The 57,671-nt window shown below is 52.0% G+C and carries 42 protein-coding genes, 5 tRNA genes, 3 rRNA genes and 1 riboswitch (2 of these 51 cut by a window edge); of the genes, 12 read left to right on the top strand and 38 right to left on the bottom strand.

What is annotated here, in order from left to right:
- From rpoC to HUZ68_RS00505, 13 genes are all read right to left on the bottom strand, one after another.
- On the bottom strand, positions 1–1,113 hold the beginning of the coding sequence (gene rpoC, locus HUZ68_RS00565; protein ID WP_000653944.1) for a DNA-directed RNA polymerase subunit beta'. It extends 3,111 nt beyond the left edge of the window; only the first 1,113 of its 4,224 coding nucleotides appear in the window; the start codon lies at positions 1,111–1,113; its stop codon lies off the left edge, out of view.
- A gap of 76 nt (positions 1,114–1,189) precedes the next feature.
- Positions 1,190–5,218: a DNA-directed RNA polymerase subunit beta gene (gene rpoB / locus HUZ68_RS00560; RefSeq protein ID WP_000263098.1), complete on the bottom strand. Its 4,029-nt coding sequence runs from the start codon at positions 5,216–5,218 to the stop codon at positions 1,190–1,192.
- Between the two features lie 319 nt (positions 5,219–5,537).
- Complete coding sequence (rplL, locus tag HUZ68_RS00555; RefSeq protein WP_000028878.1) at positions 5,538–5,903, bottom strand: 50S ribosomal protein L7/L12; 366 nt, start codon at positions 5,901–5,903, stop codon at positions 5,538–5,540.
- A gap of 66 nt (positions 5,904–5,969) precedes the next feature.
- Positions 5,970–6,467: a 50S ribosomal protein L10 gene (gene rplJ / locus HUZ68_RS00550; protein WP_001207201.1), complete on the bottom strand. Its 498-nt coding sequence runs from the start codon at positions 6,465–6,467 to the stop codon at positions 5,970–5,972.
- A 291-nt stretch (positions 6,468–6,758) separates the two neighbouring features.
- Entirely contained in the window at positions 6,759–7,463 is a 705-nt protein-coding gene (gene rplA / locus HUZ68_RS00545) for a 50S ribosomal protein L1 (RefSeq protein WP_001096684.1), read from the bottom strand.
- Positions 7,464–7,466: 3 nt separating this feature from the next.
- The gene (rplK, locus tag HUZ68_RS00540) at positions 7,467–7,895 is read right to left on the bottom strand and encodes a 50S ribosomal protein L11 (protein WP_001085926.1); all 429 of its coding nucleotides are present in this window, start codon (positions 7,893–7,895) and stop codon (positions 7,467–7,469) included.
- 158 nt (positions 7,896–8,053) lie between these two features.
- Positions 8,054–8,599 carry a transcription termination/antitermination protein NusG gene (gene nusG / locus HUZ68_RS00535; protein ID WP_001287516.1) on the bottom strand — a complete coding sequence of 182 codons (546 nt, stop codon included), beginning with the start codon at positions 8,597–8,599 and terminating at the stop codon, positions 8,054–8,056.
- A gap of 1 nt (position 8,600) precedes the next feature.
- The gene (gene secE / locus HUZ68_RS00530; protein WP_001275702.1) at positions 8,601–8,984 is read right to left on the bottom strand and encodes a preprotein translocase subunit SecE; all 384 of its coding nucleotides are present in this window, start codon (positions 8,982–8,984) and stop codon (positions 8,601–8,603) included.
- Between the two features lie 229 nt (positions 8,985–9,213).
- A complete protein-coding gene (gene tuf, locus HUZ68_RS00525) occupies positions 9,214–10,398 on the bottom strand; it encodes an elongation factor Tu (RefSeq protein ID WP_000031784.1) in 1,185 nt (394 codons plus the stop codon).
- A gap of 114 nt (positions 10,399–10,512) precedes the next feature.
- Positions 10,513–10,588 (bottom strand) — tRNA-Thr (locus tag HUZ68_RS00520).
- Positions 10,589–10,594: 6 nt separating this feature from the next.
- A tRNA-Gly gene (locus tag HUZ68_RS00515) sits at positions 10,595–10,669 on the bottom strand.
- 116 nt (positions 10,670–10,785) lie between these two features.
- Positions 10,786–10,870: transfer RNA gene (locus tag HUZ68_RS00510), tRNA-Tyr, on the bottom strand.
- Between the two features lie 8 nt (positions 10,871–10,878).
- A tRNA-Thr gene (locus tag HUZ68_RS00505) sits at positions 10,879–10,954 on the bottom strand.
- A 361-nt stretch (positions 10,955–11,315) separates the two neighbouring features.
- Here HUZ68_RS00505 and coaA point away from each other — a divergent pair.
- Positions 11,316–12,266 carry a type I pantothenate kinase gene (gene coaA, locus HUZ68_RS00500; RefSeq protein ID WP_000023081.1) on the top strand — a complete coding sequence of 317 codons (951 nt, stop codon included), beginning with the start codon at positions 11,316–11,318 and terminating at the stop codon, positions 12,264–12,266.
- 28 nt (positions 12,267–12,294) lie between these two features.
- Here the strand turns inward: coaA and birA are convergent, their stop codons facing one another.
- From birA to btuB, 8 genes are all read right to left on the bottom strand, one after another.
- Positions 12,295–13,260, bottom strand: a complete 966-nt coding sequence (gene birA, locus HUZ68_RS00495; protein WP_000654614.1) for a bifunctional biotin--[acetyl-CoA-carboxylase] ligase/biotin operon repressor BirA — start codon at positions 13,258–13,260, stop codon at positions 12,295–12,297.
- Positions 13,257–14,285: a UDP-N-acetylmuramate dehydrogenase gene (gene murB / locus HUZ68_RS00490; RefSeq protein ID WP_033814885.1), complete on the bottom strand. Its 1,029-nt coding sequence runs from the start codon at positions 14,283–14,285 to the stop codon at positions 13,257–13,259. The genes birA and murB overlap by 4 nt, the downstream gene beginning before the upstream one ends.
- Positions 14,286–14,419: 134 nt before the next feature.
- Positions 14,420–14,535 (bottom strand): 5S ribosomal RNA (gene rrf / locus HUZ68_RS00485).
- 94 nt (positions 14,536–14,629) lie between these two features.
- Positions 14,630–17,532, bottom strand: a 23S ribosomal RNA gene (locus HUZ68_RS00480).
- Between the two features lie 193 nt (positions 17,533–17,725).
- Positions 17,726–17,801: transfer RNA gene (locus HUZ68_RS00475), tRNA-Glu, on the bottom strand.
- Between the two features lie 85 nt (positions 17,802–17,886).
- Positions 17,887–19,428, bottom strand: a 16S ribosomal RNA gene (locus tag HUZ68_RS00470).
- The 16S, 23S and 5S rRNA genes sit together here with 1 tRNA gene alongside, the layout of an rRNA operon.
- A 373-nt stretch (positions 19,429–19,801) precedes the next feature.
- Positions 19,802–20,659, bottom strand: a complete 858-nt coding sequence (murI, locus tag HUZ68_RS00465) for a glutamate racemase (RefSeq protein ID WP_000201819.1) — start codon at positions 20,657–20,659, stop codon at positions 19,802–19,804.
- Entirely contained in the window at positions 20,604–22,487 is a 1,884-nt protein-coding gene (gene btuB / locus HUZ68_RS00460; RefSeq protein ID WP_239594006.1) for a TonB-dependent vitamin B12 receptor BtuB, read from the bottom strand. Before btuB ends, murI begins: the two co-directional genes overlap by 56 nt.
- A 65-nt stretch (positions 22,488–22,552) precedes the next feature.
- A riboswitch (cobalamin riboswitch) is annotated at positions 22,553–22,742 on the bottom strand.
- Between the two features lie 113 nt (positions 22,743–22,855).
- Between btuB and trmA the strand changes: the two genes are divergently transcribed.
- Positions 22,856–23,956, top strand: a complete 1,101-nt coding sequence (gene trmA / locus HUZ68_RS00455) for a tRNA (uridine(54)-C5)-methyltransferase TrmA (RefSeq protein WP_000187008.1) — start codon at positions 22,856–22,858, stop codon at positions 23,954–23,956.
- 39 nt (positions 23,957–23,995) lie between these two features.
- Here trmA and HUZ68_RS00450 read toward each other — a convergent pair whose 3' ends face one another.
- The 4 genes from HUZ68_RS00450 to HUZ68_RS00435 all read right to left on the bottom strand — a co-directional run bounded on the left by HUZ68_RS00450 (position 23,996) and on the right by HUZ68_RS00435 (position 27,634).
- Positions 23,996–24,355 (bottom strand): YijD family membrane protein, encoded by a 360-nt coding sequence (locus HUZ68_RS00450; RefSeq protein WP_000806411.1) that lies wholly within the window; start codon positions 24,353–24,355, stop codon positions 23,996–23,998.
- Positions 24,355–25,005 carry an HTH-type transcriptional repressor FabR gene (gene fabR / locus HUZ68_RS00445; RefSeq protein WP_001309117.1) on the bottom strand — a complete coding sequence of 217 codons (651 nt, stop codon included), beginning with the start codon at positions 25,003–25,005 and terminating at the stop codon, positions 24,355–24,357. The genes HUZ68_RS00450 and fabR overlap by 1 nt, the downstream gene beginning before the upstream one ends.
- Before the next feature lie 103 nt (positions 25,006–25,108).
- The gene (locus HUZ68_RS00440) at positions 25,109–26,425 is read right to left on the bottom strand and encodes a citrate-proton symporter (protein WP_033814941.1); all 1,317 of its coding nucleotides are present in this window, start codon (positions 26,423–26,425) and stop codon (positions 25,109–25,111) included.
- Positions 26,426–26,467: 42 nt separating this feature from the next.
- Complete coding sequence (locus tag HUZ68_RS00435; RefSeq protein WP_000569561.1) at positions 26,468–27,634, bottom strand: M20 aminoacylase family protein; 1,167 nt, start codon at positions 27,632–27,634, stop codon at positions 26,468–26,470.
- 329 nt (positions 27,635–27,963) lie between these two features.
- On the opposite strand from HUZ68_RS00435, the gene sthA reads away from it, so the two are divergent.
- Positions 27,964–29,364, top strand: a complete 1,401-nt coding sequence (gene sthA / locus HUZ68_RS00430) for a Si-specific NAD(P)(+) transhydrogenase (RefSeq protein ID WP_001120810.1) — start codon at positions 27,964–27,966, stop codon at positions 29,362–29,364.
- Here sthA and oxyR read toward each other — a convergent pair.
- The 4 genes from oxyR to argC form a co-directional block, all read right to left on the bottom strand.
- The gene (oxyR, locus tag HUZ68_RS00425) at positions 29,347–30,264 is read right to left on the bottom strand and encodes a DNA-binding transcriptional regulator OxyR (RefSeq protein ID WP_001025939.1); all 918 of its coding nucleotides are present in this window, start codon (positions 30,262–30,264) and stop codon (positions 29,347–29,349) included. The genes sthA and oxyR overlap by 18 nt on opposite strands.
- Before the next feature lie 266 nt (positions 30,265–30,530).
- Positions 30,531–31,904, bottom strand: coding sequence for an argininosuccinate lyase (gene argH, locus HUZ68_RS00420; RefSeq protein WP_033814942.1), 1,374 nt, complete (start codon positions 31,902–31,904; stop codon positions 30,531–30,533).
- A gap of 60 nt (positions 31,905–31,964) precedes the next feature.
- Entirely contained in the window at positions 31,965–32,741 is a 777-nt protein-coding gene (gene argB / locus HUZ68_RS00415) for an acetylglutamate kinase (protein WP_001302318.1), read from the bottom strand.
- 7 nt (positions 32,742–32,748) lie between these two features.
- Complete coding sequence (gene argC, locus HUZ68_RS00410; protein ID WP_000935370.1) at positions 32,749–33,753, bottom strand: N-acetyl-gamma-glutamyl-phosphate reductase; 1,005 nt, start codon at positions 33,751–33,753, stop codon at positions 32,749–32,751.
- A 153-nt stretch (positions 33,754–33,906) separates the two neighbouring features.
- On the opposite strand from argC, the gene argE reads away from it, so the two are divergent.
- The 4 genes from argE to HUZ68_RS00390 all read left to right on the top strand — a co-directional run bounded on the left by argE (position 33,907) and on the right by HUZ68_RS00390 (position 41,252).
- Positions 33,907–35,058 carry an acetylornithine deacetylase gene (argE, locus tag HUZ68_RS00405; protein WP_001295506.1) on the top strand — a complete coding sequence of 384 codons (1,152 nt, stop codon included), beginning with the start codon at positions 33,907–33,909 and terminating at the stop codon, positions 35,056–35,058.
- Between the two features lie 597 nt (positions 35,059–35,655).
- Positions 35,656–38,307, top strand: a complete 2,652-nt coding sequence (gene ppc / locus HUZ68_RS00400) for a phosphoenolpyruvate carboxylase (RefSeq protein ID WP_001005577.1) — start codon at positions 35,656–35,658, stop codon at positions 38,305–38,307.
- Positions 38,308–38,489: 182 nt separating this feature from the next.
- Entirely contained in the window at positions 38,490–40,223 is a 1,734-nt protein-coding gene (locus HUZ68_RS00395) for a phosphoethanolamine transferase CptA (RefSeq protein WP_033814944.1), read from the top strand.
- Positions 40,224–40,442: 219 nt separating this feature from the next.
- Entirely contained in the window at positions 40,443–41,252 is an 810-nt protein-coding gene (locus HUZ68_RS00390) for an AraC family transcriptional regulator (protein ID WP_239594005.1), read from the top strand.
- Here HUZ68_RS00390 and HUZ68_RS00385 read toward each other — a convergent pair.
- The 5 genes from HUZ68_RS00385 to HUZ68_RS00365 are packed head-to-tail and all read right to left on the bottom strand — an operon-like array spanning position 41,239 to position 46,188.
- Positions 41,239–41,580 (bottom strand): PTS fructose-like transporter subunit IIB, encoded by a 342-nt coding sequence (locus tag HUZ68_RS00385; protein ID WP_001612132.1) that lies wholly within the window; start codon positions 41,578–41,580, stop codon positions 41,239–41,241. The two genes, HUZ68_RS00390 and HUZ68_RS00385, sit on opposite strands and share 14 nt — an antisense overlap.
- Position 41,581: 1 nt before the next feature.
- On the bottom strand, positions 41,582–42,460 hold the full coding sequence (locus HUZ68_RS00380) for a [formate-C-acetyltransferase]-activating enzyme (RefSeq protein ID WP_033814946.1): 879 nt from the start codon (positions 42,458–42,460) through the stop codon (positions 41,582–41,584).
- The gene (locus HUZ68_RS00375; RefSeq protein ID WP_021557393.1) at positions 42,426–44,723 is read right to left on the bottom strand and encodes a formate C-acetyltransferase; all 2,298 of its coding nucleotides are present in this window, start codon (positions 44,721–44,723) and stop codon (positions 42,426–42,428) included. Before HUZ68_RS00375 ends, HUZ68_RS00380 begins: the two co-directional genes overlap by 35 nt.
- A 50-nt stretch (positions 44,724–44,773) precedes the next feature.
- On the bottom strand, positions 44,774–45,094 hold the full coding sequence (locus HUZ68_RS00370) for a PTS fructose-like transporter subunit IIB (protein ID WP_000161265.1): 321 nt from the start codon (positions 45,092–45,094) through the stop codon (positions 44,774–44,776).
- A gap of 14 nt (positions 45,095–45,108) precedes the next feature.
- Entirely contained in the window at positions 45,109–46,188 is a 1,080-nt protein-coding gene (locus HUZ68_RS00365; protein WP_001004442.1) for a PTS fructose transporter subunit EIIC, read from the bottom strand.
- A 308-nt stretch (positions 46,189–46,496) separates the two neighbouring features.
- Here HUZ68_RS00365 and ptsP point away from each other — a divergent pair, with 308 nt between their 5' ends.
- From ptsP to HUZ68_RS00345, 4 genes are all read left to right on the top strand, one after another.
- The gene (gene ptsP / locus HUZ68_RS00360; protein WP_033814947.1) at positions 46,497–48,998 is read left to right on the top strand and encodes a phosphoenolpyruvate--protein phosphotransferase; all 2,502 of its coding nucleotides are present in this window, start codon (positions 46,497–46,499) and stop codon (positions 48,996–48,998) included.
- A gap of 11 nt (positions 48,999–49,009) precedes the next feature.
- Complete coding sequence (fsa, locus tag HUZ68_RS00355; protein WP_000424856.1) at positions 49,010–49,672, top strand: fructose-6-phosphate aldolase; 663 nt, start codon at positions 49,010–49,012, stop codon at positions 49,670–49,672.
- A gap of 10 nt (positions 49,673–49,682) precedes the next feature.
- Complete coding sequence (gene gldA / locus HUZ68_RS00350; protein ID WP_000374011.1) at positions 49,683–50,786, top strand: bifunctional L-1,2-propanediol dehydrogenase/glycerol dehydrogenase; 1,104 nt, start codon at positions 49,683–49,685, stop codon at positions 50,784–50,786.
- A 274-nt stretch (positions 50,787–51,060) separates the two neighbouring features.
- Complete coding sequence (locus tag HUZ68_RS00345) at positions 51,061–51,678, top strand: DUF1287 domain-containing protein (RefSeq protein WP_000647868.1); 618 nt, start codon at positions 51,061–51,063, stop codon at positions 51,676–51,678.
- 26 nt (positions 51,679–51,704) lie between these two features.
- Here the strand turns inward: HUZ68_RS00345 and yijE are convergent, their stop codons facing one another.
- From yijE to metF, 3 genes are all read right to left on the bottom strand, one after another.
- The gene (gene yijE, locus HUZ68_RS00340) at positions 51,705–52,610 is read right to left on the bottom strand and encodes a cystine transporter YijE (protein WP_001297632.1); all 906 of its coding nucleotides are present in this window, start codon (positions 52,608–52,610) and stop codon (positions 51,705–51,707) included.
- Positions 52,611–52,703: 93 nt separating this feature from the next.
- A complete protein-coding gene (katG, locus tag HUZ68_RS00335) occupies positions 52,704–54,884 on the bottom strand; it encodes a catalase/peroxidase HPI (protein ID WP_001297636.1) in 2,181 nt (726 codons plus the stop codon).
- 328 nt (positions 54,885–55,212) lie between these two features.
- A complete protein-coding gene (metF, locus tag HUZ68_RS00330) occupies positions 55,213–56,103 on the bottom strand; it encodes a methylenetetrahydrofolate reductase (protein WP_000007523.1) in 891 nt (296 codons plus the stop codon).
- 75 nt (positions 56,104–56,178) lie between these two features.
- Here metF and HUZ68_RS24895 point away from each other — a divergent pair, with 75 nt between their 5' ends.
- Positions 56,179–56,313, top strand: a complete 135-nt coding sequence (locus tag HUZ68_RS24895; protein WP_000660586.1) for a hypothetical protein — start codon at positions 56,179–56,181, stop codon at positions 56,311–56,313.
- A gap of 138 nt (positions 56,314–56,451) precedes the next feature.
- On the opposite strand, the gene metL is transcribed toward HUZ68_RS24895, so the two are convergent.
- Positions 56,452–57,671, bottom strand: the 3' portion of a protein-coding gene (gene metL / locus HUZ68_RS00325) for a bifunctional aspartate kinase/homoserine dehydrogenase II (protein ID WP_000110772.1). Its footprint extends 1,213 nt past the window's final position; only the last 1,220 of its 2,433 coding nucleotides appear in the window; its start codon lies off the right edge, out of view — the gene reads right to left on this strand; the stop codon is at positions 56,452–56,454.

Here is a 57,671-nt window from a genome sequence, read left to right as displayed (position 1 = left end):
TTTCTTCGGCAGACCGCACTGATGCAGACGCAGGTATGGACCTACGGTGATTACAGAACGACCGGAGTAGTCAACACGCTTACCGAGCAGGTTCTGACGGAAACGACCCTGTTTACCTTTGATCATGTCGGCCAAAGATTTCAGAGGACGCTTGTTAGAACCGGTGATCGCACGACCGCGACGACCGTTATCCAGCAGAGCGTCTACCGCTTCCTGCAGCATACGTTTTTCGTTACGTACGATGATGTCCGGCGCAGCCAGATCCAGCAGACGTTTCAGACGGTTGTTACGGTTAATGACGCGACGATACAGATCGTTCAGGTCAGAAGTCGCGAAACGACCACCATCCAGCGGAACCAGCGGACGCAGATCTGGCGGCAGTACCGGCAGAACGGTCAGGATCATCCACTCTGGTTTGTTACCAGACTGAACGAACGCTTCCAGCAGTTTGATACGCTTGGTCAGCTTTTTACGCTTGGTTTCGGAGTTGGTTTCGTTCAGCTCTTCACGCAGCTGTTCGCACTCTTGCTCCAGATCCATGCTCTTCAGCAGGGCCTGGATTGCTTCCGCACCCATTTTCGCGTCGAATTCGTCACCGAACTCTTCCAGCGCGTCCAGATACTGCTCTTCAGTCAGGATCTGCTGACGTTCCAGGTTGGTCATACCGCCTTCGATAACCACATAGGATTCGAAGTACAGTACGCGTTCAATATCGCGCAGCGGCATATCGAGCAGCAGGCCGATACGGGACGGCAGCGATTTCAGGAACCAGATGTGCGCAGTCGGGGAAGCCAGTTCGATGTGGCCCATACGCTCACGGCGTACTTTAGTCTGGGTCACTTCAACGCCGCACTTCTCACAGATGACGCCACGGTGTTTCAGGCGCTTGTACTTACCGCACAGGCACTCGTAATCTTTTACCGGCCCAAAGATACGGGCGCAGAAAAGGCCGTCACGTTCTGGTTTGAACGTACGGTAGTTGATGGTTTCCGGCTTTTTAACTTCACCGAAAGACCATGAACGGATCATGTCTGGCGAAGCCAGAGCAATTTTGATCGCATCAAACTCTTCGGTTTTAGTCTGCGCTTTCAGAAACTTTAATAAATCTTTCACGGATTTGCTCCCGTCGGAGTTAGCACAATCCGCTGCCGGGTTTTACCCCGACAGCAGTGACCTGTTTGAGCGAGAATTACTCGTCTTCCAGTTCGATGTTGATACCCAGCGAACGAATCTCTTTCAACAATACGTTGAAGGATTCTGGCATGCCCGGCTCCATCTGATGGTTGCCGTCCACGATGTTTTTATACATCTTAGTACGACCGTTCACGTCATCAGACTTAACGGTGAGCATTTCCTGCAGGGTGTATGCTGCGCCGTATGCTTCCAGCGCCCACACTTCCATCTCCCCGAAACGCTGACCACCGAACTGTGCCTTACCACCCAGCGGCTGCTGAGTAACCAGGCTGTAAGAACCGGTGGAACGCGCGTGCATCTTGTCGTCGACCAGGTGGTTCAGTTTCAGCATGTACATGTAACCAACGGTTACCGGACGCTCGAACTGTTCACCAGTGCGACCATCGTACAGGCGGATCTGACCGGAAGTCGGCAGGTCGCCAAGTTTCAGCAGCTCTTTAATTTCTGCTTCCTTCGCACCGTCGAACACCGGCGTTGCGATTGGCATACCTTTGCGCAGGTTTTCAGCCAGACGCATAACTTCTTCATCGCTGAAGGTACTCAGGTCAACTTTCTGACGAACGTCAGCGCCCAGATCGTACGCACGCTGGATGAATTCGCGCAGTTTCGCGACTTCTTGCTGCTGTTTCAGCATGGCGTTGATCTTGTCGCCGATACCTTTCGCAGCCATACCCAAGTGGGTTTCGAGGATCTGACCGATGTTCATACGAGACGGTACGCCCAGCGGGTTCAGTACGATGTCTACCGGCGTACCGTTTTCATCGTAAGGCATATCTTCGATCGGGTTGATCTTAGAAATTACACCCTTGTTACCGTGACGACCTGCCATCTTGTCACCAGGCTGGATACGGCGTTTAACCGCCAGATATACCTTAACAATCTTCAGCACGCCCGGTGCCAGATCGTCGCCCTGGGTGATTTTGCGGCGTTTCGCTTCGAGTTTCTTCTCGAACTCGTGTTTCAGTTCGTCATACTGCTCAGCCAGCTGTTCCAGCTGATTTTGTTTCTCTTCGTCGGTCAGGCCCAGCTCCAGCCAGCGATCGCGCGGCAGTTTGTCGAGCTTCTCAGCTTCAACGCCACCGGCTACCAGCACAGCACGGATACGGCTGAACAGACCCGCTTCGAGGATCTGCAGTTCTTCAGACAGGTCTTTCTTCGCCTGTTTGAGCTGCATTTCTTCGATTTCCAGCGCACGTTTGTCTTTTTCTACGCCATCGCGAGTAAAGACCTGAACGTCGATAACCGTACCGGATACACCGTTTGGTACGCGCAGAGAAGAGTCTTTAACGTCAGAGGCTTTCTCACCGAAGATCGCACGCAGCAGTTTTTCTTCTGGGGTCAGCTGAGTTTCACCTTTCGGCGTTACCTTACCAACCAGAATGTCGCCACCGGTCACTTCCGCACCAATGTAAACGATACCGGATTCATCCAGTTTGGAGAGCGCAGCTTCACCCACGTTCGGGATGTCAGCGGTGATCTCTTCCGGCCCCAGCTTGGTGTCACGGGACACACACGCCAGTTCCTGAATGTGGATGGTGGTGAAACGGTCTTCCTGAACAACACGCTCGGATACGAGGATGGAGTCTTCGAAGTTGTAACCATTCCACGGCATGAACGCTACGCGCATGTTCTGACCAAGCGCCAGTTCACCGAGGTCGGTGGACGGACCGTCTGCCAGCACGTCGCCACGTTCAACCGGTTCACCCAGAGACACACACGGCATCTGGTTGATACAGGTGTTCTGGTTAGAACGGGTGTATTTGGTCAGGTTGTAGATGTCGATACCTGCTTCACCCGGATACATCTCGTCTTCGTTAACTTTGATAACGATACGGGAAGCATCCACGTACTGAACGACACCACCACGTTTAGCTACCGCAGTTACACCGGAGTCAACGGCAACAGCACGTTCCATACCAGTACCAACCAGCGGCTTATCAGCGCGCAGAGTCGGAACGGCCTGACGTTGCATGTTCGCACCCATCAATGCACGGTTGGCGTCATCGTGTTCCAGGAACGGGATCAGGGACGCACCGACGGATACCACCTGCTGGGTGGATACGTCCATGTAGTCAACCTGGTCGCGGCTGAACAAGCTGGATTCGCCTTTGCTACGGCAAGTTACCAGGTCTTCTACGAAGTGGCCTTCTTCATCCAGGTTGGAGTTCGCCTGGGCGATAACGTAGTTGCCTTCTTCGATAGCAGACAGGTAGTGAATTTCGTCAGTTACAACACCGTCAGTCACTTTACGATACGGAGTCTCAAGGAAGCCGTATTCGTTAGTCTGTGCGTACACGGACAGAGAGTTGATCAGACCGATGTTCGGACCTTCAGGGGTTTCGATTGGACATACGCGACCGTAGTGAGTCGGGTGTACGTCTCGAACTTCGAAGCCTGCACGTTCACGGGTCAGACCGCCTGGGCCGAGTGCGGAGATACGACGTTTGTGCGTAATCTCAGACAGCGGGTTGTTCTGGTCCATAAACTGAGACAGCTGGCTGGAACCGAAGAACTCTTTCACTGCTGCGGAAATCGGCTTGGCGTTGATCATATCCTGAGGCATCAGGGTATCCAGATCGCCCAGAGACAGACGCTCTTTCACCGCACGCTCTACACGTACCAGGCCAACGCGGAACTGGTTTTCCGCCATTTCGCCAACGGAACGGATACGACGGTTGCCGAGGTGGTCGATATCATCGACTTCACCTTTACCGTTACGGATATCGATGAGCTTTTTCATAACATCAATGATGTCGTCTTTGCTCAGGATACCGGAACCTTCGATTTCTTCGCGCAGCAGAGAACGGTTGAACTTCATACGACCAACCGCAGACAAGTCATAACGGTCTTCAGAGAAGAACAGGTTCTCGAACAGGCTTTCAGCTGCTTCACGAGTCGGCGGCTCGCCAGGGCGCATCATGCGGTAGATTTCTACCAGTGCGCTCAGACGGTCGTTAGTTGGGTCGACACGTAAGGTTTCAGAGATATACGGGCCGTGATCCAGGTCGTTGGTGAACAGCGTTTCGATACGCTTGTGACCAGACTGGCTCAGCTTAGCCAGCAGATCCAGGCTCAGCTCCATGTTCGCTGCGCAGATCAGCTCGCCGGTAGACTCATCAATATAGTCTTTAGCAACCACTTTACCTGCGATGTACTCAACCGGGACTTCGATCAGTTTGACGTCGTCTTTTTCCAGCTGGCGAATGTGGCGCGCAGTGATACGGCGGCCTTTTTCTACGTACACTTTACCGTTAGCTTCGATGTCAAAAGATGCGGTTTCACCACGCAGGCGTTCCGGCACCAGTTCCATCTGCAGCTTGTTATCACGGATTTCAAAGATAACTTTTTCAAAGAACAGGTCGAGGATCTGCTCTGTGGTGTAGTTCAGGGCGCGCAGAATGATGGTCGCAGGCAGTTTACGGCGACGGTCGATACGTACGAACAGGTTGTCCTTCGGATCGAATTCGAAGTCCAGCCAGGAACCACGGTAAGGGATGATGCGCGCGTTATACAGCACTTTACCCGAAGAGTGGGTTTTACCTTTGTCGGAGTCAAAGAAGACGCCCGGACTACGGTGCAGCTGGGAAACGATAACACGCTCAGTACCGTTGATAACAAAGGTACCGTTGTCTGTCATGAGCGGAATTTCGCCCATGTAGACTTCTTGTTCTTTAATGTCTTTTACGGTGCCTTCCGGCGCTTCGCGCTCATAGATCACCAGACGCAGTTTAACGCGCAGCGGTGCGGAATAGGTCACGCCACGGATTTGACATTCCTGGACGTCAAACACCGGTTCGCCAAGGCGGTAGCTGACGTATTGCAGCTCGGAATTACCGCTGTAGCTCTGAATCGGGAATACGGAACGGAAAGCAGCTTCCAGACCATACTGCCCTTCAGGATCTTGCTCGATAAATTTCTGAAACGAGTCAAGCTGGATAGAAAGGAGATAAGGTACATCCAGAACTTGTGGACGTTTACCAAAATCCTTACGAATACGTTTTTTCTCGGTATAGGAGTAAACCATAGGGTTCCTCAGCTCGCTGACAAGTCGACCCATCTGTCCATTGAGCGGACAGTTTGTGCAACACTATTTTGTTGACCGGAAAATGGAACACTTTCCGCAATGCCTGTTGCTATCACGCTTAAACCATTTCATTGCGATTTACACAGAACGGACGTCCTGTCGCAGTATATTAAGTCGTCGATAGAAACAAGCATTGAAAGGCACAGCAGTAGTCAAACAGTGTGAAACGCTACTGGCGCCTTACAGCGCAAAAAGGCTGGTGACTAAAAAGTCACCAGCCATCAGCCTGATTTCTCAGGCTGCAACCGGAAGGGTTGGCTTATTTAACTTCAACTTCAGCGCCAGCTTCTTCCAGAGCTTTTTTCAGTGCTTCTGCGTCGTCTTTGCTCACGCCTTCTTTCAGAGCAGCCGGTGCAGATTCTACCAGGTCTTTAGCTTCTTTCAGACCCAGGCCAGTTGCGCCACGTACTGCTTTGATAACAGCAACTTTGTTAGCGCCAGCAGCTTTCAGAATTACGTCGAATTCAGTTTTTTCTTCAGCAGCTTCAACCGGGCCAGCAGCTACAGCTACAGCAGCAGCAGCGGAAACACCGAATTTTTCTTCCATTGCAGAGATCAGTTCTACAACGTCCATTACAGACATAGCTGCAACTGCTTCAATGATTTGATCTTTAGTGATAGACATTTAAATTGTTCCTGAATATCAGAATAAGTTTATACGTAAGCGAATGCGTTAAAAAGATAACTGCGATTAAGCAGCCTCTTTCGCATCGCGTACAGCAGCCAGAGTACGAACCAGTTTGCCAGCCGAAGCTTCTTTCATGGTTGCCATCAGGCGTGCAATTGCTTCTTCGTAGGTCGGCAGAGTTGCCAGGCGGTCGATCTGAGACGCCGGGATCAGCTCACCTTCAAAGGCAGCGGCTTTGACCTCAAATTTTGCATTCGCTTTCGCGAACTCTTTGAACAGACGAGCAGCAGCGCCCGGGTGTTCCATAGAGTATGCAATCAGGGTCGGACCAACAAACGCGTCTTTCAGGCACTCGAACGGAGTACCTTCAACAGCACGGCGCAGCAGGGTGTTACGAACAACACGCATGTATACGCCAGCTTCGCGACCTGCTTTACGCAGTTCAGTCATTTTATCTACAGTTACGCCACGGGAATCCGCAACTACTGCAGACAGCGCGCCTTTGGCTACTTCGCTGACTTCAGCAACAATCGCTTGTTTGTCTTGAAGATTTAAAGCCATTAGCTTTGCTCCTGGATGTTTGCCAGAGAAAATCTCTGGAACTCACTTCACTCCTCCAAACGGAGAGAGCGTCTTAATTACGGTGAGCAGAAACAAGCCAGAATATAGAAGAATAATCTTAGCGTTCTGTCACCGTCTACGCAGGGGATTAAGTTTCTTGCGAAACTCCTGCGGTCTTCGACGGAGGCCTGGATAGGCCAGGCTCCAACGAACAAATCTTTTTAGCTGCTAACTTTCGTTAGCATACGTGGGGGTAAGATTGTAGACAAAATCACCGCCCACGTAAAGGCATTAGTTTACAGAAGCGCTCAGGCCAGCCTGGTCAACTGCAACACCTGCACCCATGGTGGTGGAGATGCTAACTTTCTTGATGTACACGCCTTTCGCCTGAGTCGGTTTTGCTTTTTTCAGCGCAACCAGCAGAGCTTCCAGGTTTTCTTTCAGTTTGTCAGCGTCAAAGTCCACTTTACCGATGGTGGTGTGGATGATGCCGTTTTTGTCGTTACGGTAACGAACCTGGCCAGCTTTAGCGTTTTTAACCGCTTCAGCAACGTTCGGCGTTACAGTACCCACTTTCGGGTTTGGCATCAGGCCGCGCGGGCCCAGAACCTGGCCCAGCTGGCCAACAACGCGCATTGCATCCGGAGAAGCAATAACAACGTCAAAGTTCATTTCGCCTTTCTTGATCTGGTCAGCCAGATCTTCCATACCTACCAGTTCAGCACCTGCAGCTTTAGCAGCTTCAGCGTTTGCACCCTGGGTAAATACGGCTACGCGAACGGAACGGCCAGTACCGTGCGGCAGTACAGTTGCACCACGTACGTTCTGGTCAGATTTACGAGCGTCGATGCCGAGGTTAACAGCTACGTCCACGCTTTCTACGAATTTAGCAGTCGCCAGCTCTTTCAGCAGAGCGATAGCTTCGTTGATGTCGTACTGTTTGGTTGCATCAACTTTCTCGCGGATAACACGCATGCGCTTGGTCAGTTTAGCCATTTCTTAGTCCTCCACTACCAGGCCCATGGAACGTGCAGTACCTTCGATGGAGCGAGTCATCGCTTCAATGTCGGCACCAGTCATGTCGGCAGCTTTGGTCTGCGCGATTTCCTGCAGCTGAGCGCGGGAAATTTTACCCACTTTGTCTTTGTTCGGCTTACCGGAACCAGACTTGATACCAGCCGCTTTTTTCAGCAGAACTGCTGCCGGCGGAGTCTTGGTAACGAAAGTGAAAGAACGGTCAGCGTAAACGGTGATTACTACCGGAATCGGCAGACCTTTTTCGATGGAATCAGTTTTTGCGTTGAACGCTTTGCAGAATTCCATGATGTTTACGCCCTGCTGACCCAGAGCCGGACCTACTGGCGGACTCGGGTTAGCCATACCAGCTGCAACCTGCAGCTTGACATAGGCTTGTACTTTCTTAGCCATTATAAATTCCTCAAGTTGGGTAATAACGCCTCTGAGAGGCTCCCCGTGATATAAAAAATCGTTTTACGGGCAAGGCCCATAAAAACAAAAGGCGCGAAATTGTATTCCAATCTCGCGCCTTGTGCAACGATTAAATCGCCGCTTTTTTGATCGCTGGGTTAGGCTTTTTCAACCTGGCTGAAGTCCAGCTCTACCGGGGTCGCACGACCGAAGATAGAAACAGACACTTTCAGACGAGATTTCTCGTAATCCACTTCTTCAACAACACCGTTGAAGTCAGCGAACGGACCATCATTAACACGGACCATTTCACCCGGTTCAAACAGCGTTTTCGGACGCGGCTTATCACCAACCTGCTGCAGGCGGTTCATAATCGCATCGACTTCTTTATCGCTGATTGGCGCAGGACGATCGGAAGTACCGCCGATGAAGCCCATCACACGCGGTACGCTGCGCACCAGGTGCCAGCTCGCGTCGTTCATCACCATCTGAACGAGGACGTAGCCAGGGAAGAATTTACGTTCGCTTTTGCGACGCTGACCGCCACGGATTTCAACCACTTCTTCGGTTGGTACCATGACTTCACCAAACAAATCTTCCATGTTGTGTAATTTGATATGCTCACGTAGCGACGTTGCTACGCGGCCTTCAAAACCGGAAAACGCCTGAACGACGTACCAGCGCTTTTTAGGAGCTTCAGACATCTCAGAACCTCAGGCCAGTGATAAAGGATACCAGGCGAACCAGAATACCATCCAGTCCCCACAGGATCAGTGACATTACTGCGGTAACCGCAGCCACAATCAGCGTGGTGTGCAATGTTTCCTGGCGAGTCGGCCAAATGACCTTACGGACTTCGGTACGCGCTTCACGGGCAAAAGCAACGGTAGCTTTACCTTTTGTCGTTAACAGCGCGACACCACCCGCTGCAGCAATCAGAATTACTACGGCCAGCGCACGCAGCGGCAGCATAATGTCGCGATAAAGGTAGTTGCCGACAATCGCCACCAGGAGCAATGCCACCACAACGACCCACTTCATCGCTTCCAGGCCGCGCCCGCTTCCTTGAGCTTCGGTATTCGCACTCATAAACCAACCTGTCAGAAGTATTCTACAAACATTTTCACCCCGCGATCGCGAGGCAAACCAAATCGAAACGCGTATTAGCTTTTCGGATTATACGCCCTCAACAGAGCCTGTCTCAGCAATGATTATGACAAAGAAAATCACTGATGAGCCAGGTTCTGGTACGAAAGCGTGCAAAAAGGGCATCAAATGATGCCCTTTTAGTGCGCATTGCGTCAAATGTTATCGGCAATTAGCTCAGAACTTTTGCTACAACGCCCGCGCCAACGGTACGGCCGCCTTCACGGATTGCGAAACGCAGACCGTCGTCCATCGCGATCGGGTGGATCAGGGTAACAACCATTTTGATGTTGTCGCCCGGCATTACCATCTCTACGCCTTCCGGCAGTTCGATGGTACCAGTCACGTCAGTAGTACGGAAGTAGAACTGCGGACGGTAGCCTTTGAAGAACGGAGTATGACGGCCGCCTTCATCTTTGGACAGAATGTACACTTCAGATTCGAACTTGGTGTGCGGCTTGATGGTGCCCGGCTTAGCCAGTACCTGACCACGTTCGATTTCTTCACGTTTGATACCACGCAGCAGAACACCTACGTTCTCACCAGCACGGCCTTCGTCCAGCAGTTTGCGGAACATTTCAACGCCAGTACAGGTAGACTTCTGAGTCTCTTTGATACCAACGATTTCAACTTCTTCACCAACTTTGATGATACCGCGTTCTACACGACCGGTAACAACGGTACCACGACCGGAGATGGAGAATACGTCTTCGATCGGCAGCAGGAACGGCTTGTCAATCGCACGCTCTGGTTCCGGGATATAAGAATCCAGGAAGCCAGCCAGTTCCAGGATTTTCGCTTCCCACTCTGCGTCGCCTTCCAGCGCTTTCAGAGCAGAACCACGAACGATCGGAGTGTCGTCGCCCGGGAAGTCGTACTGAGACAGAAGTTCACGAACTTCCATTTCAACCAGTTCCAGCAGCTCTTCGTCATCAACCATGTCGCATTTGTTCAGGAACACGATGATGTACGGAACGCCTACCTGACGACCCAGCAGGATGTGCTCACGAGTCTGCGGCATCGGGCCGTCAGTCGCAGCAACTACCAGGATCGCGCCGTCCATCTGAGCAGCACCGGTGATCATGTTTTTAACATAGTCGGCGTGCCCCGGGCAGTCTACGTGTGCGTAGTGACGGGTCGGGGTGTCGTATTCAACGTGAGAAGTGTTGATGGTGATACCACGAGCTTTTTCTTCCGGCGCGTTATCGATCTGGTCGAATGCGCGAGCAGCACCGCCGTAGGTTTTAGCCAGTACGGTAGTGATTGCAGCGGTCAGCGTTGTTTTACCATGGTCAACGTGGCCGATAGTACCGACGTTAACGTGCGGTTTTGTACGTTCAAACTTTTCTTTAGACATCGATTGTCCCTCTAAGACACGGATAAATCGGTGATATCACCACATCAACCAGGCAACATGCCCGACTTGTTGAATGCAATAAACAGAAGGAAAAAACAGGGAGGAGAAAAGAAGTGGTGCTGATAGGCAGATTCGAACTGCCGACCTCACCCTTACCAAGGGTGCGCTCTACCAACTGAGCTATATCAGCACATCTTGGAGCGGGCAGCGGGAATCGAACCCGCATCATCAGCTTGGAAGGCTGAGGTAATAGCCATTATACGATGCCCGCATCCTGGAACTCGGCTACCTGATTTTCATTCTGCACTGAATATCGAGAGAAGCTCTCTTTATTCGAGCCGGTAAGCGAACTTATCGTCTCGGGCTACGCCATCGCGTGGCCGAAATTGGTGGTGGGGGAAGGATTCGAACCTTCGAAGTCTGTGACGGCAGATTTACAGTCTGCTCCCTTTGGCCGCTCGGGAACCCCACCGGACTTGATGGTGCCGACTACCGGAATCGAACTGGTGACCTACTGATTACAAGTCAGTTGCTCTACCTACTGAGCTAAGTCGGCATCAAGTAGCGCGCATTCTATGGAGACATGCGAGTTCATGCAACTAAAAAATTGCATAATTTGTTTTATTGGTCACATTTTATGCGACACGATGAAGAAACAGCCGAATGGAGGGCAGATTAGCACACTTTTTCAACATCATTGTGCTCAACAATGCGCTCCTGCTAAACCATAATTCTTTTTATCAGATGGAATATCTGTCACATTGCTTTTCAACGATAGCTTCCTGGGAGAGATTTTTTCTTATTATTCCTCCCCATCTGGTGTTACCCTCCTGCCCATTAACCCATTCAACAGAACTGTGACGCGCCATGGCAAATATCGCTTTGCCGATAGAGCTATGACCGCCAGAAACATGCTTATGAGTATAAAAGAGCAAACGTTAATGACGCCTTACCTACAGTTTGACCGCAACCAGTGGGCAGCTCTGCGTGATTCCGTACCTATGACGTTATCGGAAGATGAGATCGCCCGTCTCAAAGGTATTAATGAAGATCTCTCGTTAGAAGAAGTTGCCGAGATCTATTTACCTCTGTCACGTTTGCTGAACTTCTATATAAGCTCGAATCTGCGCCGTCAGGCAGTTCTGGAACAGTTTCTTGGTACCAACGGGCAACGCATTCCTTACATTATCAGTATTGCTGGTAGTGTCGCGGTGGGGAAAAGTACAACCGCCCGTGTATTGCAGGCGCTATTAAGCCGTTGGCCGGAACATCGTCGTGTTGAACTGATCACTACAGATGGCTTCCTTCACCCTAATCAGGTTCTGAAAGAACGTGGTCTGATGAAGAAGAAAGGCTTTCCGGAATCGTATGATATGCATCGCCTGGTCAAGTTTGTTTCCGATCTCAAGTCCGGCGTGCCAAACGTTACAGCCCCTGTTTACTCGCATCTTATTTATGATGTGATCCCGGATGGAGATAAAACTGTTGTTCAGCCTGATATTTTAATTCTTGAAGGATTAAATGTCTTACAGAGCGGGATGGATTATCCACACGATCCACATCATGTATTTGTTTCTGATTTTGTCGATTTTTCGATATATGTTGATGCACCGGAAGACTTACTTCAGACGTGGTATATCAACCGTTTTCTGAAATTCCGAGAAGGGGCTTTTACAGACCCGGATTCCTATTTTCATAACTACGCGAAATTAACTAAAGAAGAAGCTATTAAGACTGCCATGACATTGTGGAAAGAGATCAACTGGCTGAACTTAAAGCAAAATATTCTACCTACTCGCGAGCGCGCCAGTTTAATCCTGACGAAAAGTGCTAATCATGCGGTAGAAGAGGTCAGACTACGCAAATAATTTTCAGGGGAGCTAATGCTCCCCTTTCTTATTTTTCTGCACTACGCAGGGATATTTCACCGCCCATCCAGGGTTTTATTATTCCGTCCTGCTCAAGCAATAAAGCGCCTTGTTTGTCTATTCCGCGTGAAATGCCAAATATTTCTTTATCACCAATGATAAGTTTCACTGGGCGATTAATAAAATTATCCAGCTTTTCCCAGCGCGAAAGATAAGGTGCCAATCCTTCTTGTTCGAAGAGTTCCAGCGCCGCGCGTAATTCACGTATTAGCATGGCCGCCAACGTATTACGATCGAGATTGATCCCCGCTTCCTGCAGCGTGATCCACCCCTGATTAACGACACTCTCTTCAACACGACGCATTGCCATGTTGATCCCGGCTCCAATGACTATTTGCGCCGCATCGCCGGTTTTGCCAGTCAGCTCCACAAGAATGCCTGCCAGCTTGCGATCCTGCAGATAGAGGTCATTAGGCCATTTGACACGAACTTTATCTGCTCCCAGCTTGCGTAATACTTCCGCCATCACGATACCGATAACCAGACTTAAACCAATCGCCGCCGCCGGGCCTTGTTCCAGACGCCAGAACATCGACAAATATAAGTTTGCGCCAAAAGGCGAAAACCATTTCCGCCCCCGGCGACCACGGCCAGCCTGCTGGTATTCTGCAACGCAGGCATCGCCCGATTTAAGCTCTCCGATACGATCAAGAAGGTACTGATTCGTGGAGTCAATAACTGGCAGCACGGCTACACTACCGCCATCCAGCTGACCCAATATCTGTTCAGCATTAAGTAACTGGATGGGCTCAGGCAGGCTGTATCCTTTACCCGGAACGGTAAAGACATCAACGCCCCAGTCACGCAGTGTCTGAATGTGTTTATTAATAGCCGCCCGGCTCATTCCCAGCGTTTCACCCAACTGCTCGCCAGAGTGAAATTCACCGTTCGCTAACAGGGCAATCAATTTCAGTGGCACGGTGTTATCCTTCATGAAATTGTCTCCACTGCGCTCACTTCACCTGATGCACCAATAAAACGGACTTCAGGCTCAAGCCAGACATTAAATTTTTCACCCACTTTTTGTCTTACATGGTGTGCCAGTTGCACCACATCTTCACTTTTTGCATTGTCTTCATTAATGAGAACTAACGCCTGTTGACGGTGCACCGCAGCCCCACCCATTTGCATCCCTTTTAGCTGGCACTGATCGATAAGCCAACCTGCTGCCAGTTTTACTGAACCATCCGCCTGGGGGTAATTTGGTGCTGTTGGAAATTGTGACAGTAATGCTTTAGCCGTTTCGGCAGATACAACAGGGTTTTTGAAGAAACTACCGGCATTGCCATTCACTTTTGGATCAGGGAGTTTGGTGGTGCGCATATGACACACCGCATCAAATACTTGCTGTGGCGTTACTGTTGTAGGATCCAGACGAGTTAAGTCACCATACGTTAGTACAGGTTGCCACTCTTTTGGCAGACGCAGACCTACGGCTACAATGGCGAAGCGGTCCTGGTATTCATGTTTAAAAATACTGTCGCGATAGCCAAAACGGCACTCTTTGGCAGTTAAGCGCACTTGCTTGCCTGTCGCCAGTTCAACACAATCAACATAAGCGCAAACTCGCTGTAATTCTACGCCATAAGCACCAATATTCTGGATAGGTGATGAGCCGACACAACCAGGAATTAATGCCAGATTTTCCAGACCAGGCATACCTTCCTGCAAAGTGTATTTTACCAGGCGATGCCAGTTTTCTCCGGCTCCTACATGTAAATACCACGCATCAGGTTCATCATGAATTTCGATACCTTTGATCCGGTTGATGATCACCGTGCCGCGATAGTCTTCCAGAAAAAGTACATTACTTCCTTCTCCCAGAATAAGAACGGGTTGCCCTTCTGCGGTTGCATGCTGCCAGGCATTGAGTAGTTGTTGTTCGTCTTCGGCACATACAATGTGCTGAGCATTATGATCAATGCCAAATGTGTTCCAGGATTTTAAGGAGTGGTTCATAGCTGCTTTCCTGATGCAAAAACGAGGCTAGTTTACCGTATCTGTGGGGGGATGGCTTGTAGTTATGACGACAGGGAGAGTTTGTAGAAACGCAAAAAGGCCATCCTGACGGATGGCCTTTCGCTTTATTTGATGCCTGGCAGTTCCCTACTCTCGCATGGGGAGACCCCACACTACCATCGGCGCTACGGCGTTTCACTTCTGAGTTCGGCATGGGGTCAGGTGGGACCACCGCGCTACGGCCGCCAGGCAAATTCTGTTTCATCAGACCGCTTCTGCGTTCTGATTTAATCTGTATCAGGCCGAAAATCTTCTCTCATCCGCCAAAACATCTTCGGCGTTGTAAGGTTAAGCCTCACGGTTCATTAGTACCGGTTAGCTCAACGCATCGCTGCGCTTACACACCCGGCCTATCAACGTCGTCGTCTTCAACGTTCCTTCAGGACCCTTAAAGGGTCAGGGAGAACTCATCTCGGGGCAAGTTTCGTGCTTAGATGCTTTCAGCACTTATCTCTTCCGCATTTAGCTACCGGGCAGTGCCATTGGCATGACAACCCGAACACCAGTGATGCGTCCACTCCGGTCCTCTCGTACTAGGAGCAGCCCCCCTCAGTTCTCCAGCGCCCACGGCAGATAGGGACCGAACTGTCTCACGACGTTCTAAACCCAGCTCGCGTACCACTTTAAATGGCGAACAGCCATACCCTTGGGACCTACTTCAGCCCCAGGATGTGATGAGCCGACATCGAGGTGCCAAACACCGCCGTCGATATGAACTCTTGGGCGGTATCAGCCTGTTATCCCCGGAGTACCTTTTATCCGTTGAGCGATGGCCCTTCCATTCAGAACCACCGGATCACTATGACCTGCTTTCGCACCTGCTCGCGCCGTCACGCTCGCAGTCAAGCTGGCTTATGCCATTGCACTAACCTCCTGATGTCCGACCAGGATTAGCCAACCTTCGTGCTCCTCCGTTACTCTTTAGGAGGAGACCGCCCCAGTCAAACTACCCACCAGACACTGTCCGCAACCCGGATCACGGGTCAACGTTAGAACATCAAACATTAAAGGGTGGTATTTCAAGGTCGGCTCCATGCAGACTGGCGTCCACACTTCTAAGCCTCCCACCTATCCTACACATCAAGGCTCAATGTTCAGTGTCAAGCTATAGTAAAGGTTCACGGGGTCTTTCCGTCTTGCCGCGGGTACACTGCATCTTCACAGCGAGTTCAATTTCACTGAGTCTCGGGTGGAGACAGCCTGGCCATCATTACGCCATTCGTGCAGGTCGGAACTTACCCGACAAGGAATTTCGCTACCTTAGGACCGTTATAGTTACGGCCGCCGTTTACCGGGGCTTCGATCAAGAGCTTCGCTTGCGCTGACCCCATCAATTAACCTTCCGGCACCGGGCAGGCGTCACACCGTATACGTCCACTTTCGTGTTTGCACAGTGCTGTGTTTTTAATAAACAGTTGCAGCCAGCTGGTATCTTCGACTGATTTCAGCTCCATCCGCGAGGGACTTCACCTACATATCAGCGTGCCTTCTCCCGAAGTTACGGCACCATTTTGCCTAGTTCCTTCACCCGAGTTCTCTCAAGCGCCTTGGTATTCTCTACCTGACCACCTGTGTCGGTTTGGGGTACGATTTGATGTTACCTGATGCTTAGAGGCTTTTCCTGGAAGCAGGGCATTTGTTGCTTCAGCACCGTAGTGCCTCGTCATCACGCCTCAGCCTTGATTTTCCGGATTTGCCTGGAAAACCAGCCTACACGCTTAAACCGGGACAACCGTCGCCCGGCCAACATAGCCTTCTCCGTCCCCCCTTCGCAGTAACACCAAGTACAGGAATATTAACCTGTTTCCCATCGACTACGCCTTTCGGCCTCGCCTTAGGGGTCGACTCACCCTGCCCCGATTAACGTTGGACAGGAACCCTTGGTCTTCCGGCGAGCGGGCTTTTCACCCGCTTTATCGTTACTTATGTCAGCATTCGCACTTCTGATACCTCCAGCATACCTCACAGTACACCTTCACAGGCTTACAGAACGCTCCCCTACCCAACAACACATAGTGTCGCTGCCGCAGCTTCGGTGCATGGTTTAGCCCCGTTACATCTTCCGCGCAGGCCGACTCGACCAGTGAGCTATTACGCTTTCTTTAAATGATGGCTGCTTCTAAGCCAACATCCTGGCTGTCTGGGCCTTCCCACATCGTTTCCCACTTAACCATGACTTTGGGACCTTAGCTGGCGGTCTGGGTTGTTTCCCTCTTCACGACGGACGTTAGCACCCGCCGTGTGTCTCCCGTGATAACATTCTCCGGTATTCGCAGTTTGCATCGGGTTGGTAAGTCGGGATGACCCCCTTGCCGAAACAGTGCTCTACCCCCGGAGATGAATTCACGAGGCGCTACCTAAATAGCTTTCGGGGAGAACCAGCTATCTCCCGGTTTGATTGGCCTTTCACCCCCAGCCACAAGTCATCCGCTAATTTTTCAACATTAGTCGGTTCGGTCCTCCAGTTAGTGTTACCCAACCTTCAACCTGCCCATGGCTAGATCACCGGGTTTCGGGTCTATACCCTGCAACTTAACGCCCAGTTAAGACTCGGTTTCCCTTCGGCTCCCCTATTCGGTTAACCTTGCTACAGAATATAAGTCGCTGACCCATTATACAAAAGGTACGCAGTCACCCCATAAAAGAGGCTCCCACTGCTTGTACGTACACGGTTTCAGGTTCTTTTTCACTCCCCTCGCCGGGGTTCTTTTCGCCTTTCCCTCACGGTACTGGTTCACTATCGGTCAGTCAGGAGTATTTAGCCTTGGAGGATGGTCCCCCCATATTCAGACAGGATACCACGTGTCCCGCCCTACTCATCGAGCTCACAGTATGTGCATTTTTGTGTACGGGGCTGTCACCCTGTATCGCGCGCCTTTCCAGACGCTTCCACTAACACACACACTGATTCAGGCTCTGGGCTCCTCCCCGTTCGCTCGCCGCTACTGGGGGAATCTCGGTTGATTTCTTTTCCTCGGGGTACTTAGATGTTTCAGTTCCCCCGGTTCGCCTCATTAACCTATGGATTCAGTTAATGATAGTGTGTCGAAACACACTGGGTTTCCCCATTCGGAAATCGCCGGTTATAACGGTTCATATCACCTTACCGACGCTTATCGCAGATTAGCACGTCCTTCATCGCCTCTGACTGCCAGGGCATCCACCGTGTACGCTTAGTCGCTTAACCTCACAACCCGAAGATGTTTCTTGCGATTCATCATCGTGTTGCGAAAATTTGAGAGACTCACGAACAACTCTCGTTGTTCAGTGTTTCAATTTTCAGCTTGATCCAGATTTTTAAAGAGCAAATATCTCAAACATCACCCGAAGATGAGTTTTGAGATATTAAGGCAGGTGACTTTCACTCACAAACCAGCAAGTGGCGTCCCCTAGGGGATTCGAACCCCTGTTACCGCCGTGAAAGGGCGGTGTCCTGGGCCTCTAGACGAAGGGGACGTATCAGTCTGCTTCGCAAGACGCCTTGCTTTTCACTTTCTATCAGACAATCTGTGTGAGCACTGCAAAGTACGCTTCTTTAAGGTAAGGAGGTGATCCAACCGCAGGTTCCCCTACGGTTACCTTGTTACGACTTCACCCCAGTCATGAATCACAAAGTGGTAAGCGCCCTCCCGAAGGTTAAGCTACCTACTTCTTTTGCAACCCACTCCCATGGTGTGACGGGCGGTGTGTACAAGGCCCGGGAACGTATTCACCGTGGCATTCTGATCCACGATTACTAGCGATTCCGACTTCATGGAGTCGAGTTGCAGACTCCAATCCGGACTACGACGCACTTTATGAGGTCCGCTTGCTCTCGCGAGGTCGCTTCTCTTTGTATGCGCCATTGTAGCACGTGTGTAGCCCTGGTCGTAAGGGCCATGATGACTTGACGTCATCCCCACCTTCCTCCAGTTTATCACTGGCAGTCTCCTTTGAGTTCCCGGCCGGACCGCTGGCAACAAAGGATAAGGGTTGCGCTCGTTGCGGGACTTAACCCAACATTTCACAACACGAGCTGACGACAGCCATGCAGCACCTGTCTCACAGTTCCCGAAGGCACCAATCCATCTCTGGAAAGTTCTGTGGATGTCAAGACCAGGTAAGGTTCTTCGCGTTGCATCGAATTAAACCACATGCTCCACCGCTTGTGCGGGCCCCCGTCAATTCATTTGAGTTTTAACCTTGCGGCCGTACTCCCCAGGCGGTCGACTTAACGCGTTAGCTCCGGAAGCCACGCCTCAAGGGCACAACCTCCAAGTCGACATCGTTTACGGCGTGGACTACCAGGGTATCTAATCCTGTTTGCTCCCCACGCTTTCGCACCTGAGCGTCAGTCTTCGTCCAGGGGGCCGCCTTCGCCACCGGTATTCCTCCAGATCTCTACGCATTTCACCGCTACACCTGGAATTCTACCCCCCTCTACGAGACTCAAGCTTGCCAGTATCAGATGCAGTTCCCAGGTTGAGCCCGGGGATTTCACATCTGACTTAACAAACCGCCTGCGTGCGCTTTACGCCCAGTAATTCCGATTAACGCTTGCACCCTCCGTATTACCGCGGCTGCTGGCACGGAGTTAGCCGGTGCTTCTTCTGCGGGTAACGTCAATGAGCAAAGGTATTAACTTTACTCCCTTCCTCCCCGCTGAAAGTACTTTACAACCCGAAGGCCTTCTTCATACACGCGGCATGGCTGCATCAGGCTTGCGCCCATTGTGCAATATTCCCCACTGCTGCCTCCCGTAGGAGTCTGGACCGTGTCTCAGTTCCAGTGTGGCTGGTCATCCTCTCAGACCAGCTAGGGATCGTCGCCTAGGTGAGCCGTTACCCCACCTACTAGCTAATCCCATCTGGGCACATCCGATGGCAAGAGGCCCGAAGGTCCCCCTCTTTGGTCTTGCGACGTTATGCGGTATTAGCTACCGTTTCCAGTAGTTATCCCCCTCCATCAGGCAGTTTCCCAGACATTACTCACCCGTCCGCCACTCGTCAGCGAAACAGCAAGCTGTTTCCTGTTACCGTTCGACTTGCATGTGTTAGGCCTGCCGCCAGCGTTCAATCTGAGCCATGATCAAACTCTTCAATTTAAAAGTTTGATGCTCAAAGAATTAAACTTCGTAATGAATTACGTGTTCACTCTTGAGACTTGGTATTCATTTTTCGTCTTGCGACGTTAAGAATCCGTATCTTCGAGTGCCCACACAGATTGTCTGATAAATTGTTAAAGAGCAGTGCCGCTTCGCTTTTTCTCAGCGGCGCGGGGTGTGCATGATACGCTTTCCCGCTACAGAGTCAAGCATTTATTTTTGCTTTCTCTGCCGGAATTCTCAGGAGAACCCCGCTGACCCGGCGGCGTGTTTGCCGTTGTTCCGTGTCAGTGGTGGCGCATTATAGGGAGTTATTCCGGCCTGACAAGAGGAAATTTAAAATAATTTTCCGACCGCGCAACATTCAACCAAATCAGCCTAAAACTGCCAGTTTTTCGAGCGTTTCGAAGCCGTAACGCTGTAAGACGGGCAATAATTGTTCAGCTTCTGGCGTCATTGCCATACAAAAGGCAATATTCGCATCGGCAGATTTTGCATCCGGGGCTTCATGTTCTAACAACCAGGCCGTTCGGCGAGCAATCGCTGCGCCAGAATCCACCAGCCGGGTTCCCTCTGGCAGCACTTGTAACAGTTCTTCTTGTAGTAGAGGGAAATGGGTGCAACCCAATACAACGGTATCTGGCGGCTCTTTCATTCTTAACCACGGGCGTAGGATACGTTTTAGTGCATCCAGAGAAACATCTTCGCCATGCAGCTTCGCTTCAGCCAACTCAACCATCTCTGCCGAGCCCAGCATTTCTATCTGGCATTCATTAGCGAAACGCGCGATCAGCTCATGAGTATAAGAACGTTTAACTGTTCCGCGGGTTGCCAGTAATCCGACAATGCCATTTGCCGTCAGGCGTGCAGCAGGTTTAATCGCCGGCACGACACCAACAACCGGGAAGTCGAACTTTTCGCGTAATGCAGGAAGTGAAACGGTACTGGCGGTGTTGCAAGCGACCACAGCCAGCGCAAGGGGATAACGTTCTTGCACCGCGGTGACAATTGCCACCACTCGCTCAACAATAAACGCTTCGCTTTTTTCGCCATACGGGAAAGCGACGTTATCGAAAGCATAAATGTAATGGAGATCCGGTAAGAGATGCCGGATCTCGTCATAGACCGACAACCCACCGACGCCGGAGTCAAACACCAGCACGGTGGGACGTGGTTCAGAAGGTGTAGCTGCCAGACAAGGTGTATTCCCGTCCTGCAGTTTGGTAGCCATAGACTGTCTCATAATCTTTGTCGAACAGGTCGGCTATTTTACCACGAACTGTCAGGTGAGAGGTGACCGGATATGCAACCGCAAGATCCCACAAGCTCACACCGCCTAATTTAACTGTATGTGATGAGCCAGAGGTCTCGTCATAAGCGTTGTCGTATCGTTGACCTATATATTGGTAAGAAACGTCCCATTCGAAACCATAAGCTTGTCCAGTCAACTCGTACTTAACCTGCTGTTTTGCCCGACGGTACAGCACTTTATCTGTTTCATCATCGCGCGGGTCAACATATTGTAACGTCAAGCGATGTTCAACAGGACCGGTTGTAATATTTCCCGTCCATTCCAGCCCTTTAATCGTGGCTGATTTCACATTAATGTACTGGTTGACATTATTTATGCTTTTATAATCAATCAGGTTCTGAATTTCATAACGATATCCTGAGAGCCGCCAATCCAGAGTCCCAGTTACCCCCTCAATTCCAATCTCCCACTGTTTAGATTCTTCTGGCTTCAAATTTGGGTTGGCTGCAATACCAGGACCATAAATTGAAGCAAAGCGAGCAGCCCCGTATTGCTGTCCAAGAGAAGGCGAAAGAAAACTGGTACCGTAAGAAAGTGTTGCCTGGTAGCCATCAATAAACTCCCAGCCAGCAGCTGTCTGCCAGGTACCATGCCAGCCAAACTGTTCATCATGATCTTCTCGGCCAGAAGCTTCCAAAGTCACATTGGAAATCTGTTGCTGTCCAGTCAGGTATAACCCGGTGGTATCGCGTTCGTAATCATCTGATTTTGTAATGCTGCTGGACGTCAGTTTTTCCTGTTTCCAATCGATCCCGCCGCTAATTGCACCATGCCCTACCTCAATGCTATTACCCCACTGAATATAACGCTGTTCCATGTCATCCAGGGTGGCATCTCCCGCATAACGACCAAGATTATTTGTGTAGTTATAATTCTTGAGTCGTTGATAGTTAGCAATTAACTGAGACGAATAGATGCCGGAGTTATAGCGTAGGCCAGTATCCCAGGACTGGTTGTAATTCTGAGCTTCTTCGTTGCCAGTAGCAGAACCATACATCGAGCCCTGGTCGTAATCATTATTAGCTGTGTAGCTGTAACCACGGAAGAACCCCGAGAAGTTATCGTTAAACTTATGCTGCAGCCCCCCCCAGAAAAGTTTGTTGCGATATCCATCGCGATCGCTATCACCACTGTATGGTGAGCCAGGCTGAATGTTAAAACCTTTAGTCGTCTGGTAAGCACCTGCTGCTGTTACCATCGTATCGCCAAAACGTTTATTTATTACCCCATCATAGGCTTGATAACCATTTGTACCCATTCCTGCGTTGATCTGAGCTTTCTCATCATTACTCATTGTAATAATGTTCACCACACCTCCGATGGCACCAGAACCATAAACGGCAGAACGCGGCCCACGAATATATTCAACACGCTGTACAAGTGATACCGGGAACTGGCTAATATCAATTGCATTGTCGATACCGGCACGAGCCATCGGCACACCGTCAATCAACACTAAAACATGGCGCGATTCAGTGCCACGAACATAAAGAGAAGAACTCGTCCCCATTCCACCAGTTTGAGAGATATTTACACCGGGGAGATGACTCATAACATCGTTGAGGTCTTTCGACTGCCAGCGTTGAATATCCTCACGGGTAACAATATCAGTAGGTGCAAGGACAGTATTTACTGGCTGCTGAAAACGGTTAGCAGTAACAACGAGAGTATCCGGGCTGGTATCCTGTGCCCAAGCAGAAAAGGCTGTGACAGAACACGCCGTCAGCAGCGAAGCTTTTTTAATCATTGTAAAGCATCCACAATAGAAGAAGGATGCCGCAGGTTTCATCAATATTACGCGATGATGAGAACCAGATGCGACGTTGGCCGGCAGGTCTTCGGGCTTGGAGGGGTATCTAAGATACTAAGAGATGATGACTTCCCACCGAATGGCAGTGTCCGCATAACGCAATCATCGCACCTTTCCTTACCGCTGCGCGTCAGCTCCAGATTCGCACTGGATTCCCTATTAACTCACAGGACCGGCAAGTGGATGCTACAGGTTGTAACAAGTTACTGTCCAGACGTAGCTCACAAATAGGAATTCATCAAGATCTGGACATCTGATGAGCAATCCCTACAATCGCCGCGTACTTTAATTTTTCAGGATACATCATGACCCCCGAACACCTTCCAACAGAACAGTATGAAGCGCAGTTAGCCGAAAAAGTGGTACGTTTGCAAAGTATGATGGCACCGTTTTCTGACCTGGTTCCGGAAGTGTTTCGCTCGCCGGTCAGTCATTACCGGATGCGTGCGGAGTTCCGCATCTGGCATGATGGCGATGACCTGTATCACATCATTTTCGATCAACAAACCAAAAGCCGTATCCGCGTGGATAGCTTCCCCGCCGCCAGTGAACTCATCAACCAGTTGATGACGGCGATGATTGCGGGTGTGCGTAATAATCCCGTTCTGCGCCACAAGCTGTTCCAGATTGACTACCTCACCACGCTGAGTAATCAGGCGGTGGTTTCCCTGCTGTACCATAAAAAGCTGGATGATGAGTGGCGTCAGGAAGCGGAAGCCCTGCGCGATGCACTGCGAGCACAGAATCTGAATGTGCATCTGATTGGTCGGGCAACGAAAACCAAAATCGCGCTGGATCAAGATTACATCGACGAACGTCTGCCGGTCGCAGGGAAAGAGATGATCTACCGTCAGGTAGAAAACAGCTTTACCCAGCCGAACGCGGCGATGAATATTCAGATGCTGGAATGGGCGCTGGACGTAACCAAAGGCTCAAAAGGCGATTTACTGGAGCTGTACTGCGGCAACGGTAACTTCTCATTAGCCCTGGCGCGCAATTTTGATCGGGTATTAGCCACCGAAATCGCCAAGCCGTCAGTCGCTGCCGCGCAATACAATATTGCCGCTAACCATATTGATAACGTACAAATTATTCGTATGGCGGCAGAAGAATTTACTCAGGCGATGAATGGCGTGCGCGAGTTTAACCGCCTGCAAGGGATCGACTTAAAGAGTTATCAGTGCGAAACCATTTTTGTCGACCCACCGCGCAGCGGTCTGGACAGTGAAACCGAGAAAATGGTGCAGGCGTATCCACGTATTCTGTATATCTCCTGCAATCCGGAAACGTTATGCAAGAATCTGGAAACATTAAGCCAGACGCACAAGGTCGAACGTCTGGCTCTGTTTGATCAGTTCCCCTACACGCACCATATGGAGTGCGGCGTATTACTGACCGCGAAGTAAAACCCATGCCGGATGCGCCAGCATCCGGCATGATACCGATTACTCAGCAACTTCCTGCTTACGGTTACGCATCTTCGCGCCAATCCAGAACACCATAATGACGGAGAGTACTGCCGGGAAGAAGTTAGAGCCGATATCCGGATATTCCGCACGAACTACCGTGCTGTACAGCAGTACGCCGAGAATAAAACAGGCAGCTGCCAGACCCGGCAAGCCTACCGGCATGGTGCGATTAAGATAACGTTGATGCAGGCAGTAAACCGTCAGCACCAGGGAAATAATCGGGAATACAGAAAACGGCACAATGGAGCTAAACAGCGCTGCGAAAGTACCATTAATCGATAAGCCAGCAACCAACGCCAGCAGCAGCGTACCTCTATCTTGATTTGCTTGTTTCATTACTCGTCCTTCACATTTCCCGGAATAATTGCGGTTTTCTCTTGTTCACGGCGATACCAGTAATAAGCCCCTTTCGAAATCATTCGCAGTTGCAGTACCAGTCGCTCTTCTAATTGCCGACGTTGTTCGACGCCGACGTCCAACGCCTCGGCACCCGCACTGAAGACAATTGTCACCATTGCTTCGGCTTGCGCTTCAGTAAACGCACGCGGCATATGGTTTTCGAGTTCCAGATAGTCCGCAAGTTCCGCAATGAAGTGCTGAATTTCACGCGCAACGGCGGCACGAAACGCAGCGGAGGTGCCGGAGCGTTCCCGCAATAATAACCGGAAGGCGTTAGGATTATTACCGATGAACTCCATAAATGTGGAGACCGAGGTGCGGATCACACTCCCGCCTTTGGCGATACGCTGACGCGCCTGGCGCATGAGTTGGCGTAGCATTAAACCGCTCTCATCAACCATGGTCAGACCCAGTTCGTCTACGTCGCGGAAATGCCGATAAAAAGAGGTGGGAGCAATGCCCGCTTCACGCGCCACTTCACGCAAACTCAGGCTGGCGAAGCTGCGTTCAGCACTTAATTGGCTAAATGCGGCTTCCACCAGCGAACGGCGGGTTTTTTCTTTTTGTTGCGCTCTTACGCCCATCACGATGTCTGAATCCTTGCCAAAAGTACTGCTGGCACTATACCAGAGAATGAACATACTGGATTGCTCCAGTATTGTGAATGAACGGTAACGCAATAAAACATATTTACTGCAATTCTTTGGCCGGTTCTTTTACGTACAACAACGCCAGCATCGACAGCAACGTGCCTCCACCCAGATACCACGCCGGAGCCGTCAAACTATCCAGCAACACGATGGATTGCGTAGCGAAATATTGAGCAAAACCGCCAAAGATTGCCACACCAATGCTATAAACCAGCGCAAAACCCAATGCCCGAATCCGTTTCGGCAACAGTTCAGAGATCAACAACATCACTGGCACACCGCCAAGCGTGGTAAAGCTGACCATCACGAAAACCACCGTCAGCAACATGCCAGGGCTTGGGTAATTCACCAACAGCCAGAATGACGGCCAGCTACAGATCAGCACCATCACACGGGAGATTAAAATCAGCTTTTTACGCCCGACCGAATCGCACAACATCCCCACCAGCAGCGCACCCACAAACGTAATAACGCCCGCCAGTAACATCGCTGCATGAGAATAGTTTTGGTTCATTCCTAAATACTTCGCCGCCCATGTACCGTAATAAAAGAGGGAGATATAAGTTGCGACTGTACTACCAATAGCGAGCAAGATACCGTTAGCGATAGTCGCTTTATGTTGCATAAGTAAGGAGAAGGCGCTTTCGCTGGCTGCGGCCTTCTTATTATGTGCTGGCTCAGGAACATCATTTTCCAGACTCAAACGCAACCAACAGCCGACAGGCGCTAATAACACGCCAATAAAAAACGGCACACGCCAGCCCCATTCAGCCATGACGGTTTCTGAACCGGTCGCAAAGGGCAGCCATGCACTTAAACCTAAAGCGACAACACCTCCAAAAGTTGTTGCCAGGCCTTGAGTCGCCAGTGACCAACTGCTGTAAAAGCCGCGACGATTTGCCGGAGCTGACTCCACCAGTAGCGACATTGAAGCCCCAACTTCACCGCCTGCTGCAACACCCTGAATCAAACGAGCAAGTACCAGCGTCGCGGTTCCCCAATAGCCCGCCGTCGCATATGTCGGCGCGATGCCGATCATCAGCGTACCGAGGCTCATCAGCGCAATGGTGAACACCATCGCGGGTTTGCGTCCGAAACGATCGGCCCAGGCCCCCACAATAATGCCGCCGAGCGGGCGCATAAAAAAGCTCACGCCGAAAGTGGCAAACGCCAGCAGTAGCGCGACGTTTTTATCTGCACTGGGCGGAAAAAATAGCGTGCTGATATAGACCACAAAAAAGTTGTAAACGCCAAAATCAAAAAATTCGAGCGCATTGCCAAACGCCGAGGCAAAAATCACCCGCCTGCCGCTGGGCTTTTTCTTCACACTCACGGTTTCATTTACGATCGCCGTCATTCCATGTTCCTTGCCAAAAAGTGTTGTTGTGTGTTGTTTTATTTATTGCAGCCAGGCTTCTACCAGTGCGCCCCAGTAGCTGCTTGCCGGGACCAGACTTGCATCGTTGAAGTCGTAACCCGGGTTATGCACCATGCAGGAACCTTCCCCGACATCGCCATTACCGAATAACAGGAAACCGCCTTTGGGTTGGGCTTCCAGCATGAAAGAGAAATCTTCACTGCCCATCAGAGGCTTGATGCCAAACTCGGCCCGCTCTTCACCAAACGTTTTACACGCCACCTGCCAGGCGAAGCGCGCCATCTCCTCGTCATTCACTAATACCGGTGTACCGTTAACATGCGTAACCTCAGCCGTAGCACCAAAGCTGGCAGCCTGGGCTTGTGCCAGAGCAGGAATACGGGTCAGAAGAAGTTGTCGGGTATCGCGGCTAAGAGAGCGGACGCTGATTTTCATCTCAGCACTGTCAGGAATGACGTTAGCCGCCTCACCCGCAACAATGCTGCCGACGGTAATTACCGCCGCTTCCAGCGGATCGACATTGCGCGACACAATGCTTTGTAATGCGGTGGTGATATGTGCGGCAACCAGCACCGGATCGATGGCTTTGTGCGGGATCGCACCGTGTCCGCCACAACCACGAACCGTAATATGGAACTGATCCATTGACGCCATCAGTGCCCCTGGCTGGAAATAAAACTTACCCACCGGCAGACCGGGCATGTTATGCATGCCGAAAATGACATCGCAGGGGAAATGATCAAAAAGCCCCTCTTTAACCATGATCTCACCGCCATTAATCATCTCTTCCGCAGGCTGGAAGATAAGACGTAACGTGCCATTAAAACGGCGGGTTTCGGCAAAATAACGCGCGGCCCCCAGCAGTATGGTGGTATGCCCGTCATGCCCGCAGGCGTGCATTAAACCAGGATGTTTACTGGCCCAGGGCTTGCCACTATTTTCATAAATTGGCAGCGCATCCATATCCGCCCGCAGGCCAATACTTTTCTCTCCGTCGCCCACTTTTAACGTGGCCACTATCCCCGTCGTCGCCAGTCCTTGCTCTACTTCATAGCCCCACTGGCGCAGCTTTTCCGCAACCAAAGCACTGGTTTTAAATTCTTGTAATCCCAGCTCCGGGTTTTCGTGGATCTGATGGCGGATCTCACGCAGTTCTTCCTCAAACCCTCGAATATAGTGTTCGATCATCGGCTATTCCTTTATTCACTTATAAACAGGCTAATTAACGGATTTTATTGATGGTATAAATACAAATAACTCATCAATATAAAATATTTATATGTTTGTTTTATAAGAAGATTTCATAAAGACAATAACAAAAAAGCACGCTTCGGCAAGATAAAACTATCAGCCATAAGAAAAAGCGATTAATAGTGAATAAATGGGTTAAGAAGGAGGCAGACAAAGCAAAGGCCGCTCACGCTATAGCCAGATTAATGACGGGGATCAATTGGCTTACCCGCGATAAAATGTTACCATTCTGTTGCTTTTATGTATAAGAACAGGTAAGCCCTACCATGCCACATTCCTACGATTACGATGCCATAGTAATAGGTTCCGGCCCCGGCGGCGAAGGCGCTGCAATGGGCCTGGTTAAGCAAGGTGCGCGCGTCGCAGTTATCGAGCGTTATCAAAATGTTGGCGGCGGTTGCACCCACTGGGGCACCATCCCGTCGAAAGCTCTCCGTCACGCCGTCAGCCGCATTATAGAATTCAATCAAAACCCACTATACAGCGACCATTCCCGACTGCTCCGCTCTTCTTTTGCCGATATCCTTAACCATGCCGATAACGTGATTAATCAACAAACGCGCATGCGTCAGGGATTTTACGAACGTAATCACTGTGAAATATTGCAGGGGAACGCTCGCTTTGTTGACGAGCATACGTTGGCGCTGGATTGCCCGGACGGCAGCGTTGAAACACTAACCGCTGAAAAATTTGTTATTGCCTGCGGCTCTCGTCCATATCATCCAACAGATGTTGATTTCACCCATCCACGCATTTACGACAGCGACTCAATTCTTAGCATGCACCACGAACCGCGCCATGTACTTATCTATGGTGCTGGAGTGATCGGCTGTGAATATGCGTCGATCTTCCGCGGTATGGATGTAAAAGTGGATCTGATCAACACCCGCGATCGGCTGCTGGCATTTCTCGATCAAGAGATGTCAGATTCTCTCTCCTATCACTTCTGGAACAGTGGCGTAGTGATTCGCCACAACGAAGAGTACGAGAAGATCGAAGGCTGTGACGACGGTGTGATCATGCATCTGAAGTCGGGTAAAAAACTGAAAGCTGACTGCCTGCTCTATGCCAACGGTCGCACCGGTAATACTGATTCGCTGGCGTTACAGAACATTGGGCTGGAAACTGACAGTCGCGGACAGCTGAAGGTCAACAGCATGTATCAGACCGCACAGCCGCACGTTTACGCGGTGGGCGACGTGATTGGTTATCCGAGCCTAGCGTCGGCGGCCTATGACCAGGGGCGCATTGCCGCGCAGGCGCTGGTGAAAGGTGAAGCCACCGCACATCTGATTGAAGATATCCCTACCGGCATTTACACCATCCCGGAAATCAGCTCTGTGGGCAAAACCGAACAGCAGCTGACCGCGATGAAAGTGCCATATGAAGTGGGCCGCGCCCAGTTCAAACATCTGGCACGTGCACAAATCGTCGGCATGAACGTGGGCACGCTGAAAATTTTGTTCCATCGGGAAACAAAAGAGATTCTGGGCATTCACTGCTTTGGCGAGCGCGCTGCCGAAATTATTCATATCGGTCAGGCGATTATGGAACAGAAAGGTGGCGGCAACACTATTGAGTACTTCGTCAACACCACCTTTAACTACCCGACGATGGCGGAAGCCTATCGGGTAGCTGCGTTAAACGGTTTAAACCGCCTGTTTTAACACTTTATCGAAATGGCCATCCATTCTTGCGCGGATGGCCTCTGCCAGCTGCTCATAGCGGCTGCGCAGCGGTGAGCCAGGACGATAAACCAGGCCAATAGTGCGGCGAGGTTCCGGCTTAATACACGGCAGATAAACAACCCCATCGCGTTTGCGCTCCGGCGGCACAGCCAGCGCAGGCAGTAAAGTGATCCCGCTACCTGCCGCCACCATGTTGCGCAGAGTTTCCAGGCTGGTCGCGCGGAAGTGTGTATCTTCATCCGCCCCGGCTTCAAAACAGAAACCCATTGCCTGATCGCGCAAACAGTGACCATCTTCCAGCATCAGCAGTTTTTCCCCAGCCAGATCGGCCATCGGTACGCATTCGCGGTTCGCCCACGGGTGGTCTTCATAGATAGCCAGCAACATTGGCTCATCAAACAACGGCACTTCAATGAATGCTTCGCTCTCTTTCACCAGCGCGAGGATCACGCAATCGAGTTTGCCGCTGTCCAGTTGCGCCAGTAACTGGTGGGTCTGTGCTTCATGCAGATACATTTCCAGCTTTGGAAAGGTCTGGTGCAGCATCGGGATAATATGCGGTAGCAGGTACGGTCCAACCGTGGGAATCAAACCAATATGCAGCGGTCCGGACATCGTCTCGCCCTGCTGGCTTGCCATCTCTTTAAGGACTTTCACCTCACGCAGCACGGTACGCGCCTGATCCACCAGCAGCATTCCCGCCTGGGTGAACAACACTTTACGGCTGGTCCGCTCCAGCAACATCACGCCCAGCTCATCTTCCAGCTTACGAATTTGCCCGCTAAGCGTCGGCTGGCTAACGTGGCAGGAATCTGCCGCACGCCGAAAATGGCGGTGTTCAGCCAATGCCACCAGGTACTCAAGATCACGAATATTCATTATCCATCCTCCATCGCCACGATAGTTCATGGCGATAGGTAGAATAGCAATGAACGATTATCCCTATCAAGCATTCTGACTGATAATTGCTCACAGAAACGGAGCGGCACCTCTTTTAACCCTTGAAGTCACTGCCCGTTTCGAGAGTTTCTCAACTCGAATAACTAAAGCCAACGTGAACTTTTGCGGATCTCCAGGATCCGCTTTTTTTTGCCATAAAAAAGCCCGGCGATAAGCCAGGCTCAAATTTGTACATATAAATGTTCTTACCCCAACCGCGCCCTTGCAAAAGCAATCGCCTGCGCCACCTGCTGCAGTGAGACGCCGCCTTTTGCCGCACGCTTGTCGAGGCACGATTGCAGCGACAAAATCGGATAGACATCTTCGCCAATCACCGGGCTGAATTTCTGCAACTCGTCGAGCGGCAGTTCTTCCAGCGGTTTGCCCTGACGAATGGCTTCCACCACCGCTTCACCAACAATATGGTGCGCCTCGCGGAAAGGTACGCCTTTCGCCACCAGGTAATCCGCCAGTTCGGTGGCGTTGGCGTAACCCTGCTGAGCCGCTTCCTGGCAACGTGGACGTTTCACCTGAATGCCGTCCAGCACCAGCGCCGCCATATGCAGGCAGTCCAGCCAGGTATCGAGCGCGTCAAACAGACCTTCTTTGTCTTCCTGCATATCTTTGTTGTAAGCCAGCGGCAAACCTTTCAGCGTCATCATCATGCCGGTTAACGCACCCTGCACCCGACCGCATTTACCGCGAATCAGCTCCAGCGCATCCGGGTTTTTCTTCTGCGGCATTAATGATGAACCGGAAGTCACGCGGTCAGAAAGCTCCACAAACCCCGCTTCGCCGGTGTTAAAGAAAATCAGATCTTCAGCAAAACGCGACAGATGCACCATGCCGATAGCGGCAGCAGAAAGCAGTTCCAGCACGTGGTCACGGTCAGAAACGCTGTCGAGACTGTTACGGGTCGCTGAAGCAAAGCCCAGCCAGCCAGCTAACTGTTCACGGTCGATTTCATAAGCCGTTCCCGCCAGCGCGCCACAGCCTAACGGACTGACATCCAGACGCTTAAGCGCATCCTGCAAGCGGCTTTCATCACGCGCCAGCATCTCCACGTAAGCCAGGCACCAGTGTGCGAACGTCACCGGTTGAGCACGTTGCATGTGGGTGTAACCCGGCATCACCGCGTCCTGATTGTTTTGTGCGGTTTCCACCAGCGCCGATTGCAGCTGCCGGTTAGCCGTCAGTAACTCACTAACGGTATCTTTGCACCACAGTTTCAGGTCAGTCGCTACCTGATCATTACGACTACGCCCGGTATGCAGCTTTTTGCCTAACTGGCCCACTTTGTCGATCAGTTTGCCTTCCACCCAGCTATGGATATCTTCGGCGTCGCTTTCAAGGATTTGTTGTGGCCTGGCGCGAACATCTTCCAGCAGCACGTTCAGCGCCTCTTCCAGTTGCGCCTGCTCTTCTGCGGTTAACACGCCGACCGTTACCAGGGCTTTGGACCAGGCCACAGAGCCAACAATATCCTGCTCCGCCAGACGGTAATCAAAGCGCAGTGAGTCGTTGAATTGTTTGAACCGTTGATCTGCTGCCTGGGTAAAACGCCCGCCCCAAAGTGCCATAACTCTGTTTCCTTATTTTGAAATTCAATGCCGGAAAGCTACGCCTCCGGCCAACAAAACTTAAGCTAAAATCCGCGTACCCATCGGCATACCGTTAAACAGTGCCGGAAGCTGCTCCGCATGACGCCAGGAGGCGATATCTACCGGACGGCCCAACGTGCGCGCAGCATCCAGCGCCGCGTTCACTTTCACTATCATGCCGTCAGTAATAATGCCCTGCTCAATCAGTTGTTCTGCTTTCGCGGCGGTCATTTCGGCAATGCGTTGCCCTTTGCCGTCGAGAATGCCACTGACGTCGGAGAGCAAAATCAGATCCGCGCCCAGCGTTGCCGCCAGCGCCGTTGCCGCCTGGTCGGCATTGACGTTCATCAGTTGCCCTTCGTCTGTTACGCCAATGGAGCTGACCACCGGCAGATAACCGTTCTCCAGCAAGGAGTTGATAAGCTTAGGCGAACCTGGCTGCGCCAGTCCAACATGACCTAACTCTTCATCAAGCTGGGTCACTTTGACACTGTCGCCGTCACCGAGAAACAAACCTACGGCCGCAATCTGATGTTTCTTCGCCCATGCCAACAGGGTTTTATTTGCCGTTCCCGCCAGTGCTCCGGTGATAATGTCTATCTGATCCGCAGGCGTCACCCGCAGGCCGTTTTTCTTTTTCACCGGCAGATTCAGCCCTTTCATCAGCTCATCCACCACGCAACCGCCGCCGTGGACAATCACCAGCGGACGCTGATGTGACTCACGATAATTCACCAGTGCGCTAAACAGACGTTCCAGCGCCTCTTCACTATCCAGCAGTACGCCGCCCAGTTTGATAATTAATGGATTCATCATTGCACCCTTAAATAAGAGACTGCGTTTCCGCATAGCCGAAACGAATATTGGCGCACTGTACCGCTTGTGCCGCCGCGCCTTTCAGTAAGTTGTCTTCGGTCGCCACAATAATCAAATGCTCGCCCTGAACGGCAAACCCGATATCGCAAAATGGCAGCCCAACGACATTTTTCAGCGCCGGAACGCCTTTGTCATACAGCCGCACCAGCGGTTTATGGGCATACGCCTGCTGTAACACTTGCGCGACTTGCGCCTGGGTCACACCCGATTTCAGGCGGCAGGTAATGGTTTCGAGAATGCCGCGCGGGAAATTGCCCAGATGCGGGGTGAAGATAACGTCAGCACCGAGGTGTGTGGCGATCTCTGGTTGATGGCGATGAGTAAAGACGCCATACGGTTGCAGGCTAACTTCACAAAAACTATTTGAAATCGCTGCCTTACGTCCTGCACCGCTCACGCCGCTGGTGGCGTTGATCACCGGCCACTGATTGAGGTCAAGAAGATCGGCATCAATCAACGGTTTCAGCGCCAACTGTGCTGCCGTCGGATAACAGCCTGGCACCGCAATCAAATTCGCTTCTTTTAATTTATTACCGCACCACTCCGCCAGACCGTAGGCTGCCTGTTCCAGCAGTTCCGGGTATTGATGGGTAAAGCCGTAATATTTTTCATAGAAGGTGGCGTCGTTAACACGAAACGCGCCGGAAAGGTCGAACACCACGCAGCCCGCTTCAAGAAACTGCGGCGCTAAATCGTGGCTAACTTCATGGGCGGTGGCGAGAAACACCACGTCCACCCCTGGGCTAAACTCGCTGATATCCGACATCGGCTGCAACGGCAGATCAACGATGCCTTTTAGCTGCGGATGCAAATCGGAGATTAACTTTCCCGCATCATTGCTTTGCGCTGAAACAGTCAAAGCGGTTATGTTCATATGCGGATGGCGATTTACATAGGTCACTAGCTCTGCGCCAGCGTAGCCGCTGGCACCCACAATCAGCGTATTCAACATCGGGGCTATTCACCTTCTTATGTCTGGTTGCCAGGTTAAACGTAAAACATTCACCTTACGGCTGGTGGGTTTTATTACGCTCAACGTTAGTGTATTTTTATTCATAAATACTGCATGAATATTGATACTATCATGACCAGAGGTGTGTCAACAATGAAAAACAAATTACCGCCATTTATCGAGATTTACCGTGCTCTGATTGCCACACCTTCAATAAGCGCCACGGAAGAGGCACTCGATCAAAGCAATGCAGATTTAATCACTCTGCTGGCGGACTGGTTTAAAGATTTAGGCTTCAATGTGGAAGTGCAGCCTGTGCCAGGAACTCGCAACAAATTTAATATGCTGGCCAGTTGCGGACAGGGGGCTGGCGGCTTGTTGCTGGCGGGGCATACCGATACGGTGCCATTTGATGACGGTCGCTGGACGCGCGATCCGTTTACACTGACGGAGCATGACGGCAAGCTTTACGGCTTAGGCACCGCCGACATGAAAGGCTTTTTTGCGTTTATCCTTGATGCGCTACGCGATGTCGACGTCACGAAACTGAAAAAACCGCTCTACATTCTGGCGACTGCTGATGAAGAAACCAGTATGGCCGGAGCGCGTTATTTTGCCGAAACTACCGCCCTGCGCCCGGATTGCGCCATCATTGGCGAACCGACGTCACTACAACCGGTACGCGCACATAAAGGTCATATCTCTAACGCCATCCGTATTCAGGGCCAGTCGGGGCACTCCAGCGATCCAGCACGCGGAGTTAACGCTATCGAACTAATGCACGACGCCATCGGGCATATTTTGCAATTGCGCGATAACCTGAAAGAACGTTATCACTACGAAGCGTTTACCGTGCCATATCCTACGCTCAACCTCGGGCATATTCACGGTGGCGACGCTTCTAACCGTATTTGCGCTTGCTGTGAGTTGCATATGGATATTCGTCCGCTGCCTGGCATGACACTCAATGAACTTAATGGTTTGCTCAACGATGCATTGGCTCCGGTGAGCGAACGCTGGCCGGGTCGTCTGACGGTCGACGAGCTGCATCCGCCGATCCCTGGCTATGAATGCCCACCGAATCATCAACTGGTTGAAGTGGTTGAGAAATTGCTCGGAGCAAAGACCGAAGTGGTGAACTACTGTACCGAAGCGCCGTTTATTCAAACGTTATGCCCGACGCTGGTTCTGGGGCCTGGCTCAATTAATCAGGCTCATCAGCCTGATGAATATCTGGAAACACGGTTTATCAAGCCCACCCGCGAACTGATAACCCAGGTAATTCACCATTTTTGCTGGCATTAAAACGTAGGCCGGATAAGGCGCTCGCGCCGCATCCGGCACTGTTGTCAAACTCCAGTGCCGCAATAATGTCGGATGCGATGCTTGCGCATCTTATCCGACCTACAGTGACTCAAACGATGCCCAACCGTAGGCCGGATAAGGCGCTCGCGCCGCATCCGGCACTGTTGCCAAACTCCAGTGCCGCAATAATGTCGGATGCGATACTTGCGCATCTTATCCGACCGACAGTGACTCAAACGATGCCCAACCGTAGGCCGAATAAGGCGCTTGCGCCGCATCCGGCACTGTTGCCAAACTCCAGTGCCGCAATAATGTCGGATGCGATGCTTGCGCATCTTATCCGACCTACACCTTTGGTGTTAATTGAGGCGATTTTTTAACATTCCCATAAGTTACGCTTATTTAAAGCGTCGTGAATTTAATGACGTAAATTCCTGCTATTTATTCGTTTGCTGAAGCGATTTCGCAGCATTTGACGTCACCGCTTTTACGTGGCTTTATAAAAGACGACGAAAAGCAAAGCCCGAGCATATTCGCGCCAATGCGACGTGAAGGATACAGGGCTATCAAACGATAAGATGGGGTGTCTGGGGTAATATGAACGAACAATATTCCGCATTGCGTAGTAATGTCAGTATGCTCGGCAAAGTGCTGGGAGAAACCATCAAGGATGCGTTGGGAGAACACATTCTTGAACGCGTAGAAACTATCCGTAAGTTGTCCAAATCTTCACGCGCTGGCAATGATGCTAACCGCCAGGAGTTACTCACCACCTTACAAAATTTGTCGAACGACGAGCTGCTGCCCGTTGCACGTGCGTTTAGTCAGTTTCTGAACCTGGCCAACACCGCCGAGCAATACCACAGCATTTCGCCGAAAGGCGAAGCTGCCAGCAACCCGGAAGTGATCGCCCGCACCCTGCGCAAACTGAAAAACCAGCCGGAACTGAGCGAAGACACCATCAAAAAAGCAGTGGAATCGCTGTCGCTGGAACTGGTCCTCACGGCTCACCCAACCGAAATTACCCGTCGTACACTGATCCACAAAATGGTGGAAGTGAACGCCTGTTTAAAACAGCTCGATAACAAAGATATCGCTGACTACGAACACAACCAGCTGATGCGCCGCCTGCGCCAGTTGATCGCCCAGTCATGGCATACCGATGAAATCCGTAAGCTGCGTCCAAGCCCGGTAGATGAAGCCAAATGGGGCTTTGCCGTAGTAGAAAACAGCCTGTGGCAAGGCGTACCGAATTACCTGCGCGAACTGAACGAACAACTGGAAGAGAACCTCGGCTACAAACTGCCCGTCGAATTTGTTCCGGTCCGTTTTACCTCGTGGATGGGCGGTGACCGCGACGGCAACCCGAACGTCACTGCCGATATCACCCGCCACGTCCTGCTACTCAGCCGCTGGAAAGCCACCGATCTGTTCCTGAAAGATATTCAGGTTCTGGTTTCTGAACTGTCGATGGTTGAAGCGACCCCTGAACTGCTGGCGCTGGTTGGCGAAGAAGGTGCCGCAGAACCGTATCGCTATCTGATGAAAAACCTGCGTTCTCGCCTGATGGCGACACAGGCATGGCTGGAAGCGCGCCTGAAAGGCGAAGAACTGCCAAAACCAGAAGGCCTGCTGACACAAAACGAAGAACTGTGGGAACCGCTCTACGCTTGCTACCAGTCACTTCAGGCGTGTGGCATGGGTATTATCGCCAACGGCGATCTGCTCGACACCCTGCGCCGCGTGAAATGTTTCGGCGTACCGCTGGTCCGTATTGATATCCGTCAGGAAAGCACCCGCCATACCGAAGCGCTGGGCGAGCTGACCCGCTACCTCGGTATCGGCGACTACGAAAGCTGGTCAGAGGCCGACAAACAGGCGTTCCTGATCCGCGAACTGAACTCCAAACGTCCGCTTCTGCCGCGCAACTGGCAACCAAGCGCCGAAACGCGCGAAGTGCTCGATACCTGCCAGGTGATTGCCGAAGCACCGCAAGGCTCCATTGCCGCCTACGTGATCTCGATGGCGAAAACGCCGTCCGACGTGCTGGCTGTCCACCTGCTGCTGAAAGAAGCGGGTATCGGGTTTGCGATGCCGGTTGCTCCGCTGTTTGAAACTCTCGATGACCTGAACAACGCCAACGATGTCATGACTCAGTTGCTGAATATCGACTGGTATCGCGGCCTGATTCAGGGCAAACAGATGGTGATGATTGGCTATTCCGACTCAGCAAAAGATGCGGGCGTGATGGCAGCGTCCTGGGCGCAATATCAGGCACAGGATGCATTAATCAAAACCTGCGAAAAAGCGGGTATTGAGCTGACGTTGTTCCACGGTCGCGGCGGTTCCATTGGTCGCGGCGGCGCACCTGCTCATGCGGCGCTGCTGTCACAACCGCCAGGAAGCCTGAAAGGTGGCCTGCGCGTGACTGAACAGGGCGAGATGATCCGCTTTAAATATGGTCTGCCAGAAATCACCGTCAGCAGCCTGTCGCTTTACACCGGGGCGATTCTGGAAGCCAACCTGCTGCCACCACCTGAGCCGAAAGAGAGCTGGCGTCGCATTATGGATGAACTATCAGTCATCTCCTGCGATCTCTACCGTGGCTACGTACGTGAAAACAAAGATTTTGTGCCTTACTTCCGCTCCGCTACGCCGGAACAGGAACTGGGCAAACTACCGTTGGGTTCACGTCCGGCGAAACGTCGCCCAACCGGCGGCGTCGAGTCATTACGCGCCATTCCGTGGATCTTCGCCTGGACGCAAAACCGTCTGATGCTCCCCGCCTGGCTGGGTGCAGGTACGGCGCTGCAAAAAGTGGTCGAAGATGGCAAACAGAGCGAGCTGGAGGCTATGTGCCGCGATTGGCCATTCTTCTCGACGCGTCTCGGCATGCTGGAGATGGTCTTCGCCAAAGCAGACCTGTGGCTGGCGGAATACTATGACCAACGCCTGGTAGACAAAGCACTGTGGCCGTTAGGTAAAGAGTTACGCAATCTGCAAGAAGAAGACATCAAAGTGGTGCTGGCGATTGCCAACGATTCCCATCTGATGGCCGATCTGCCGTGGATTGCAGAGTCTATTCAGCTACGGAATATTTACACCGACCCGCTGAACGTATTGCAAGCCGAGTTGCTGCACCGCTCCCGCAAGGCAGAAAAAGAAGGGCAGGAACCGGATCCTCGCGTCGAGCAGGCGTTAATGGTCACTATTGCCGGGATTGCGGCAGGTATGCGTAATACCGGCTAATCTTCCTCTCCTGCAAACCCTCGTGCTTTTGCGCGAGGGTTTTCTGAAATACTTCTGTTCTAACACCCTCGTTTTCAATATATTTCTGTCTGCATTTTATTCAAATTCTGGATATCCCTTCAGATATCCTTAAGGAATTGTCGGTACATTCGGCGATATTTTTTTCAAGACAGGTTCTTACTATGCATTCCACAGAAGTCCAGGCTAAACCTCTTTTTAGCTGGAAAGCCCTGGGTTGGGCACTGCTCTACTTTTGGTTTTTCTCTACTCTGCTACAGGCCATTATTTACATCAGTGGTTATAGTGGCACTAACGGCATTCGCGACTCGCTGTTATTCAGCTCGCTGTGGTTAATTCCGGTATTCCTCTTTCCGAAGCGGATCAAAATTATTGCCGCAGTGATCGGCGTGGTGCTATGGGCGGCCTCTCTGGCGGCGCTGTGCTACTACGTCATCTACGGTCAGGAGTTCTCGCAGAGCGTTCTGTTTGTGATGTTCGAAACCAACACCAACGAAGCCAGCGAGTATTTAAGCCAGTATTTCAGCCTGAAAATTGTGCTTATCGCGCTGGCCTATACGGCGGTGGCAGTTCTGCTGTGGACACGCCTGCGTCCGGTCTATATTCCAAAGCCGTGGCGTTATGTTGTCTCTTTTGCCCTGCTTTATGGCTTGATTCTGCATCCGATCGCCATGAATACGTTTATCAAAAACAAGCCGTTTGAGAAAACGTTGGATAACCTGGCCTCGCGTATGGAGCCTGCCGCACCGTGGCAATTCCTGACCGGCTATTATCAGTATCGTCAGCAACTAAACTCGCTAACAAAGCTACTGAATGAAAATAATGCCTTGCCGCCGCTGGCTAATTTCAAAGATGAATCGGGTAACGAACCGCGCACCTTAGTGCTGGTGATTGGCGAGTCAACCCAGCGTGGACGCATGAGTCTGTACGGTTATCCGCGTGAAACCACGCCGGAGCTGGATGCGCTGCATAAAACCGATCCGAATCTAACCGTGTTTAATAACGTAGTTACGTCTCGTCCGTACACCATTGAAATCCTGCAACAGGCGCTGACCTTTGCCAATGAAAAGAACCCGGATCTGTATCTGACGCAGCCGTCGCTGATGAACATGATGAAACAGGCGGGTTATAAAACCTTCTGGATCACCAACCAGCAGACGATGACCGCCCGCAATACCATGCTGACGGTATTTTCGCGCCAGACCGACAAGCAGTACTACATGAACCAGCAACGTACGCAGAGTGCGCGTGAATACGACACTAACGTGCTGAAGCCGTTCCAGGAAGTGCTGAATGACCCTGCGCCGAAGAAACTGATCATTGTTCATCTGCTGGGTACGCATATCAAATACAAATACCGCTACCCGGAAAATCAGGGCAAGTTTGATGGCAATACCGATCATGTTCCACCGGGATTAAGCGCAGAAGAGCTGGAGTCATATAACGATTACGACAACGCTAACCTGTATAACGATCATGTGGTTGCCAGCCTGATTAAAGACTTTAAAGCGGCAGACCCGAACGGATTCCTGGTTTACTTCTCTGACCACGGTGAAGAGGTTTACGACACACCGCCGCACAAAACTCAGGGGCGTAACGAAGACAACCCGACGCGTCATATGTATACCATTCCGTTCCTGCTGTGGACGTCGGAAAAATGGCAAGCGACTCATCCGCGTGATTTCTCACAGGATGTTGATCGTAAATACAGCCTGGCGGAACTGATCCACACCTGGTCAGATTTGGCGGGCTTATCTTACGACGGTTACGATCCAACCCGTTCAGTGGTGAATCCGCAGTTCAAAGAAACTACCCGCTGGATTGGTAACCCGTACAAGAAAAACGCGCTGATCGATTACGACACGCTGCCGTATGGCGATCAGATGGGTAATCAGTAATTATCAGCCAGGCGCTATTTGCCGGATGCGACGCTTGACGCGTCTTATCCGGCCTACAGATCGCGGCGGTAGACTGGATAAGGCGTTTACGCCACATCCGGCAATACAACTGCCGCAATGTTTACATCGAACTCCCCTCAGGCCACACCACACTTTTCAGGTGGCCTTTTTTAATAATGCCAGTTACTGTTTTCCCGTCTACATACCTAAGGGAATAACATGTATCACGACGTCAGCTATCTGCTCTCTCGCCTGATCAACGGCCCGGTGCCCGATCTTGCGTATCAGGTCGATTTTCCACGGCTGGAAATTGTGCTGGAAGGTGAGTTTGTTGATACCGGCGCTGGAGCAACGTTAGTTCCCGGCGATGTGCTGTACGTTGCCGCTGGTGGCTGGAATTTTCCACAATGGCAAGCCCCCGCCACTACCTTTAGCGTGCTGTTTGGCAAACAGCAACTCGGCTTCAGCGTCGTGCAATGGGATGGCAAACAATATCAAAATCTGGCGAAGCAACACGTCGCCCGGCGCGGCCCACGCATAGGTTCTTTTCTGCTACAAACGCTCAATGAAATGCAAATGCAGCCGCAGGAGCAGCAAACGGCAAAGCTTATCGTCGCCAGCCTGCTTAGCCACTGCCGCGATTTGCTCGGCAGCCAAATCCAGACCGCCTCACGCAGCCAGGCATTATTCGAAGCTATTCGTGATTATATCGACGAACGCTATGCCTCCGCGCTTACCCGCGAATCTGTCGCACAGGCATTCTATATTTCACCAAACTATCTCTCGCACCTGTTTCAAAAAACGGGGACCATTGGTTTTAACGAATACCTGAATCACACGCGACTGGAGCACGCTAAGACGTTATTGAAAGGCTATGACCTGAAGGTAAAAGAAGTGGCGCACGCCTGCGGCTTTGTCGACAGCAACTACTTCTGCCGTCTGTTTCGTAAAAACACCGAACGCTCGCCGTCGGAATATCGTCGGCAGTACCACAGCCAACTGACAGAAAAACCGACTACTCCAGAATAAGATGGGTTTGCTGCGGCGCAGAAAGCACTTTGCGCACCGCGCTCATTACCCGCTGCGGCTCACGCAGGAATGCGTAGATGCTGCATTGCACATAGCGGCAATGTTCAAATCGCTCGGCACCGGCAAGCTCGATATCCGTAATCAACAGAGCAACATCCGCCCGACGGATATCCTCGTCCGCTAAACGATTCTCCGTTCCCAGCGCGCCCTGAGTTTCAATGCTGATGCCCCACTTCTCTAACAGGCACAACTTTTCCAGCCGTTCCGCCGCCATATAAGTATGCGCCACGCCACTGACGCAGGCGGTTACTGCCACCAGGTATGCCATTTTAACCTCCCACGGTAACCTGAAATCCGGCCCGTTCTGCCATTTCGCGCATCGTTGTCACATCGGCTGACGACGGCGCAAGCACCTCTTTCATCGACCATGTTTTCCCCAGCAGGCGGTATTTCGGTTCGCCGTACTGATGAAACGGTAACAGATGGATCTGCCTGATTTTCAGCGGGATCAGTACATCCAGCGCCTGCTGCATATTCTCCCGGCTGAGCGTGAAACCAGGGATCAGCGGTAAACGTGGGATCACGTTGACACCCTCACTCACCAGCAAACGCAGATTCTCCATCACGCGTGGCAGGTTCATCTTCACCACATCCCGCGCCTGAGTCGCATCCATGATTTTTAAATCGAACAACACTTCATCGCACAATTTCGCCAGTGGTAACAGCTTGCTGGCTGGTGCGTCTCCGGCAGTTTCAATGGCGCATGACACACCCCACAGCCGCAGTCGCTGTAAAAAACGGGTAGCAAACTCCGCCTGCATTAACACTTCGCCGCCAGAAAGCGTGACGCCGCCGCCGGACGTGCGAAAGAAAATGTCATCTTTCATCACTTCCCGTTCCAGCGCGTCAAGGCTGATATCGCGACCAATCCGTTCAAACGCCCCGGAGGGGCATTCATCCGCATCACGCAAACATTTCGCACAGTGCAGACATTTCGCCTCTCTGCGTACCGTCTGGATTTTGCCGGAGATCGACTCCGGATTAGCACACCACGGGCAAAGATGCGGACAGCCTTTAAAAAAGACCACCGTACGAATGCCCTCGCCGTCATTCAGTGAATAACGCTGAATGTTGAAAATACGCGCCACATCATTGCGGCGCGTTTCCACAACGTTACAGCTGATGCGCTGTCCGGCGGATGATGTCATCCTGGATCTCCTTCGACAGTTCGACAAAGAAGGCGCTGTATCCGGCAACGCGCACCACCAGCCCGGCATAATCTTGTGGGCGCTGTTGTGCTTCCCGCAACGTGTCGGCGTTCACCACGTTAAACTGAATATGCTGCAACTTAAGCTGGGTAAACGCCCGTAAGAAGTCGGCCAGTTTGCGTAATCCCGCTTCACCTTCCAGGGTCGCCGGAGTGAATTTCACGTTCAGCAACGTACCGTTAGACAGCAGCGTGTTATCGAGCTTACTGACTGACTTCAGTACCGCTGTTGGCCCTTGTGCGTCCTGGCCCAGCATGGGTGACAAGCCGCCGTCTGCCAGCTGTTCTCCGGCAAAACGACCGTCTGGCGTCGCGCCAACCACCGATCCCAACGGGACGTGAGCAGAAACGGTATACGATCCCGGCGTGAAGTAACCGCCGCGCGGGTTCTGGTATTTTTCCACTTCTTTGCAGTAGTGGCGCAACAGTTCGGCGCTAATGTTATCCACCTCGTCGATATCGTTACCGTATTTCTCAAAGCGGTTAATTAAGCGAGCGCGGACTTTTTCGCCTTCTGGCGTTGCAAAGTTGGCTTTTAATACCGACAGCAATTCGTCAAAACTTAAACGCTGTTGATCAAAAACCATCCCTTTCAACGCATGGAGAGAATCGCTCAGGTTGGCGATACCAATTCCCTGTACGCCGGAGAAGTTATAACGCGCGCCGCCATCGGTAATATCGCGACCTTTTTCCAGACAATCGCTGATAAAAGACGAGAGCAGCGGTACAGGTGCCCAGTCGCGATGGCCGATATCACAAATATTGCTGCCCTCAACCATCAGGGTGATGTAGTGGCTGATCTTGGCGCGGATCTGCTCCAGTAAACCTTCATAAGTCAGCGCAGCATTGCCTTCATTTTCATGCAGGCAGATTTCCATCACTTTCAGCAGATTAAACATCGCGATGTCATGCAAGCCGTAGGTTCTGCCGGGAATAGATAATTCCACACAGCCCACTACGGAATAGTCGCGCGCATCTTCCAGCGAAACGCCACGGTTGAGGAACGCTGGCACCACCACTTCATCGTTAAAGATTTGCGGAATACCGGTGCCGAGGCGAATGGTTTCTGCGGTTTTCATCAGGAACGGCGTGTCGATCAAGGCGTTAGTGCGCACCCCTAGGTTCGGTTGCGGTAATTGTACGCTTTGATAGGCATCGAGGCAGAGGAACGAAAGCACGTTCACCGCGCTACGTCCGTTCTCGGTTAACCCGCCGAGCAGTGCGGTATAGCCAGTCGGGAAACCTGCGAAATAACGCGCGCTGCTGGTGGAGCGCAACAGCACAATGTCGTTGCATTTCACCCATAAAGATTCGAGCAGTTCTTTCAGGAACGCCGGATCTTCGCCCTGGGTTAAAGATGCCTGATAGAACGGCAACATATACTGGTCGAAGCGCCCTAAAGACAGCGAACTGGCGTTGGATTCGTATTGCAGAATGATGTTCATGTACCAGAATAACTGGCACGCCTGCCAGAACGTCTGCGGCTTATGTTCGGCGTTATGGCGGGAGATCTCCGCAATAGTCAGCAGTTCTTCGCGACGCTGGGCATCAGTGCAGCTTGCCGCCATCGTTTCCGCCAGTTCGGCGTAACGCAAAATGTGTTTCTGCGAGGCTTCGAGCAGTAACAGCGCTGCCTGATAAAAGTGATTCTCCGGCTGTTGCTGACAATGTTGCTGCATCTGCGCTACCAGCTCACCCAGCCCGTGATTCAGCAGGCGCGGGTAATCAATAATAATGTGCCCCTGGCCTTTATCCGTCTGGTTGATGCTGAAAATCTGAGTGCTGGTCGCGGCTTTTACTTCATCCGTCATCTGCCCGTTAATGAAATCTTTCATCGAACGTTTTTCCCAGTACGGGAACAACTCTTCGCGGTAGATACGTTTATCTTCTTCGCTGATAGCAAAGCGGTCCTGCGGACGCGTCGGGAATTGATCCAGCTCTTTCAGCAGCCAGTAAGGGTCCATTTCCGGCGACATAATTCCGGCGCGCGGTTTTACGGTGCGGTTACCGGCAATCAGTTCTTCATCACGAATCGAAATTTCAACATGTTCAAGGATATACGCTGTTGCTTTCGCCCGGCGCAATATCACCGGTTCGCCTTCGGTTTGCCGATGGCTGGCGGTATAAAGCAGCGCACGCTCCAGCGAGATTTCACGGGTATTGGCAAACAGTGCAGTTTTGAGGCGAGAGATACGATTCGTCATGAGGAACTCCTGTGGGAAAGCGAACCCGCCCTTACGGGCGGGATAAGAACTTAAGCGGTTTGCGCCAGGTGAGCTTCAATTTTGCTCATAATGGCGTCAGCGCGTTTAACCGCATCGCTGATGTTGACGCGCACGATGGTCTTGCCAGCAAAACGCTCTTCAAACTTGATGCCGATATCTTTGGTCAGAATCACCATATCGGCGCTCGCCACGTCTTCCGCTGTCAGTTCATTTTCCAGACCAATTGACCCCTGGGTTTCTACTTTCACTTCCCAGCCTTTCGCTTTCGCGGCACTTTCCAGCGCCTCTGCCGCCATATAAGTATGGGCAACACCAGATGGACACGCGGTTACTGCAATAATTTTCGTCATGGCTCGTTCCTCAATTAATTAATTTCAAAATCCAAATCCAGGTCGTCTTCTTTTTCATCAGTCGAAGACCCATTTTTACGCGCCAGACTTTTCAGCACGTTCACACAAACAGCCGTCACCACTGCTCCGACAGCCACTGCTGCGATATAACCCAGCTTGCCTTCAACCACCGGCAGCACAATCAGACCACCCCAGCCTGCATAGCACTGCGCACCGACCAGCGCCGCAGTTACTGCACCACAAACTGAACCAACCATGATGGAAGGAATTACACGTAACGGATCGGCTGCGGCGAAAGGAATCGCCCCTTCAGTAACCCCAACGCACCCCATCACCAGCGCCGCTTTACCGGTTTCGCGCTCTTCTGCGGAGAAATTTTTACGACCAATCAGCGTCGCCAGCCCCATCCCCAGCGGCGGGATACAAATACCCACGGCAGCAATGGCCACCACGGTATAAACCCCCTGAGCAACGCAAATCAGCATGAAGGCATAGGCCACTTTGTTAACCGGACCGCCCATATCGAACGCCAGCATCAGTCCCATGATCACCGCCAGCATAACAATGCTGCCCTGCTGCATCCCCTGAAGCCACTGAGTCAGGCTGTTGGTCAACGCCCCTACAGGCTCGCCCAAGCCCCACATCATGATGCCTGCGGTAATCAGTGTGCCGATGATAGGAATAATGAAGATAGGCATCACCGAGCGCAGAACTTTATGCACCGGAATTTTCTTCAGGTAATGCACCACGATGCCGCCGATAATCCCGGCGATCAGCGCACCAAAGAAGCCCGCACCAAAGCTGTTACCAACCCAGGCACCGATAGCGCACGGGGCCAGCGCAGAACGCTCTGCAATGGAGTAACCAATGTAAGCGGCGAGGAAAGGCACCATCAGCGTCAAACCTGCAACGCCGATATCAAACAGTTTTTTCAAATTCGGATCGGCTACGGCATCCGGCACTGCGCCTTTGCCATACAACATGACGGAAACCGCCAGCAAAATACCGCCCGATACCACGAAGGGAATCATGTGTGATACGCCCGTCATTAAATGCTGACGGGTATTTTTCAGGATCTGCACCAACTCATTCATAAGCTGCTCCCGGGCTTGCGAAAGCCCATGTCCATATTTTTGATGGAGGAAACAATAGGCAATCGCAGGCGGAGCAAACAGTGGATAAAAAGGCCATTTACTGGACTTTTGTAATATCAGTACAAAAATGCGATCCGCCTCATAACTTGCGATAATCCGGAAGCATGCCGCAAAACGGCGTCTTGTGAGACGCGTCGCAAATTGACGGTTACATTACATTTGTCCAGCTTTTGGCAGATTTGTCACATGGCAGGCCGTTGCCGTGCGCTCTTATCCTGTAAACAGAAAACCGTACCGGGAGAGAGGCAATGGCCCTGATTGTGGAATTTATTTGTGAGCTACCTAACGGCGTACATGCACGTCCGGCAAGCCACGTTGAAACGCTGTGTAATACTTTTTCATCACAAATTGAGTGGCATAACCTGCGCACTGATCGCAAGGGCAACGCCAAAAGCGCCCTTGCGCTGATTGGCACCGATACGCTGGTGGGCGATAACTGCCAGTTACTGATTTCCGGGGCCGACGAACAGGAAGCGCACCAGCGTTTAAGCCAATGGCTGCGCGATGAATTCCCCCACTGCGACGCACCGCTGGCGGAAGTAAAATCTGACGAGCTGGAGCCGCTGCCGGTTTCACTCACTAATTTGAATCCGCGCATTATTCGCGCCCGCACCGTGTGCAGCGGTAGCGCAGGTGGCATTCTGACGCCGATCTCTTCTTTAGATCTCAACGCGCTGGGTAATCTTCCCGCCGCCAACGGCGTTGACGCCGAGCAATCCGCGCTGGAAAACGGCCTGACGCTGGTACTGAAAAACATTGAGTTTCGTCTGCTGGATAGCGACGGTGCTACCAGCGCGATTCTGGAAGCGCACCGATCCCTGGCTGGCGATACTTCCCTGCGCGAACATTTACTGGCAGGTGTCAGCGCCGGATTAAGCTGCGCCGAAGCGATTGTCGCCAGTGCGAATCACTTTTGCGAAGAGTTCGCCCGTTCCAGCAGCAGCTACCTGCAAGAACGTGCCCTGGACGTACGCGACGTCTGCTTCCAGTTACTCCAGCAAATCTACGGTGAGCAACGCTTCCCGGCACCGGGCAAACTGACGCAGCCCGCCATATGTATGGCTGATGAACTAACTCCCAGCCAGTTCCTCGAACTGGATAAAAATCACCTCAAAGGATTGTTGCTCAAAAGCGGCGGCACCACGTCACATACGGTGATCCTTGCCCGTTCGTTCAACATTCCGACGCTGGTTGGTGTGGATATTGATGCCCTTACTCCGTGGCAGCATCAAACGATTTATATCGACGGCAACGCCGGGGCGATTGTGGTTGAGCCAGGGGAAGCCGTAGCTCGTTATTATCAGCAAGAAGCCCGCGTACAGGACGCCCTTCGTGAGCAACAGCGTGTCTGGCTGACCCAACAAGCCCGTACCGCTGACGGTATCCGCATTGAAATTGCCGCTAACATCGCTCACTCCGTGGAAGCGCAGGCCGCATTCGGCAATGGTGCGGAAGGCGTTGGTTTGTTCCGCACTGAAATGCTCTATATGGATCGCACCAGTGCACCGGGCGAAAGCGAGCTGTACAACATTTTTTGTCAGGCGCTGGAGTCCGCCAACGGACGCAGCATTATTGTGCGCACTATGGACATTGGCGGCGACAAACCCGTTGATTATCTGAACATTCCGGCAGAAGCTAACCCGTTCCTCGGTTATCGCGCTGTGCGTATTTATGAAGAATACGCCTCGCTGTTCACCACACAACTACGGTCGATCCTGCGCGCCTCCGCTCACGGCAGCCTGAAAATCATGATCCCGATGATCTCTTCAATGGAAGAGATTTTATGGGTGAAAGAAAAACTGGCGGAAGCCAAACAGCAACTGCGTAACGAACACATTCCGTTTGATGAGAAGATCCAGCTCGGCATTATGCTGGAAGTGCCGTCGGTGATGTTCATCATCGATCAATGCTGCGAAGAGATTGATTTCTTTAGTATTGGTAGTAATGACCTGACGCAATATCTGCTGGCGGTGGATCGCGATAACGCTAAGGTTACTCGTCACTACAACAGCCTGAATCCGGCATTCTTGCGGGCGCTCGATTACGCCGTGCAAGCAGTGCATCGCCAGGGCAAATGGATTGGTCTGTGCGGTGAGCTGGGAGCGAAAGGTTCCGTGCTGCCGTTGCTGGTCGGTTTAGGGCTGGATGAACTCAGCATGAGCGCACCGTCAATTCCGGCGGCGAAAGCGCGAATGGCGCAACTTGATAGCCGTGAGTGCCGCCAGTTGCTCAACCAGGCAATGGCCTGCCGTACTTCGCTGGAAGTGGAACATCTGCTGGCGCAATTCCGCATGACCCAACAGGACGCACCACTGGTCACCGCCGAGTGCATCACGCTGGAAAGCGACTGGCGCAGCAAAGAAGAAGTACTCAAAGGCATGACCGATAACCTGCTGCTGGCGGGCCGCTGCCGCTATCCGCGTAAACTGGAAGCCGACTTGTGGGCGCGCGAGTCCGTTTTCTCTACCGGTCTGGGCTTTAGTTTTGCCATTCCCCACAGCAAATCAGAACACATTGAGCAATCCACCATCAGCGTAGCGCGTCTGCAAGCGCCGGTGCGCTGGGGCGATGATGAAGCGCAATTCATCATTATGTTAACCCTGAACAAACACGCTGCGGGCGATCAGCACATGCGCATTTTCTCGCGCCTCGCTCGCCGCATCATGCACGAAGAATTCCGTAACGCGCTGGTTAACGCCGCCTCTGCCGACGCTATCGCCAGCCTGCTGCAACATGAACTGGAACTGTAAAAGGAAACATCATGGAACTGTATCTGGACACCGCTAACGTCGCAGAAGTCGAACGTCTGGCACGCATATTCCCGATTGCCGGGGTGACAACTAACCCGAGCATTATCGCTGCCAGCAAGGAGTCCATCTGGGAAGTGCTGCCGCGTCTGCAAAAAGCGATTGGTGATGAGGGCATTCTGTTTGCTCAGACCATGAGCCGCGACGCGCAGGGGATGGTGAAAGAAGCGAAGCGTCTGCGCGACGCCATTCCGGGCATTGTGGTGAAAATCCCGGTGACTTCCGAAGGTCTGGCAGCAATTAAAATACTGAAAAAAGAGGGTATTACTACACTTGGCACCGCTGTATATAGCGCCGCACAAGGGTTATTAGCCGCACTGGCAGGGGCAAAATACGTTGCTCCGTATGTTAACCGCGTAGATGCCCAGGGCGGGGACGGCATTCGTACGGTTCAGGAGCTGCAAGCGCTGTTAGAAATGCACGCACCAGAAAGCATGGTGCTGGCGGCCAGCTTTAAAACGCCGCGTCAGGCGCTGGACTGTTTACTGGCAGGATGTGAATCCATCACCCTGCCCTTAGATGTAGCGCAACAAATGCTCAACACCCCTGCGGTAGAGTCAGCTATAGAGAAGTTCGAACACGACTGGAATGCCGCATTTGGCACTACTCATCTCTAAAGGAGCAATTATGGACCGCATTATTCAATCACCGGGTAAATACATCCAGGGCGCTGATGTGATTAATCGTCTGGGCGAATACCTGAAGCCGCTGGCAGAACGCTGGTTAGTGGTGGGTGACAAATTTGTTTTAGGTTTTGCTCAATCCACTGTCGAGAAAAGCTTTAAAGATGCTGGACTGGTAGTAGAAATTGCGCCGTTTGGCGGTGAATGTTCGCAAAATGAGATCGACCGTCTGCGTGGCATCGCGGAGACTGCGCAGTGTGGCGCAATTCTCGGTATCGGTGGCGGAAAAACTCTCGATACTGCCAAAGCACTGGCACATTTCATGGGTGTTCCGGTAGCGATCGCACCGACTATCGCCTCTACCGATGCACCGTGCAGCGCATTGTCTGTTATCTACACCGATGAGGGTGAGTTTGACCGCTATCTGCTGTTGCCAAATAACCCGAATATGGTCATTGTCGACACCAAAATCGTCGCTGGCGCACCTGCACGTCTGTTAGCGGCGGGTATCGGCGATGCGCTGGCGACCTGGTTTGAAGCGCGTGCCTGCTCTCGTAGCGGTGCGACCACCATGGCGGGCGGCAAGTGCACTCAGGCGGCGCTGGCGCTGGCTGAACTGTGCTACAACACCTTGCTGGAAGAAGGCGAAAAAGCGATGCTCGCCGCCGAACAGCATGTAGTGACTCCGGCACTGGAACGCGTGATTGAAGCGAACACTTATTTAAGCGGTGTTGGCTTTGAAAGCGGTGGTCTGGCGGCAGCGCACGCGGTGCATAATGGCCTGACTGCCATTCCTGATGCCCATCACTATTATCACGGTGAAAAAGTGGCATTTGGTACACTGACGCAGCTGGTACTGGAAAACTCGCCGGTTGAGGAAATCGAAACCGTAGCTGCGCTTAGCCATGCGGTAGGTTTGCCAATAACTCTCGCTCAACTGGATATTAAAGAAGATGTCCCGGCGAAAATGCAAATTGTGGCAGAAGCGGCATGTGCAGAAGGTGAAACCATCCACAACATGCCTGGCGGCGCGACGCCAGATCAGGTTTACGCCGCTCTGCTGGTAGCCGACCAGTACGGTCAGCGTTTCCTGCAAGAGTGGGAATAACCTACTCCAAACTCCCGGCTTGTCCGGGAGTTTGAACGCAAAATTGCCTGATGCGCTACGCTTATCAGGCCTACGCAATCTCTGCAATATATTGAATTTGCGTGCTTTTGTAGGCCGAATAAGGCGTTCACTCCGCATCCGGCACTCTGTGCCAGTAATCTGAAACTCCCACGTTGTTCAGGAATTTTTTATCCGCTTCTGGACATTTTCTCTACAGAACAATCGTTAGCCCGGAAGGTCGAATCTGTGACTCTTATTTTCACGGACGAACCAGATGAAAGCTTCACTGGCGCTGCTCAGCCTGCTAACGGCATTTACCAGCCACTCCTTAAAATCTCCCGCCATTCCACCAACCGTGGTACAAATCCAGGCCAATACCAACCTTGCCATCGCAGACGGTGCCAGACAGCAAATTGGCAGCACGCTATTTTACGATCCGGCGTATGTGCAGCTTACTTATCCTGGCGGTGATGTCCCGCAAGAACGCGGCGTATGTTCCGATGTGGTGATCCGCGCATTGCGCAGCCAGAAGGTCGATTTGCAGAAACTGGTTCACGAAGATATGGCGAAGAATTTTGCCGATTATCCGCAAAAGTGGAAGTTAAAGCGCCCGGACAGCAACATCGATCACCGTCGGGTGCCTAATCTGGAAACCTGGTTTACCCGCCACGATAAAACACGCCCCATCAGCAAGAACCCCAGTGACTATCAAGCGGGCGATATTGTCTCCTGGCGATTAGATAACGGGCTGGCACATATTGGGGTGGTTTCAGATGGCTTCGCCCGCGACGGTACGCCGCTGGTGATACATAACATTGGCGCAGGCGCGCAGGAAGAAGATGTGCTGTTTAGCTGGCGGATGGTGGGGCATTATCGTTATTTTGTTAAATAAGCGATCGCCCCACATGAAGAAAAAATTCAGATGCTTTTTACACTGACAGCTTCTTTTTTCTTACGGCTCACCAGCGCCAGTGCCAGCACAATCAGCACAATACCGCTACCTTCAACGGCCCCCGGATTCTCACCGAGCAGCCACCAGGAAAAGAGTACGCCGCAAACGGGAACGGCCAGCGTGCTTAAGCTGGCAATACTGGCAGGCAAGTTTTTCAATACAAACAACCATAAGCTCCACGCCAGCGCCGTCGCCAGAATCGCACTGTAGGCCAGCGCCCAGAACACGGTGGGCTGCCAGTCAATTTCACGTTGCGGCACCAGTAAAGCGACCACACTCATCACCAGCGCCGCATAGAGCATCTGCCAGGATGTTAACGATAATAAATCCACGCGCGGATGACGGGTGTATAGGCGTTTAGCAACAATCGCGCTCGCCCCCCAACTGACGCCGGAGAGGATTGCCAGCATGGCACTTTTCATTGAAGAGAAATCGAGTTGCCACGGCTGCAACACCAAAAATAAGCCGAAAGCGGCAATCAGTATCGCGAAATATTGCCCACGTCGCAGGCGTTCACCGAGAAACAACGCGGCGAAAATCACCACCCAGAACGGCATGGTATAGCTTAGGATCGCCACCTTCCCCGCTCCGCCGCTGACCAGCGCCCACTGCGCCAGGCCAACCATCCCGCAGGTTTGTAACAGGGCAATGGCTAAGGTGTATTTAAACGGTGTCGGGCGCATTCCGCGACCACGTAATAAAAGGACGATGAATAAAACGAGAGCGCCGAAAATGCAGCGTAAGGCGGTAAAGTCGAAGGCACCGATGTAGCTGGTGACTTGCTTCATGAAAATCCAGCTATAACTCCAGATAAGTGTGAGCACAACCAGGCCACTGATTGCCAGTGGGTTGCTCTTTCCTGCGGCAGACATGAGAGATCCAGTGTGTAGTTTTCCTGTGGACACTATACGCCGGTAAAGAAACTTCAGCGACTGCCTGAAAGACAGTCGCTGAAGAAGGTCAGATTACAGCAGGTCGAAACGGTCGAGGTTCATCACTTTCACCCATGCCGCCACGAAGTCTTTAACAAACTTCTCGTGGGCATCGCTGCTGGCGTAAACTTCCGCTACCGCACGCAGGACAGAGTTAGAACCAAATACCAGATCCGCACGGCTGGCTGTGTATTTCACTTCGCCGGTTTCACGGTCACGACCTTCGAACAGCTCTTTCGATTCGTCAGTCGCTTTCCACTCGTAACGCATATCCAGCAAGTTCACGAAGAAGTCATTGCTCAATACGCCAACGCGGTCAGTGAAGACGCCGTTTTTGCTGCCATCGAAGTTGGCACCCAGTACACGCATCCCGCCCACCAGCGCAGTCATTTCCGGCGCGGTCAGCGTCAGTTGCTGTGCTTTGTCGATCAGCAGTGACTCGGTGGTGGAAACGTCCAGACGAGCGCGATAGTTACGGAAACCGTCAGCAATTGGCTCCAGCAGCTCAAACATCTCAATGTCAGTCTGATCCTGACGCGCATCAACGCGACCCGGCGCAAACGGTACATGAATGCTCAAACCTGCGGCGCTTGCGGCTTTCTCAACACCAACCACACCAGCCAGCACGATGATATCCGCCAGCGAGGCTTTACCAGACTCTTTCTGGATTTTCTCCAGAACAGGCAGAGCACGAACGGCTGCGGCGTTCACATCCCAGTCGCGCTGCGGCATTAATGCCAGACGCGCACCGTTGGCACCACCGCGTTTGTCGCCACCACGGAAGGTAGAAGCAGATGCCCAGGCCACCGATACCAGCTCACTAACAGACAGACCAGAATCCGCAATCGCGAATTTCAGATCGATAATGTCCTGCTCGGTCGGGTTGTAGATCGGCTGCGGCAGCGGATCTTGCCAGATCAGATCTTCTTTCGGTACTTCCGGTCCGATGTAACGAGATTTCGGCCCCATATCCCTGTGCGTCAGTTTGAACCAGGCACGGGCAAAGGCTTCGTTGAACGCCTGCGGATCGTTGAGGAAACGACGAGAGATCTTCTCGAACTCAGGATCAAAACGCAGCGTCAGGTCGGTCACCAGCATCGTCGGTTTACGTTTCTTCGACGGATCGAACGGATCCGGGATAATTTCCGGTGCGTCTACCGCTTCGAACTGGATTGCGCCAGCCGGACTGCGGGTCTGTACCCACTCATATTTGAACAGGTTCTCGAAGAAATAGTTGCTCCACTGGGTCGGCGTCTGGGTCCAGACAACTTCCAGACCAGAGGTAATGGCATCTGCGCCAACGCCGCTGCCGTAAGTGCTCGCCCAGCCTAAACCTTGTTCTTCAATCGGTGCAGCTTCTGGATCAGGACCTACATTTGATGTCGGACCGGCACCGTGGGTTTTACCCAGCGTATGACCACCCGCAATCAGCGCCACGGTTTCTTCGTCGTTCATGCCCATGTTGCCGAAGGTCGCGCGGATAGCTGCTGCCGCAGAAAGCGGTTCGCCGCTGTGGTCCGGGCCTTCCGGGTTAACGTAAATCAGGCCCATCTCGGTTGCACCCAGCGGTGCTTTCGCCAGCGCTTCCGGATGACGGTGAGTCAGCCAGGCTTTTTCATCACCCCAGTTAACATCCAGATCCGGTTCCCAGACGTCTTCACGACCGGCACCAAAACCGAAGGTACGGAAGCCGGAGTTTTCCAGCGCCACGTTACCTGCGAGGATAAACAGGTCGGCCCAGGAGATTTTCTGACCATATTTCTGTTTGATTGGCCACAACAGGCGACGCGCTTTATCGAGGCTTACGTTATCCGGCCAAGAGTTCAGCGGTGCAAAACGTTGCTGACCACGACCCGCGCCGCCGCGTCCATCGATTGAACGGTAAGTACCCGCGCCGTGCCAGGCCATACGAATAAACAGACCGGCGTAACTGCCCCAGTCGGCAGGCCACCACGGCTGAGATTCTGTCAGCAGGGCTTTCAGATCTTTTTTCAGGCCGTAGTAATCTAATTTGCTGAATTCTTTGCGGTAGTCAAAGTCCTCACCCAGTGGGTTAGAACGATTAGAATGTTGGTTTAACAGGTCAACACGGAGTTGATTTGGCCACCAGTCGCGAGTGGTTGTGCCCGCCCCCGCGCTCTGGTCGTGACCGCCCTGATGGAACGGGCATTTGCCAGTGGCTGTGGTGTTATGAATATCGTCTGACGTGCTCATCAATGTGCTCCCCTCTACAGTGTTACCGTTACGATACACAGCGTTAGAGAGAAGTTATAATTGAATTAATCCACGGATGCGATAGTTGAGATCTTACATATTGTTGGTTAAAGAGATGTAGATCAAATTGATCGTAATTAAGCTTTTTTGATTATGTCCGAATTCGGACAAATGCTTTATAAAAAAGGGTTTTAGGTTCATATCCTTCAAGTAATGAGGGAGAAAACAAGGCTGATAACCTTATTTTCCCGCCCTCATTTCGAGGCAGCATTTTGTGCTCTGTTTAAAATTTGTGATCACTGTGTGATTTTCACAAAAGCCACACTATTTATAAACCAGGTCGAACACCCAGCGTATGGCAAATCGCGTAACTCATTTCAGCGCGGTTAAGCGTATAGAAGTGGAAATCTTTCACTCCTTCACGGCTTAAAATCTTCACCATATCCATGGCAATATTCGCTCCCACCAGTTTGCGGGTTTCGGCATCGTCGTCCAGCCCGTCAAACATTTGTGCCATCCACGCCGGAATACGCACGTTGGTCATATCGGCAAATTTCTTCGCTTGTTTAAAGTTCGAGACCGGCAAAATTCCCGGAATAATTTCCACATCAATACCCGCCGATACGCAGCGGTCACGAAAACGCAGGTAGCTTTCGACATCAAAGAAGAACTGAGTAATCGCGCGGTTGGCTCCGGCATCGACTTTGCGTTTCAGGTTGAGCAAATCCGCCTGAGCGCTTTTTGCTTCCGGGTGAACCTCCGGATACGCCGCCACGGAGATATCGAAATCTGCCACTTCTTTTAACAGCGTCACCAGGTCAGAAGCATACATTTCCGGCTTACCACTTCCCGGCGGCAGATCGCCACGCAGCGCCACGATATGACGAATACCGTTATTCCAGTAGTCGCGTGCAATGGTGCGCAGCTCGTCGGGCGTCGCATCAATGCAAGTAAGATGCGGTGCCGCTTCCAGACCAGTGCGATCTTTAATGCCTTTAATAATGCTGTGCGTACGGTCGCGCTCGCCGGAGTTCGCGCCATAGGTCACCGATACAAACTTCGGTTTCAGGCTGCTAAGGCGATCGATGGAGTTCCACAGGGTCTGCTCCATTTCACTGGTACGCGGCGGGAAAAACTCGAACGAAACGTTAATTTGCCCCTGGACTTCTGCCAGGCTCTGATTCAGGGCATCCCGCTGGCTGGCGTGAAAAAAGCTCATACCTTACCTCATCAATCGCTTGTAGTTATATGTTGTGTTGTGCACATCTATCCGTTTAGACGTCCAGATGTAAAGATGAAGGAAAAGCCGAAGGGCGTCAACCGAAAAATGACCAATGATGGTGAGGAAAAATCAGGGAAGATGAAAAAACTTCAGGATGGTAAGAAAAAGAAAATCCGGTATGCAAAGCAAACCGGACTGCAAATATAAACTAACCATGTACTTATTGCTTCTTGCCGGATTCGTCGTAAACGCTTAATCCGGCCTAATCCTATGATAATTCAATATATTTCATTAGAAACCATAAACCCGAAAACATGAGTACCGGGCATTATTAAATTTCTGAAATTACAACAACTGTGCCAGCCGGTTGATATCCGACTGAATCGCCCCGGCGGTGACGTCGCGCCCCGCGCCAGGCCCACGGATCACCAGCGGGTTGTCGCGATACCAGCGGCTTTCGATGGCAAAGACGTTATCGCACGGCAGCAGTGATGCCAGCGGATGGTCTTCACGCACCGCCTCCACGCCCACACGCGCTTTGCCGTTGGCATCGAAACGCGCCACGTAGCGCAGCACCAGCCCCATTTCGCGGGCCGCTTCCAGCCGTTGCACCATCTGCTCGTTAAGTTCATCGCCATTTTCAAAGAAATGGTCGATGCTGCCGCCTTCGCAATGAGCAGGCACCAGCGATTCCACACGTACCTGGTCCGGTTCAATGTTGTAACCCGCTTCACGCGCCAGAATTACCAGCTTGCGCATTACGTCTTTGCCGGAGAGGTCGTCACGCGGATCAGGCTCGGTTAAGCCCTGCTGCCACGCCTGATCCACCAGCTCGGTAAACGGCACGCTACCGTCGAATTGCAGGAACAGCCAGGAGAGCGTGCCGGAGAAGATCCCGCTGATCGACAAAATAGTATCGCCGCTGTCGATCAGATCGCGCACGGTGTGGTTGATCGGCAAGCCCGCACCGACGGTGGCATTGTACAGCCAGTGACGCCCGGTTTTTTCGAAGGCGTCGTGGATCTGGCGATATTTATTGCTGTCGCTGGCTCCCGCCAGTTTGTTGGCGCTGATAACGTGGAAACCGTGGCTGGCGAAATCAAGATACTGATCAGCAAGCTGCTGGCTGGCGGTAACGTCCAGCACCACTAAATCATCATACGGATGGGCGCGCATCCACAGGAACAACGACTCTTCATCCTGCTCAACCGCTTCATCGTTGAAGAAGGCTAACGCGCGACTGGCGTCCAGCCCGTCATAGCTCAACAGGCTGCGGCGGCTGTCCACCACACCTGCCAGCACAAACTCAAAGCCGGTACGTGCCGAAAGCGTGCTCTGCTCACGGGCGAACAGTTCCAGCCAACGGGAACCGATATTGCCCTTACCGAACAATACCAGGCCGATGCGTTTTTCTGCGCGGAAGACGGACTGATGCAGCCCCTGAATCAGGCTTTCGGTCGGGCCGGTGCGCAGTACTGCCACCAGGCTGATGCCGTCATCGGACTGCCAGGTAAATTCGACCGGCTGGCCTTTCAGTTGCTGCCAGAAGCGGTGGCAATGCAGCG

Origin of the sequence: Shigella dysenteriae (assembly GCF_022354085.1) — a bacterium.
Taxonomy (GTDB): domain Bacteria; phylum Pseudomonadota; class Gammaproteobacteria; order Enterobacterales; family Enterobacteriaceae; genus Escherichia; species Escherichia coli.
The sequence above is the reverse complement of the archived record's forward strand: the minus strand, read 5'-3'. Positions and strand labels throughout refer to the sequence as shown.

Coding starts and splice junctions, on each gene's coding strand:
- rpoB (WP_000263098.1), bottom strand. CDS start 5,218: ATGGTTTACTCCTATACCGAGAAAAAACGTATTCGTAAGGATTTTGGT.
- rplL (WP_000028878.1), bottom strand. CDS start 5,903: ATGTCTATCACTAAAGATCAAATCATTGAAGCAGTTGCAGCTATGTCT.
- rplJ (WP_001207201.1), bottom strand. CDS start 6,467: ATGGCTTTAAATCTTCAAGACAAACAAGCGATTGTTGCTGAAGTCAGC.
- rplA (WP_001096684.1), bottom strand. CDS start 7,463: ATGGCTAAACTGACCAAGCGCATGCGTGTTATCCGCGAGAAAGTTGAT.
- rplK (WP_001085926.1), bottom strand. CDS start 7,895: ATGGCTAAGAAAGTACAAGCCTATGTCAAGCTGCAGGTTGCAGCTGGT.
- nusG (WP_001287516.1), bottom strand. CDS start 8,599: ATGTCTGAAGCTCCTAAAAAGCGCTGGTACGTCGTTCAGGCGTTTTCC.
- secE (WP_001275702.1), bottom strand. CDS start 8,984: ATGAGTGCGAATACCGAAGCTCAAGGAAGCGGGCGCGGCCTGGAAGCG.
- tuf (WP_000031784.1), bottom strand. CDS start 10,398: ATGTCTAAAGAAAAGTTTGAACGTACAAAACCGCACGTTAACGTCGGT.
- coaA (WP_000023081.1), top strand. CDS start 11,316: ATGAGTATAAAAGAGCAAACGTTAATGACGCCTTACCTACAGTTTGAC.
- birA (WP_000654614.1), bottom strand. CDS start 13,260: ATGAAGGATAACACCGTGCCACTGAAATTGATTGCCCTGTTAGCGAAC.
- murB (WP_033814885.1), bottom strand. CDS start 14,285: ATGAACCACTCCTTAAAATCCTGGAACACATTTGGCATTGATCATAAT.
- murI (WP_000201819.1), bottom strand. CDS start 20,659: ATGGCTACCAAACTGCAGGACGGGAATACACCTTGTCTGGCAGCTACA.
- btuB (WP_239594006.1), bottom strand. CDS start 22,487: ATGATTAAAAAAGCTTCGCTGCTGACGGCGTGTTCTGTCACAGCCTTT.
- trmA (WP_000187008.1), top strand. CDS start 22,856: ATGACCCCCGAACACCTTCCAACAGAACAGTATGAAGCGCAGTTAGCC.
- HUZ68_RS00450 (WP_000806411.1), bottom strand. CDS start 24,355: ATGAAACAAGCAAATCAAGATAGAGGTACGCTGCTGCTGGCGTTGGTT.
- HUZ68_RS00440 (WP_033814941.1), bottom strand. CDS start 26,425: ATGACGGCGATCGTAAATGAAACCGTGAGTGTGAAGAAAAAGCCCAGC.
- HUZ68_RS00435 (WP_000569561.1), bottom strand. CDS start 27,634: ATGATCGAACACTATATTCGAGGGTTTGAGGAAGAACTGCGTGAGATC.
- sthA (WP_001120810.1), top strand. CDS start 27,964: ATGCCACATTCCTACGATTACGATGCCATAGTAATAGGTTCCGGCCCC.
- oxyR (WP_001025939.1), bottom strand. CDS start 30,264: ATGAATATTCGTGATCTTGAGTACCTGGTGGCATTGGCTGAACACCGC.
- argH (WP_033814942.1), bottom strand. CDS start 31,904: ATGGCACTTTGGGGCGGGCGTTTTACCCAGGCAGCAGATCAACGGTTC.
- argB (WP_001302318.1), bottom strand. CDS start 32,741: ATGATGAATCCATTAATTATCAAACTGGGCGGCGTACTGCTGGATAGT.
- argC (WP_000935370.1), bottom strand. CDS start 33,753: ATGTTGAATACGCTGATTGTGGGTGCCAGCGGCTACGCTGGCGCAGAG.
- argE (WP_001295506.1), top strand. CDS start 33,907: ATGAAAAACAAATTACCGCCATTTATCGAGATTTACCGTGCTCTGATT.
- ppc (WP_001005577.1), top strand. CDS start 35,656: ATGAACGAACAATATTCCGCATTGCGTAGTAATGTCAGTATGCTCGGC.
- HUZ68_RS00395 (WP_033814944.1), top strand. CDS start 38,490: ATGCATTCCACAGAAGTCCAGGCTAAACCTCTTTTTAGCTGGAAAGCC.
- HUZ68_RS00390 (WP_239594005.1), top strand. CDS start 40,443: ATGTATCACGACGTCAGCTATCTGCTCTCTCGCCTGATCAACGGCCCG.
- HUZ68_RS00385 (WP_001612132.1), bottom strand. CDS start 41,580: ATGGCATACCTGGTGGCAGTAACCGCCTGCGTCAGTGGCGTGGCGCAT.
- HUZ68_RS00380 (WP_033814946.1), bottom strand. CDS start 42,460: ATGACATCATCCGCCGGACAGCGCATCAGCTGTAACGTTGTGGAAACG.
- HUZ68_RS00375 (WP_021557393.1), bottom strand. CDS start 44,723: ATGACGAATCGTATCTCTCGCCTCAAAACTGCACTGTTTGCCAATACC.
- HUZ68_RS00370 (WP_000161265.1), bottom strand. CDS start 45,094: ATGACGAAAATTATTGCAGTAACCGCGTGTCCATCTGGTGTTGCCCAT.
- HUZ68_RS00365 (WP_001004442.1), bottom strand. CDS start 46,188: ATGAATGAGTTGGTGCAGATCCTGAAAAATACCCGTCAGCATTTAATG.
- ptsP (WP_033814947.1), top strand. CDS start 46,497: ATGGCCCTGATTGTGGAATTTATTTGTGAGCTACCTAACGGCGTACAT.
- fsa (WP_000424856.1), top strand. CDS start 49,010: ATGGAACTGTATCTGGACACCGCTAACGTCGCAGAAGTCGAACGTCTG.
- gldA (WP_000374011.1), top strand. CDS start 49,683: ATGGACCGCATTATTCAATCACCGGGTAAATACATCCAGGGCGCTGAT.
- HUZ68_RS00345 (WP_000647868.1), top strand. CDS start 51,061: ATGAAAGCTTCACTGGCGCTGCTCAGCCTGCTAACGGCATTTACCAGC.
- yijE (WP_001297632.1), bottom strand. CDS start 52,610: ATGTCTGCCGCAGGAAAGAGCAACCCACTGGCAATCAGTGGCCTGGTT.
- katG (WP_001297636.1), bottom strand. CDS start 54,884: ATGAGCACGTCAGACGATATTCATAACACCACAGCCACTGGCAAATGC.
- metF (WP_000007523.1), bottom strand. CDS start 56,103: ATGAGCTTTTTTCACGCCAGCCAGCGGGATGCCCTGAATCAGAGCCTG.
- HUZ68_RS24895 (WP_000660586.1), top strand. CDS start 56,179: ATGAAGGAAAAGCCGAAGGGCGTCAACCGAAAAATGACCAATGATGGT.